Source organism: Vibrio sabulosilitoris, assembly GCF_055391395.1.
The window spans coordinates 1,384,118-1,441,788 of the sequence record NZ_AP029600.1 but is presented as its reverse complement, the minus strand read 5'-3'; the positions used below and the strand labels follow the sequence as shown (position 1 = coordinate 1,441,788).

The 57,671-nt window shown below is 48.5% G+C and carries 46 protein-coding genes and 2 pseudogenes (2 of these 48 running past the window's edge); 29 read left to right on the top strand and 19 right to left on the bottom strand.

Annotation, left to right across the window (positions count from 1 at the left end):
• Window positions 1-840: the 3' end of an arylsulfatase gene (locus ACZ5R2_RS21935; protein WP_464902508.1), read on the top strand. The gene continues 984 nt to the left of window position 1, outside the view; the window shows 840 of its 1,824 coding nt (coding positions 985-1,824); its start codon lies off the left edge, out of view; it ends in the stop codon at window positions 838-840.
• 123 nt (window positions 841-963) lie between these two features.
• A pseudogene (locus ACZ5R2_RS21930) lies at window positions 964-1,151 on the top strand (IS30 family transposase); the annotation flags it as partial.
• Window positions 1,152-1,187: 36 nt separating this feature from the next.
• On the opposite strand, the gene ACZ5R2_RS21925 reads toward ACZ5R2_RS21930, so the two are convergent.
• The 6 genes and pseudogenes from ACZ5R2_RS21925 to ACZ5R2_RS21900 all read right to left on the bottom strand — a co-directional run bounded on the left by ACZ5R2_RS21925 (window position 1,188) and on the right by ACZ5R2_RS21900 (window position 6,850).
• Entirely contained in the window at window positions 1,188-2,165 is a 978-nt protein-coding gene (locus ACZ5R2_RS21925) for an ABC transporter permease (protein ID WP_464902509.1), read from the bottom strand.
• A gap of 28 nt (window positions 2,166-2,193) precedes the next feature.
• Entirely contained in the window at window positions 2,194-3,159 is a 966-nt protein-coding gene (locus ACZ5R2_RS21920; RefSeq protein ID WP_464902510.1) for a sugar ABC transporter substrate-binding protein, read from the bottom strand.
• 12 nt (window positions 3,160-3,171) lie between these two features.
• Complete coding sequence (locus ACZ5R2_RS21915; protein ID WP_464902511.1) at window positions 3,172-4,179, bottom strand: ABC transporter permease; 1,008 nt, start codon at window positions 4,177-4,179, stop codon at window positions 3,172-3,174.
• A gap of 10 nt (window positions 4,180-4,189) precedes the next feature.
• A complete protein-coding gene (locus ACZ5R2_RS21910) occupies window positions 4,190-5,698 on the bottom strand; it encodes a sugar ABC transporter ATP-binding protein (RefSeq protein ID WP_464902512.1) in 1,509 nt (502 codons plus the stop codon).
• A gap of 333 nt (window positions 5,699-6,031) precedes the next feature.
• Window positions 6,032-6,175, bottom strand: a pseudogene (locus ACZ5R2_RS21905) (IS3 family transposase); the annotation flags it as partial.
• Window positions 6,176-6,343: 168 nt separating this feature from the next.
• A complete protein-coding gene (locus tag ACZ5R2_RS21900; protein ID WP_464902513.1) occupies window positions 6,344-6,850 on the bottom strand; it encodes a helix-turn-helix transcriptional regulator in 507 nt (168 codons plus the stop codon).
• Window positions 6,851-7,261: 411 nt separating this feature from the next.
• Between ACZ5R2_RS21900 and ACZ5R2_RS21895 the strand changes: the two genes are divergently transcribed.
• The gene (locus ACZ5R2_RS21895) at window positions 7,262-8,242 is read left to right on the top strand and encodes a hypothetical protein (protein WP_464902514.1); all 981 of its coding nucleotides are present in this window, start codon (window positions 7,262-7,264) and stop codon (window positions 8,240-8,242) included.
• 272 nt (window positions 8,243-8,514) lie between these two features.
• On the opposite strand, the gene ACZ5R2_RS21890 is transcribed toward ACZ5R2_RS21895, so the two are convergent.
• The 5 genes from ACZ5R2_RS21890 to ACZ5R2_RS21870 all read right to left on the bottom strand — a co-directional run bounded on the left by ACZ5R2_RS21890 (window position 8,515) and on the right by ACZ5R2_RS21870 (window position 14,355).
• On the bottom strand, window positions 8,515-9,678 hold the full coding sequence (locus tag ACZ5R2_RS21890) for an ABC transporter substrate-binding protein (protein WP_464902515.1): 1,164 nt from the start codon (window positions 9,676-9,678) through the stop codon (window positions 8,515-8,517).
• 75 nt (window positions 9,679-9,753) lie between these two features.
• The gene (locus ACZ5R2_RS21885) at window positions 9,754-10,884 is read right to left on the bottom strand and encodes a CaiB/BaiF CoA transferase family protein (RefSeq protein WP_464902516.1); all 1,131 of its coding nucleotides are present in this window, start codon (window positions 10,882-10,884) and stop codon (window positions 9,754-9,756) included.
• Between the two features lie 920 nt (window positions 10,885-11,804).
• Window positions 11,805-12,482 (bottom strand): 3-oxoacid CoA-transferase subunit B, encoded by a 678-nt coding sequence (locus ACZ5R2_RS21880; protein ID WP_464902517.1) that lies wholly within the window; start codon window positions 12,480-12,482, stop codon window positions 11,805-11,807.
• The gene (locus tag ACZ5R2_RS21875; RefSeq protein WP_464902518.1) at window positions 12,482-13,135 is read right to left on the bottom strand and encodes a CoA transferase subunit A; all 654 of its coding nucleotides are present in this window, start codon (window positions 13,133-13,135) and stop codon (window positions 12,482-12,484) included. The genes ACZ5R2_RS21880 and ACZ5R2_RS21875 overlap by 1 nt, the downstream gene beginning before the upstream one ends.
• A gap of 11 nt (window positions 13,136-13,146) precedes the next feature.
• Window positions 13,147-14,355 (bottom strand): acetyl-CoA C-acetyltransferase, encoded by a 1,209-nt coding sequence (locus tag ACZ5R2_RS21870; protein ID WP_464902519.1) that lies wholly within the window; start codon window positions 14,353-14,355, stop codon window positions 13,147-13,149.
• A 173-nt stretch (window positions 14,356-14,528) separates the two neighbouring features.
• On the opposite strand from ACZ5R2_RS21870, the gene ACZ5R2_RS21865 reads away from it, so the two are divergent.
• Window positions 14,529-15,416, top strand: a complete 888-nt coding sequence (locus ACZ5R2_RS21865) for a sugar phosphate isomerase/epimerase family protein (RefSeq protein WP_464902520.1) — start codon at window positions 14,529-14,531, stop codon at window positions 15,414-15,416.
• Window positions 15,417-15,429: 13 nt separating this feature from the next.
• Window positions 15,430-16,185, top strand: coding sequence for a sulfite exporter TauE/SafE family protein (locus tag ACZ5R2_RS21860; RefSeq protein ID WP_464903649.1), 756 nt, complete (start codon window positions 15,430-15,432; stop codon window positions 16,183-16,185).
• Window positions 16,186-16,263: 78 nt separating this feature from the next.
• On the opposite strand, the gene ACZ5R2_RS21855 is transcribed toward ACZ5R2_RS21860, so the two are convergent.
• Window positions 16,264-17,190, bottom strand: a complete 927-nt coding sequence (locus ACZ5R2_RS21855; protein ID WP_464902521.1) for a LysR family transcriptional regulator — start codon at window positions 17,188-17,190, stop codon at window positions 16,264-16,266.
• Window positions 17,191-17,270: 80 nt separating this feature from the next.
• A complete protein-coding gene (locus ACZ5R2_RS21850; protein WP_464902522.1) occupies window positions 17,271-18,710 on the bottom strand; it encodes a sugar porter family MFS transporter in 1,440 nt (479 codons plus the stop codon).
• A gap of 540 nt (window positions 18,711-19,250) precedes the next feature.
• Here ACZ5R2_RS21850 and iolE point away from each other — a divergent pair.
• The 7 genes from iolE to ACZ5R2_RS21815 all read left to right on the top strand — a co-directional run bounded on the left by iolE (window position 19,251) and on the right by ACZ5R2_RS21815 (window position 27,182).
• Window positions 19,251-20,144: a myo-inosose-2 dehydratase gene (iolE, locus tag ACZ5R2_RS21845; RefSeq protein ID WP_464902523.1), complete on the top strand. Its 894-nt coding sequence runs from the start codon at window positions 19,251-19,253 to the stop codon at window positions 20,142-20,144.
• A 100-nt stretch (window positions 20,145-20,244) separates the two neighbouring features.
• Window positions 20,245-22,116, top strand: coding sequence for a 3D-(3,5/4)-trihydroxycyclohexane-1,2-dione acylhydrolase (decyclizing) (iolD, locus tag ACZ5R2_RS21840; RefSeq protein ID WP_464902524.1), 1,872 nt, complete (start codon window positions 20,245-20,247; stop codon window positions 22,114-22,116).
• Window positions 22,117-22,217: 101 nt separating this feature from the next.
• A complete protein-coding gene (locus tag ACZ5R2_RS21835) occupies window positions 22,218-23,393 on the top strand; it encodes a Gfo/Idh/MocA family protein (protein ID WP_464902525.1) in 1,176 nt (391 codons plus the stop codon).
• A gap of 12 nt (window positions 23,394-23,405) precedes the next feature.
• A complete protein-coding gene (gene iolC / locus ACZ5R2_RS21830) occupies window positions 23,406-24,392 on the top strand; it encodes a 5-dehydro-2-deoxygluconokinase (RefSeq protein WP_464902526.1) in 987 nt (328 codons plus the stop codon).
• A gap of 172 nt (window positions 24,393-24,564) precedes the next feature.
• Entirely contained in the window at window positions 24,565-25,434 is an 870-nt protein-coding gene (locus ACZ5R2_RS21825) for a 5-deoxy-glucuronate isomerase (protein WP_464902527.1), read from the top strand.
• A gap of 11 nt (window positions 25,435-25,445) precedes the next feature.
• On the top strand, window positions 25,446-26,273 hold the full coding sequence (locus ACZ5R2_RS21820; RefSeq protein ID WP_464902528.1) for a class II fructose-bisphosphate aldolase: 828 nt from the start codon (window positions 25,446-25,448) through the stop codon (window positions 26,271-26,273).
• 87 nt (window positions 26,274-26,360) lie between these two features.
• Window positions 26,361-27,182 carry a MurR/RpiR family transcriptional regulator gene (locus tag ACZ5R2_RS21815; RefSeq protein WP_464919453.1) on the top strand — a complete coding sequence of 274 codons (822 nt, stop codon included), beginning with the start codon at window positions 26,361-26,363 and terminating at the stop codon, window positions 27,180-27,182.
• A gap of 778 nt (window positions 27,183-27,960) precedes the next feature.
• Here the strand turns inward: ACZ5R2_RS21815 and ACZ5R2_RS21810 are convergent.
• A complete protein-coding gene (locus tag ACZ5R2_RS21810; protein WP_464902530.1) occupies window positions 27,961-31,113 on the bottom strand; it encodes a response regulator in 3,153 nt (1,050 codons plus the stop codon).
• A gap of 172 nt (window positions 31,114-31,285) precedes the next feature.
• Between ACZ5R2_RS21810 and yegD the strand changes: the two genes are divergently transcribed.
• Window positions 31,286-32,638 (top strand): molecular chaperone, encoded by a 1,353-nt coding sequence (yegD, locus tag ACZ5R2_RS21805; protein ID WP_464902531.1) that lies wholly within the window; start codon window positions 31,286-31,288, stop codon window positions 32,636-32,638.
• A 115-nt stretch (window positions 32,639-32,753) separates the two neighbouring features.
• On the opposite strand, the gene ACZ5R2_RS21800 is transcribed toward yegD, so the two are convergent.
• A complete protein-coding gene (locus ACZ5R2_RS21800) occupies window positions 32,754-33,002 on the bottom strand; it encodes a hypothetical protein (protein ID WP_464902532.1) in 249 nt (82 codons plus the stop codon).
• A gap of 96 nt (window positions 33,003-33,098) precedes the next feature.
• A complete protein-coding gene (locus tag ACZ5R2_RS21795; RefSeq protein WP_464902533.1) occupies window positions 33,099-33,932 on the bottom strand; it encodes a formate dehydrogenase accessory sulfurtransferase FdhD in 834 nt (277 codons plus the stop codon).
• 261 nt (window positions 33,933-34,193) lie between these two features.
• On the opposite strand from ACZ5R2_RS21795, the gene ACZ5R2_RS21790 reads away from it, so the two are divergent.
• From ACZ5R2_RS21790 to ACZ5R2_RS21740, 11 genes are all read left to right on the top strand, one after another.
• Window positions 34,194-34,661 (top strand): DUF3305 domain-containing protein, encoded by a 468-nt coding sequence (locus tag ACZ5R2_RS21790; RefSeq protein WP_464902534.1) that lies wholly within the window; start codon window positions 34,194-34,196, stop codon window positions 34,659-34,661.
• Window positions 34,651-35,361, top strand: a complete 711-nt coding sequence (locus ACZ5R2_RS21785) for a DUF3306 domain-containing protein (RefSeq protein ID WP_464902535.1) — start codon at window positions 34,651-34,653, stop codon at window positions 35,359-35,361. The genes ACZ5R2_RS21790 and ACZ5R2_RS21785 overlap by 11 nt, the downstream gene beginning before the upstream one ends.
• Window positions 35,362-35,618: 257 nt before the next feature.
• Window positions 35,619-37,280: a 4Fe-4S binding protein gene (locus ACZ5R2_RS21780; RefSeq protein ID WP_464902536.1), complete on the top strand. Its 1,662-nt coding sequence runs from the start codon at window positions 35,619-35,621 to the stop codon at window positions 37,278-37,280.
• A 66-nt stretch (window positions 37,281-37,346) separates the two neighbouring features.
• The gene (locus tag ACZ5R2_RS21775) at window positions 37,347-37,928 is read left to right on the top strand and encodes a TorD/DmsD family molecular chaperone (protein ID WP_464903650.1); all 582 of its coding nucleotides are present in this window, start codon (window positions 37,347-37,349) and stop codon (window positions 37,926-37,928) included.
• Between the two features lie 120 nt (window positions 37,929-38,048).
• A complete protein-coding gene (locus tag ACZ5R2_RS21770) occupies window positions 38,049-38,249 on the top strand; it encodes a twin-arginine translocation signal domain-containing protein (RefSeq protein ID WP_464902537.1) in 201 nt (66 codons plus the stop codon).
• A gap of 11 nt (window positions 38,250-38,260) precedes the next feature.
• Entirely contained in the window at window positions 38,261-41,116 is a 2,856-nt protein-coding gene (locus tag ACZ5R2_RS21765; protein WP_464902538.1) for a formate dehydrogenase subunit alpha, read from the top strand.
• Window positions 41,117-41,128: 12 nt separating this feature from the next.
• Window positions 41,129-41,737, top strand: a complete 609-nt coding sequence (gene fdh3B / locus ACZ5R2_RS21760; protein WP_438474894.1) for a formate dehydrogenase FDH3 subunit beta — start codon at window positions 41,129-41,131, stop codon at window positions 41,735-41,737.
• 14 nt (window positions 41,738-41,751) lie between these two features.
• The gene (locus ACZ5R2_RS21755) at window positions 41,752-42,831 is read left to right on the top strand and encodes a formate dehydrogenase subunit gamma (protein ID WP_464902539.1); all 1,080 of its coding nucleotides are present in this window, start codon (window positions 41,752-41,754) and stop codon (window positions 42,829-42,831) included.
• Window positions 42,815-43,231 (top strand): hypothetical protein, encoded by a 417-nt coding sequence (locus tag ACZ5R2_RS21750; RefSeq protein WP_464902540.1) that lies wholly within the window; start codon window positions 42,815-42,817, stop codon window positions 43,229-43,231. The genes ACZ5R2_RS21755 and ACZ5R2_RS21750 overlap by 17 nt, the downstream gene beginning before the upstream one ends.
• Window positions 43,232-43,581: 350 nt before the next feature.
• The gene (locus ACZ5R2_RS21745; protein ID WP_464902541.1) at window positions 43,582-44,703 is read left to right on the top strand and encodes an efflux RND transporter periplasmic adaptor subunit; all 1,122 of its coding nucleotides are present in this window, start codon (window positions 43,582-43,584) and stop codon (window positions 44,701-44,703) included.
• A gap of 11 nt (window positions 44,704-44,714) precedes the next feature.
• On the top strand, window positions 44,715-47,867 hold the full coding sequence (locus ACZ5R2_RS21740) for an efflux RND transporter permease subunit (protein ID WP_464902542.1): 3,153 nt from the start codon (window positions 44,715-44,717) through the stop codon (window positions 47,865-47,867).
• A gap of 131 nt (window positions 47,868-47,998) precedes the next feature.
• Here the strand turns inward: ACZ5R2_RS21740 and ACZ5R2_RS21735 are convergent, their stop codons facing one another.
• Window positions 47,999-48,904 (bottom strand): LysR family transcriptional regulator, encoded by a 906-nt coding sequence (locus ACZ5R2_RS21735; RefSeq protein ID WP_464902543.1) that lies wholly within the window; start codon window positions 48,902-48,904, stop codon window positions 47,999-48,001.
• A 105-nt stretch (window positions 48,905-49,009) separates the two neighbouring features.
• On the opposite strand from ACZ5R2_RS21735, the gene ACZ5R2_RS21730 reads away from it, so the two are divergent.
• Window positions 49,010-50,302 carry a serine hydrolase domain-containing protein gene (locus ACZ5R2_RS21730; RefSeq protein WP_464902544.1) on the top strand — a complete coding sequence of 431 codons (1,293 nt, stop codon included), beginning with the start codon at window positions 49,010-49,012 and terminating at the stop codon, window positions 50,300-50,302.
• An 87-nt stretch (window positions 50,303-50,389) separates the two neighbouring features.
• Here ACZ5R2_RS21730 and ACZ5R2_RS21725 read toward each other — a convergent pair whose 3' ends face one another.
• Window positions 50,390-51,283, bottom strand: coding sequence for a LysR family transcriptional regulator (locus ACZ5R2_RS21725; protein WP_464902545.1), 894 nt, complete (start codon window positions 51,281-51,283; stop codon window positions 50,390-50,392).
• A 252-nt stretch (window positions 51,284-51,535) separates the two neighbouring features.
• Here ACZ5R2_RS21725 and ACZ5R2_RS21720 point away from each other — a divergent pair, with 252 nt between their 5' ends.
• The 4 genes from ACZ5R2_RS21720 (at window position 51,536) to ACZ5R2_RS21705 (ending at window position 57,178) form a co-directional block, all read left to right on the top strand.
• A complete protein-coding gene (locus ACZ5R2_RS21720; protein WP_464902546.1) occupies window positions 51,536-52,810 on the top strand; it encodes a serine hydrolase domain-containing protein in 1,275 nt (424 codons plus the stop codon).
• A gap of 390 nt (window positions 52,811-53,200) precedes the next feature.
• A complete protein-coding gene (locus ACZ5R2_RS21715) occupies window positions 53,201-55,444 on the top strand; it encodes an alkaline phosphatase (RefSeq protein WP_464902547.1) in 2,244 nt (747 codons plus the stop codon).
• A gap of 104 nt (window positions 55,445-55,548) precedes the next feature.
• On the top strand, window positions 55,549-55,980 hold the full coding sequence (locus ACZ5R2_RS21710; RefSeq protein ID WP_464919452.1) for a DUF3299 domain-containing protein: 432 nt from the start codon (window positions 55,549-55,551) through the stop codon (window positions 55,978-55,980).
• A gap of 196 nt (window positions 55,981-56,176) precedes the next feature.
• The gene (locus tag ACZ5R2_RS21705; protein WP_464902549.1) at window positions 56,177-57,178 is read left to right on the top strand and encodes a transposase; all 1,002 of its coding nucleotides are present in this window, start codon (window positions 56,177-56,179) and stop codon (window positions 57,176-57,178) included.
• A 347-nt stretch (window positions 57,179-57,525) separates the two neighbouring features.
• Here ACZ5R2_RS21705 and ACZ5R2_RS21700 read toward each other — a convergent pair whose 3' ends face one another.
• Window positions 57,526-57,671 carry the end of a GFA family protein gene (locus ACZ5R2_RS21700; RefSeq protein ID WP_464902550.1) on the bottom strand. The gene runs 268 nt beyond the window's last position, so only the last 146 of its 414 coding nucleotides appear in the window; the start codon falls outside the window, past its right edge; it ends in the stop codon at window positions 57,526-57,528.

Here is a 57,671-nt window from a genome sequence, read left to right as displayed (position 1 = left end):
TTTCATGGATTAAGCCTAAAGCCACTATTATTAGGCCAAGAGAAAGAAAAAATTGAAGAGAGAATTGTAGTTACCGACTCTCAGAGAGTTTTCTATCCTATAAAATGGAGGAAGAGCTGTGTTATGTATAAGGAATGGAGGCTAATTAACGGTTCGGAGCTATATGATCTATCAAAAGATAGAGAACAGCGTGTTGATATATCGAATGATTTTGATGACCTTGTAAGTAAACTTAGGTCAAGTTACGAAGAGTGGTGGGAAAAAGTTTCAGAGCAGTTCGATTATACTATTCCAATATCTATAGGGCCCCAAAAGGCAACAATTACAGTTCATGACGTGATTAATATGAAAGCCATCAAGGAGTATACTAAAGATTTGCAAGAAGATATACACGGCGAGACTAACCCAGATAATGAAACAGCATATAGTCAGAAGCTTATAAGAGATGGTGTTCAAATAGGAGGTTACTACGAAATATATGTTGAGGAGAGTGGTTATTACAAAGTTAAACTCATGAGGTGGCCAGAAGAAGCCCCACACCCTATTAATAGTACAATACCAGAAGATAAGGATATTTTCTTTGAAAGGGAGTTCGTTGAACCGCAACACATAAACTTCTATTCAGGAAGCAAAAAAATCGGTCTTGTAGAAAACTGCAGTTTAAGAATATCGGATTGCTTTTGTGATAAACATATTACAAATGATGAATCTAAAGTTGAATTTGAGGTATTTCTTGAGCAGGGCGAAACAACTCTTGAAGCTCTTTTTTACGGAGCAGATGGGTATAAGGTTACACCTTATTATACTTACATTGAAAAAATAGACTGGTTGAGATCCTAATAGCCCGATTTCAGATAATAAGTGCGACATTCAAGGGTAGGGGTAGAAGAGGAAGTCAACTGCTGAAGGTGGTGCGCTCTTCTCGCCAAAGAAATAAGCAGTGCTACCATGATTGGTTAGCAGTTGACTGAGGGCAGAAGATACCAAATCTCTGCTCTTTGGGTATGGGGAATTTCAGACTCTGAAATCGCTGAAACAGCTCAGTGCCATCGCTCAACGGTTTATCGTGAGCTTAAAGAGGCCGCAAGAGCAATCATTATTGCCCACGCACGGCACAGATAGTGTCTATCACAAGCACAAGGCAAAGAGCAATTTCACAGTTGAACTCGTGATAAACAAAGTACGTCCTAACGCTCTCTGCTAAGCTTCATCGCTAAACCGTTACCAACGAAGATCAATATACCTTGGATGATCAACTGGTCATAAAATGGGATGCCCATAAGGTTCAGACCACTGGTTAAAATAGCTAAGATAGCGACACCTAAAACTGTTCTAAATATTGACCCTTCACCGCCAAACATGCTGGTACCACCCAGTACCACGCCACCAATAATAATCAGGAGAATCGTGTCACCGACACCAGGAATAGCGTTGCCAAGGTTAACAACACTAATCATGCCTGCAATACCTGCTAATAAGCCTGCCACCACATAGACAGACGCCTCAGTTCGCTCTGCATTGATGCCGGTGTATCTAGCGGCTGAGCGATTACTACCGAGTAAGTAGACTTGTCGTCCCCAGCTACTCAATGCCAGTACTCCAATCGATACTGTGGTAAGCGCTATCGCAATCCAAGCAACAGCGGGCAGACCTAAAAAGGTCATAAAGCTAAAGTCTAAAATAGCAAAAGGCGTGCCTTTAACCGCAATACCTTTTGAAACTAAAAATGCCATACCGCGAGCAATTAACTGCGTACCCATGGTAGTGATAAATGGATTGAGTTTGCAGTAGCCAATCAAAAATCCGTTTAGCAGCCCAAAAGCCAATCCAACCCCGAGCGCGGTGATAACACCCAGCGTTACACTTTGTGTTTCTGCCATCACTGTACCCGCGATAACGGCGCTGGCAGAGATCACCGTGGCGATAGACAGGTCGATCCCCCCGGTCAGGAACACTAAGGTCATACCGATAGCGGCGATCATGATGACCGAATTGGAAATCATGATCGATTCAACATTCCCGGAGGTTAAGAAGAACGGAGAAAGAGATGAGAACCCAGCTAAAAGCACAATAATGATGGGCACGGCTGGATATTGTTTAAAAAAAGCAAGAACTCCGACTGACGCATTGCTCTCGCGCCCGTTACCTTTAACCACGTTTTCCATAACTACCTCCGAGTAACGTTAGTGCGTGCTATTTCGCACCCCAAATGGCTGACTTATTGGCTTCAATATCATCAGTGGTGTAGAAGTTACCCGGAATAACATTGTTCATATCTACGGGTTCTCCGTTAATTAACGCCGTAGCAACTTTTACGGTTTTAATCCCGGTTCCATTGGTGTCCATCGCGACGATACCGTCCGCATTGCCAGACAGAGTGGCTTGATATCCATCGTTGCTGCCGTTGACACCGGTAACCACCACATGGTCCGCGGAGCCTTTTGGTTGGATCTTATTCAGGTCACGAAGCACTGTCTCCACACTTGGGATGTGTGTATCGGTTGCGGCAAAGACAGCCTTGATGTTTGGATTGGCTTGGAATGCGTTTTGAGTGGCGGCCAGCGCGCGAGCTGAATCCCAGTCGGTAGGCATCGCAATCACTTCGACGTTTTTGAGCTCTTTTAACGCGTCGTTAAAGCCTTTACTTCTGTCGATGCCATTTTGATCATTGAGGGCGCCAAGTAGTTCAAGAATAACTATTTTCTCATCGGTATCTTTAAACTGTTCAGCGGTATATTGACCTGCAAGGTAACCATCGGTGATGGAGTCAGGGCCGACATAAGCATCAACAGCACGGCTATCAGGAAGAGCGCGGTCATAGGCGACAATCGGGATACCACGTCGTTTGGCACCAATCAATGCCCGCTCAATGGTATTTTGGTCAACAGCGCACACCAAGATAGCATCCACTTTCTGCGTCACCAGTGATTGGATCTGGGAGTTTTGCGCTTGAGCATCGCCATCCGCTACAACTTCAATAATCTTGTAGCCTTTTTGTTCCGCTTCGGCTTTAATCGCATCGATGACAGCGACGCGGCTTTCGAACAATTGGTCAACAGACAGGCCGAGCGTGATCTCTTTGGCTGCGGCAAAGCCAGACATAGTACACAGTGAAGCGGCAGCGATTAACCCAATTACTCTTTTGTTGTTCGTTTTCATAGTAACCTCATTTCACGTTGTAGGTAGGCTTTGAGAAGCGGAGCGGATTCGTTTGGCTCGCTCCTCTAAAACCGATTTTTGTTGCCGCATGACGGACAGCTTATCAATTACGACAGCAACTAGGAGTACAACACCTTTGACGATGTCGTAAACATAGGGAGATGCGTTTAGCAGATTGAGACCGTTGTCGATCAGCACTAAGAATATTGCCCCGATGACACTGCCGAGGACGGTTCCAGTACCGCCAGACAGTTTGGTGCCCCCAAGCACGACCGCTGCAATCACCGTAAACTCAATACCAATACCAATTCCTGACTGAAGCCCACCGACGCGCGCTAGCAAGATCAGTGCTGCGATCCCTGTTGTGACTCCGCCAATCAGATACACCAACATCGTAATCTGCTTAACTGGTAAGTTGGACTCATAGGCAGACTGCTCTGAGTTACCGATGGCTTTCACATACAGACCAAATCGCGTTCGGTTGAAGAGGTAAGCCCCAGCAATCAGGGTGAGAAACATCAGTACAATTGGCATGGGAATACCGAGCAGTGAGCCATTGCCCAAAAAGCCCATTTCGCGTGGTACGGGTATGTTTTTCGCTTCGGTTAAGTGGATCGCCATACCGCGATACATGGTGTAGGTCGCAAGGGTGGTGATAAGCGGTGAGATCTTGAATCGAACAATCAAGAACCCATTGAGATAGCCGAGGATGCAGGCAAAGGACATCGAGGCGCTAAAGGCGATAAAGTATGAGTTGGTCATCATCATCAGCTGCGCAAATAGCGAAGAGGTAAAAAACAGTATCGCTCCCACCGAAATGTCGATACCCGCCGTGCAGATAATGAAGGTCATGCCAACAGCCATAATCGCGGTGACACTAGACTGAACCAAAATCGATTGGAAGTTTGCTGCCGATAAAAATGACGCTGACATCAAAGATAAGACGATACACATGACAAAGGTCGCACCAGCGATAGGCAGCCAGTTGTATTGCGAGAGTGCTTTTTTGATCGAGTCCATTTCTTTGCTCCTAAGCAGATTTTTGTTCGTAAGCGGAGCTTGCCGCAAGGGAAATGATCTTGACAGGATCAAACTCTGAACGTTCAAACTCACCAACAATGTGTCCGGTGCGCATAACCAGAATGCGATGACTGAGCTCGAGAAGTTCGGGTAAGTCGGACGATACAAGCAGCACAGAGACACCAGATTTAGCCAGGGCAGCAATGCGATTATGTATATCGAATTTGGCGCCGATATCCACACCCTTGGTCGGTTCATCGAGGATGCAAACGCTCGGTTGAGTAGCAAGCCAACGAGCAAGCAGGACTTTTTGCTGATTTCCGCCACTTAGGTTGGCCACGGCTGAATCTATTGAAGGGACAGAGATGTTTTGCTCATCGGCGATTTTATCAGTACTCTCATACTCACCTTTGAAGCCGAACCCTTTGATTTTACGCTGGACAAATCGCGTAATGGCAGCTGCTGAGATGTTTTCTTTTACTGAGCGTACTGGGAATAGGCCGTGCGTGCGTCTATCTTCAGTTAGGTAACAGAGGCCGTGCCCCATGGACTCCTTAACGGAGCGCTTATCCATTGGCTTACCGTCTATGGAAACCAATCCAGTCGACTCTCTTAGGCCAATGATCGCTTCGGCAACTTCGGTTCGACCTGCACCCATTAGTCCAGCAATTCCGAGGATCTCCCCTTGGTGAAGGTCAAAGGAGATATCATCGAAATAGTAAGAGCTCAAGCGATCAACGCTTAGCTTGATATTTTCGTTGTGCGGAGATAGCTCAATTCGAGATTCCTCAATGGTTCGGCCTACCATCAACTGCTCTAACTCTTTGCGTGGCGTGTTAGCCAATAGGTCGCTGCCGACTTGTTTGCCATCACGAAGACAGATGAACTTATCACTCATTCGATAAATCTCATCCATAAAGTGAGAGATAAAGATCATCGCGATGCCTTGTTGTTTAAGGCGGTTCATCAAATCAAACAGTCGGTCACGCTCAGGGGCGGTGAGGGATGTGGTTGGCTCATCGAGAATTAATACGTTTTGCGCGTGGAGCAGGGCCTTGGCGATTTCAACGATCTGCTGTTTGCCGGCACCGAGAGATTCTACTTTTTGCCCAGTTTCTATCGAAATACCAAGGTTATCCAATTGCTCCTGCGCAATCTTGTGGCAGGCTTGCCAATCTACTTTTGAGGCAGTGCCAGGCAGATCACTAATGCAGATGTTTTCAGCGACATTCAGTGTGTCGAACAGGCTCAGTTCTTGGTGAACGGCACCGATGCCATGACAACGGCCATCGATCTTGTCAACCTTCTCGCCTTGGACAAACATCTCACCTTGGTTAGGCTCAAGCAGTCCACAAATCATATTCTTTGTGGTGGATTTTCCTGCGCCGTTCTCTCCCACTAAGGCAACAATTTCGCCCGGATAGATATCAAAAGAGACATTGCTGACCACTGTCTTTCCAGAAAAACTTTTTGCCAGCCCACGCACGGATAGTACAGGTTTACATGTTTCACTAGGCATATCTGAGAGCCTCCTGCTTCAAGCGATAACCTTTATTGACAATATTTTCCACCATACAACACACTCTACGTATGCTCGTAATGCCTCAGCGTCAATATGACCTTTACCACACCTAATTGGTGCTACCAAAGTTTGATGATTCAAGCTAAATTATCAATGTCTTTACCCTCACCATTATACCCAGAACCTTAAGATATATTGGGTGACCAATGTCGAACTTATTGGTCAGTAGATGCACAAAAATAGATAATTGGTAGCACCAATATTGGTGGTGGGGGAGTAAAGGCGTGCGACAAATTACGGATGTGATCTGCTCTAGCCAGACTGGATTATTTATTGATCGACATTTTGATTTTCAACCTTGACTGGGCTCAGGTACCCAAGAGCACCGGGCCTTCTTGTTCGATTGTAATCAACCTTTGTGTATTCGCAGAGCACGTGTCGCAGCGGGTCTCGCTGCCGCAGCTGCTCCAACTCTGTTTGACAACATAAGGGCTTCTAGTCTGAATGCCGCTGAGTGGATAATGCGCTATTCCTTGGCCGTCATTGCTTACCTTCTCAGTAATAGTATTCACTTAACTCGGTGTTCATAACTGTTGGTTTTGATAAGAGAGGAATCTACTATGAGCCTATGGAACGACGCACCTAATAGATCGTTTCTATCAACTGACCTTTATAGTACATCGCTAACAGCTGTACCTGACTTCGGCAGTTGGTTTTAAGCAATATCTGCTTTATTTGTGATTTAACGGTTTCTCTGGAAACATTTCTATACTTTGCGATATCTGAACCAGACATACCATTTATCAACAAGTTGAAGACTATTCCTTCTGAGTAAGTAAAAGGTGTAACTGTATTTGTTTTTGACACTGTCAAAGCATCGATGCTTTCAAGTAGATGCTGTTGAAAATAGGCATGGTTCAACCAGTTTCTTGCAAACAACCATAGATTACGGTAGCGCTGGTAAATGATAGGGCCTATTTCTTTATCAGTATGAGCACTAAATACGATTTTATAACCATCATGTAATTTGCTAATTACGCCTATTGAGTGGTCTAAGTCGATGCTCTTTTTTATTATTTCTTGAAATATAGGGTCTTTAGTCGCTTCTTTAGGTACCGATTTTTGTAGGTAGGCGACGTTTTCGAACATCGATTTTTTGATGTACTCTCGTAAATAAATATCATGTCTAATATAGCGGAAGTACTCAGATATCTGCGTGTCTGTAATATTAAATTTAAAACTATAAATCGATCTTTGCCAGGGATCGATTAGAGTAATGTATGCCTTGCATACACCAATGCTTATGAACTCTCTCTGTAATAGGCTCTCAAACTCAGATTGGAGAAGCACCATGTTACCTAACTTGACCTCTCTCATAGCCCCTCACGATAAAGTGGTTGTGTGCCTCTGAGTGATTATAGCAATCACTAACCTAGCGATAATGAAAAATGATTGATCTAGGTCATTAATTTATCCCCCATTCGGGGGAAGTTTTTGCCAGCGTCTATTGCTAAATTTGAGCTGAAGGTGCTAAGACCAACAACGGCTCTAGGGGGTAATATGAACGTAACCAACACTTTAAAATTACTGGGTGTCACTCTTTTAGCAATAGGTAATTTAGCTTGTGATGATGATAGTGTTAAGACAACAAATGTAAGTGATGGCGGTGGAACTGAAAACGTAGTAGCGGAAAAAACCGGGTATTTCATTGACAGCCCAGTTTCAGGAATCAAATATACAACAACCAGCGGTAGTGATATCACTGATTCTGAAGGGGGATTTGTCTATAAAAGTGGTGAGCTGGTGACTTTCTCGATTGGGGGCATCCAATTTCCCGCAGTCGAAGCACAAGAGTTCGTCACACCACTAGATATTGCTGGCTATGATGAGTTATTGGCACTAAACATTACTCGATTTTTGCTGTCTTTGGACAGTACGTTTGAAGATAGAGACGAAATTACAATAGCCTCAGCAACGCACGAAGCGCTAGAGGCGGTGACAGAGTTTGATTTTAACAACGATAACTTTGACGCAGAGGTTGATGCACTACTGTCGCTGGTAAACGGCATAGAGGGAGGTCTTGTTGATAGCACGCTCGCTCAAAGTCACTTGTCATTGAGTCTTTCAGAGATCAATGAGCCACACTTGATTGGGGATTTTACCCAAGATTGGCTTGCAGGCCGAACCCTGTATCAAGTTTGGTTTGGTGTAGAAGAGAATGGAGAGAGTGAGCGATCGATTATTTTCAAATGTCAGTTCGCTGTGGACAACAGTGTAACTATGTTTGGTATATTAGGTGTCGCTGAGGGGCCTTGGTCTGGACAATACCAAGTAAATAACGGAAAGTTAACGATTGGAGTTGATGGCGAGGCTGGCGAACCCGGCGGTGAGTATTACTTAAAACATAGCATGAATGAAAATTATCTCACTGTTGGGTACTACATTGCTGGTGAAGTAGACAATATTGACTATTTTGTTCATGATGAACAGTTCGCTATGCAACTGGCTAGAGAGTTGGCTGAGAAAGCGTCAGAAAGATAGTGGCATTCTTCCACTCAGTTAACAGGGCAGGTAATAGCCATAGGCTTGCTGATGGTCGAAAACATACCAGCAAAAAGCATGGCTTAATTTCGATTTGTAATAACTTTACTCGTTCAGTAAGTCAATTCTGTATGTCTAACAGACCTTAACATCTAGACTCTAGGGCCAGTGAGTGGGTCCTCAAAAACAGACCAAAATCTTGCGGTTACTCAGCAATATCCTGCTCACAATGAGCAGGATATTGTCATCATATTGCGATGTATTAAGATCGGTTATTTGCGATAATGCTTGATGAGCTCATTTAACTTAACAACCAAGGCTCGATACTCAGTATCTTGATTCATCACAAACTCACGGATCAACTTACCTGCATGCTCTTGGAACTCAATATAGCCGTCAAAACGTGGACGCATCGAGCCCAGATCGAGTGTCTTGAGCGTGTTTTTGAAGAAGTTGTTACTATTATCGTTAGTATGCTTGTCCATCCAGGCCTGTCTGTGACCTGGCTGACCGGCTTCATCAAAGAAAATCGTTTTCTGGAAATCTCCAGCTGCGGTCATCTGAATAAACTTAGCCGCTATGTCTGGATGTTTACATTTCGATGAGATAGACAGACCCACACCACCAATCATACTGCCGCTCGGCGCACCAGTGTCTGAAGGCATTTCGTCAAAGATCACGACATTATCTAGGTAACCATTTCTCGCGTAATTTGAGTAGCCATAAATCAATGGTGTATAGACGATTTCATCCGAGCAGGCCATCTTGTCAAGCAGCTGAATAGGGTCACTGTCGAACGAGATTTTATGCGCTTTACTCAGTATCCGGTTAAGTAGCTTCAGAACCTGCTCACCGACCTCAAGGTCGAGATCTGATCCATCGCTCCAAACCGTCTTATCAGAAAGCTGAGAACACAGGGTATAGAAGCTTGAATACGCGTGAACGGGTACAAACGGTATCCCAATCACAGGGGCTGATTGTGCTTGGCTCTCCAGGCTGTCTGCTAGCGAAAATACGTCAGACCAGGTTTGTGGTATGGCTTGACCGTACTTATCCATCAAGTCTTTTCGATAAGCAGAAACCTGAGCGGCAGCATCTGCGGGTAAGGCCCATTGGTGCCCCTCCCAGTGATAACTCTCAAAGCTTCGGCCGACAGAGTTCTGTTTTTGATCTTCAATAAACTCTTGGGGCAAAAGTTGGTCAAGAGGCAACAAGAGTTCCTGCTCGTAAGCCACACCAATATGCGGGTGGTCGATCATGATGAAATCGTATTTGCTTGCCAGTTGATCGAGTGGAAACAGCTCAAAGTCCGCTAGAGACCTTGCGTCCCATGAAATCTCTACGTCATCGTGTTGTTTGGCAAATTCAGTCGTCGCGGCAATCAGTGGCTTGACCCCTCTGTCATGAGACCACGTCATTCCTTTTAACTTAATCATTGTAAACTCCGGTTAATTTTAAACGCTTGTAACTTCTGATATCTTATCCAGCTCAGCTTTGAGCGAGATTTAGGCTCACAGAATGATTTGGTTGGTGTGGGCCCCTAAAAGCGGTGCTGGCTTATTCGAGGTCATGTATTCGCCGTCAAGTCGAATTGGGCAACGGGTCGTTTTGATCGGATCACCACCAATGACGTCGACGGTCTGAAGCGGCTCAAGTGCTTTAAAGCCCTCTTCCTCTAACAGTCGACTCCAATCCAAGATTTCTGCACACCAAACATCTCTCGCCTCTAGCACGTCTAGCCAAGCGCTGGTGGAGCGTTGTTTTACTGCACCGGCGACGATCTCTTTGATTCTGTCTCGCTGTTGAAATGCGTCATCTTGAGTGAACTGAGTCAACGCTTCACATTCTAATAACTCTGCCAGCAGGCTAATCGGCATCATAGCCAGAGCCAGATAGCCGTCTGCGGTTTGATAGATGCCGTAAGGTGCTGCACCGTAGATGTTGGCATTGGCAATTTTGCTTCGAGACGGCTCTTTATTGTCATTGACATAGGCTGTCAGTTGTTCGAACTGAAGGTCGAAGGCGCTACTCATGAGATCAACTTCAACAAGGCTGCCCTTGCCGGTTATTCCTCTACGGATAATGGCGGCCAAAATGCCTTGTACTAGATTGCCACTGGTTGCAATGTCTAACACCGGAAGGCCGACAGGCGTTGGGTTGTGCTCTCCGTCACCCGATAGCCATGTCAGCCCCGATAGGGATTGAACCAGCAAGTCTTGTCCTGGTTTATCGCGCCATGGCCCCTTGTCACCATAGCCCGACACTGAGCCATAAATTATCTTGGGATTGAGCTGTGATACCACGCCGTAATCTAGACCAATTCTCTCCATCACACCGGGTCGGAAGTTATGGATCATCACATCTGCGGTTGAGATGAGTTTTTTAACCTGTTCGAGGTCCGATTCAGATTTTAGGTTAAGCGCAACGCTTTTTTTATTGCGATTAAAGGTGTGGAATAAGAGGCTGTTGTCACCGATTTTCTGGTCGTTGATCACCAGATTTCGACATAAGTCACCCGTGCCAGGGCGCTCAATTTTAATCACCTCAGCGCCCAAGTCTGCCAATCGCAGTGCGGCTGCTGGGCCCGATAAAAAATTGGCAAAATCGAGAACGGTAATACCTTCAAGTGGTAGTGTTTCCATGAATCATTTCCTTTTAATAACTTGGCGATGCGAGGCCAACAGCTCGTGGTGGGCGAGACAGTTCGTCGTCTATCTTGCACAAAATGTTAAGCGTGTCCTCTGAGTTAAATGCTTTCTGATTTGTTCGTTTTCGCTGATGGTTTTAGGCCTCGTAAGCGCTTTGTTGTTGTTCGCGATAACTCGTTACTTGATCAAAACTTCTATTCAAAGGGCTCACCACTTTCCGAACATTTAGTCGTTGCGGGAGAGCTCATCAAGGCCCCTTTTCTTACTAGCCATTACCTCTAAAATCAGCGTCTCTTGTATGGCATTTTGCTTCGATTAAAAACTACCACATCACCCTCACATTTAATCGTGATCTTCATCATGAATTTCATATATAAACACAGCTTTTATATATAAATTTAGAGTCGGTGGGGTTTGCTTGGAAAATTTGTTATCAACTCACGCATAGAGAAGTGACCAGTGATCAGCTTACTAACTCGATCGGGTCAGTCTTCGCGTTTAGCTATTGAACGAGCATATATATATCAGACAACGATAGCTTTTTTGCCTTTCAAGGTTACTGGGATCACCTATTAGGTGCAAAAGATCACCGAGACCTGACCTTGCCCCAACGGTGGTAATATCTTTCCTTGGCTCGATTGGCATAGTAGCCGTTATGCACTTGGTTTTGGGCTGCAGAATTTCTTTGACGCCTATGGAATTAAAGATAGGGTAAACTCAGATTCAACCGGTGGTGCTGGGCATTTCTCTTCAGCTATTTATAAGTTTTTGCTCAATATCAATGTGATAGAAAAGCAGCTTAGGAGTAAAAATGTACGGTATTGGTGGGTTGCTTAATTTCGCCTTTTTGATGGCGCTAAAACTTGCAAAAAAAGGGGGCAGCACAAAGCATACCCCAAAGGTTTTGCTGTGTTTTAATCTGGTGTAGGCATAGGGATTAAGTCAGCTGAAATAGTCAGTTTTGCCTGTGTAGCGGCTTGAATTTCATCGATGCTGAACTCGGGAGCCAACTCCGTGAGCACCATCTGGTTATTGATGATCGATATCACGCCCATCTCGGTGACTATTAGGTCAACTTGGCCAACCGCAGTCAGTGGCAACGAGCAGTGTTGCAGTAGCTTAGGCTCTCCCTTAACGGTATGTTCCATAGCAACAATCACTTTCTTGGCACCAACGACAAGATCCATTGCTCCGCCCATACCGGGCACCATCTTGCCGGGAATAATCCAATTGGCCAGATTGCCTCGCTCATCAACTTGCAGGGCCCCGAGCACAGTGGCATCGACATGACCGCCGCGAATAATGGCGAAAGAATCAGCGCTATTAAAGTAGCAACTGCCCGCGATGGCTGTGATTGCCTGACCTCCGGCATTGACCAAGTCCGCATCCGCATATTGCTCATCGGCTAAAGTGTCAATGCCGAGTAGACCATTTTCACCTTGAAGCAGCAGCTCGACGTCCTTGTCTACCTCATTAGCGACTAGTGAAGGAAGACCAATGCCGAGATTCACGATATCACCGTCCCGCATCTCTTGGGCGACTCGCCACGCAATACGACGTCGAATCGTGTGTTTATCGAGTTGTGTCGTCATTAGGACTCCTCCATAAAGATGTAGTCGACATATAAACTGGGTGTGTGCACCGCTTCAGGTTCGATTTCTCCTAGTGCCACTAATTGCTCAGGCTCAACGACGACAGTGCCTGCTGCTGTCGCCATCAAAGGGTTAAAGTTTTGGCTGGTCTTTTTGTAAAATACATTGCCACGTTGATCGACTAATGAGCCACGTATCAGCGCTAGGTCTGCTTTAAGGGGCTTTTCGAGTAAGAAAGCCTGCCCATCGACTTCAATGACTGGCTTGTTTTCAGCGATAATTGTCCCGATCCCCGTTGGGGTCAATACTCCGCCCAACCCCGCGCCGGCGCTGCGAATACGCTCTGCAAGGGTGCCCTGTGGCACCAGTTCCACCTCAAGCGTCCCTTGATTCATCTGCCTGCCCGTTTCTGGATTGGTACCAATGTGCGAGGCATAGAGCTTCTTGACCCTCTGGCTAGCGATGAGTCGACTGGCTCCCTTGCCAGGCGATCCTGTATCGGTGCTGATCAGGGTGATGTCGTTAATACCGGACTCAAGCACCAAGTCAATCAGTTTCTCTGGTGCACCTGTAGCCATAAAACCGCCAATCATGATTGTCATACCGTCATGAAGAAGGGGGGTTATCTGCTTTGCTGTGGCTGCTTTTTTCATGATGTTTGCCCCTAGTAACAACGTTTTATTATCATCGCAGTGCCCATGCCACCACCAATGCAAAGAGAGGCCAGTCCATAATCGCAACGAGTGCGCTGCAGTTGATGGACTAGAGTGGTGACAATTCTATTGCCAGAGGCACCGACCGGATGACCAAGCGCGATCGCACCGCCGCAGACATTGCTGCGCTTAAGGATCCACGGCTCATCGATATTGTGCTGATGGGTTAGTGAACGGATCACGCCTAGGGCTTGGGCGGCGAATGCCTCATTGAGCTCAAACAGGTCGATATCTTCTATCGCCATATCGGCCTTGGTGAGGGTATTAGCAATGGCTGAAACTGGACCAAGCCCCATTACTTCGGGCGCTATTGCACCTTGTCCATATTCGATAAGCTCAGCGATTGGGGTGAGGTGATGCCTTTTGAGCGCACTGCCTGAGACCAATAAGATCGCGGATGCACCATCGTTGATCCCAGAGGCATTACCGGCGGTGACACTGCCATTTTTATCAAAGGCTGGTGCTAAGTTTTGTAGCGCCTGATAGGTACAGTCGGCTCTTGGGTACTCATCTTGAGTGACATTGATTTGGCGCTTACGAAGATCAATAGTGACTGGCGCAATCTCGGCGTCAAAGTAACGCATTTCAATCGCTTGAGCAGCTTTACGCTGACTGTCGAGTGCAAAGGCATCTTGTTCTTCACGAGAGATACTCAGCTGAGTCGCGATGTTTTCAGCGGTGATACCCATGTGGTAATGATGAAAGGCATCGGTCAGTCCATCTTTTAAAATACTATCTTCAAGACCTTGATGGCCAAGCCGATAGCCACGGCGAACTTGGCCAGAGGTGGTGTAACAGGCATTAGACATGCTCTCCATGCCGCAGGTAAGGACGATGTCTGAATCACCAGCGCGGATATGGCTGGCGGCGTCCATAATTGCCCTCATGCCACTGCCACAAATCATGTTGATGGTATAGGCAGGGACGGATTCGGGCAGACCGGCTCGGATTGCCGCTTGTCGGCCAGGTCCCATACCTGTACCGCCGGTTAATACGCTGCCGACAATCACCTCATCAATCTGTTCCAAAGGGAGCTCAACTTGATCAAGGGCTGCTCGCATAGCCGCTGCTCCCAACTCTACGCCAGACAGCGAACTAAGGGCACCATTAAAGTTGCCAATCGGGGTGCGCTTGGCAGCCACGATAAATATACGTTCCATGTTGATTCTCCAGTGTCGGTTTTAAGGCCAGTTTAGGGCGTCGCTCCTCATCGCGATATAGGCAGGAAATCAAAGCCGCTTTGCATAAATGCAAGCACCGAGCACAGCGTAAATCACATATTGAGATTGAGTTAGTGGTTATGGTGACAGTAGTTTACTTAGGAGAGATCGTTATGCTAAATCGTATCGCTTGTGCCCCTTGCTGTTGGGGCATCGAATTTGCGTCCAATGAGACCAACCCTAGCTGGGGAAAGGTGTTGATGGATGCTAGTGGCAGTGGGTATCGTGGGATAGAGTTAGGGCCAGATGGCTACTTTCCGCTCGAAAAGGGGCTGCTGCGCAGTGCCTGTAAAGTACGAGGCCTTGAGGTTTGTGCTGGAAAGATAGAGCTACCCTTCGCAGATACGTTGCAAATGAGCTCGATTCTGGATGAGGTGGTTTACATTTGTCAGCACTTAGCCTCATTAGAGGTCAAGACCTTGCTGATCATGGAAGGGATCCACAGTCAACGCTCTGGGCACCGACAGAATGCTGTGACCGCAACGCGTTTGACGACCAAGCAAAGGCAGGAGCTGAACGACAACTTGGATGCGATCATTGCGATAGCAAGCGAATATGGCTTGCGCTGCCTACTCCACCCTGGGGTTGGGGGTTATATTCGCTATCAAGACGAAATTGACTTTGTGCTCAATCAGATCCCTGGGTCTCGCTTAGGCTTATGTTTGGATGTGGGGCATGCTTTTCTCGATGGTATGGATCCGGTGCGTATCATCCATCAATATGGACACCGAATCGAGCATGTTCATCTGAAAGACATATCGATGCAAAAGCTGCGTGTTGCTGTGCGCGACAAACTGGAGTGGGTCGACGCCTACAGCCAAGGAATCGTCACTCCTTTGGGGGAGGGGGATATCCAGCTCACCCTAATTATGGAGGCATTAAATCAGTTGGATTATCAGGGTTGGCTGGTGGTGGAGCATGAGCATGCTTGCAATAATGCCGAGCAGGTGAGCGCTGATTTGTCTCGCAGCCGACAGTACTTACAAAGACTAATGGTTTAGAGTAGGGGACGTGATGCTCAGTGATCCTTGGTTCTATCTGGCTGCTGTTCCAGCGGTGTTGATTTATGGCGTTGGTAAGGGCGGTCTTGGGGGCGCGCTGGGTATTATCGCGGTACCGCTGATGGCTTTGGTGGTGCCACCGACTCAGGCTGCGGCGATACTGCTGCCGATCTTGTTGGTGATGGATGGCTTTGCGGTCAGTCATCATTATCGCCAGACCGATTATCAACTGATTAAACGGATGCTGCCGGGTGCAGTTATCGGTGTCGCCCTCGGAGGATGGATACTCAAAGTGACGCCCGAGGCAGGGCTCAAATTGACCATTGGCCTACTGTCTTTACTGTTTTGTCTGCAACATTGGTTGGGTAGTCCCCGACAAACAACACCGCCAGGGCGGCTAGCAACCGGGTTTTGGAGTATCATGACGGGTTTGTCGAGCACGGCCATTCATGCCGGTGGGGGCCCCGCGAGTATCTATCTACTCCCCCTCAGATTGCCAAAGATCACCTTAGTCGCCACAATGGCAGTACTGTTTGCCATCCTCAATCTGGTCAAGTTGTTCCCTTACATGGCATTGGGTGAGTTTGATAGCACGAATTTAACCACGGCCATGGTGCTGATCCCCTTAGCGCCCCTTGGGGTCAAATTGGGCGTCTACCTGCTCAATTACACCAGCCAAGAAAAGGTCTATCAGTTGTGTTATCTGTTTCTGTTTGCCTCCGGCCTTAAGCTCAGCTTCGATGGCATTCGAGTTATCACAAGCTTCTAAACAAGCGTTTAGCATTGCCTTTGCTGCCAACACAATATGCTTACCCCTCACACTGTCTAACATCGTCGAGCGATTAATTTAGATCTCCCCGCAGGCTTGCAATGAGCTATCGATTTCTGATGTTGCTTGCAGCAGAAACTGCTTGAACCTAGTTACGACGGGCGAGGACTTTTGCGGTGAGTGGTAGTAAAGGTTAAGGCTCCAGATGCTAGTTTGGTACTCTTCGAGCAAGGTAACCAGCAGCTGCTGAGCTAGTGCCGATCGGGTAACAAACTCAGGAAGATAGGCGATGCCTGAGCCATTGATGACGCCCTTAAGCAGCAGATCGCTATCATTCACTTCAATCGTCTTCGGTACTTTCAGCATAATATTTTCTACACCAGAGCGAAAAATCCAATCGTTGCTGCCAGTTAGCGTTGTTGCCATCAAGCAAGCATGTTGGCGTAAGTCCTCTGGGTGGGTTGGGCGCTGGTGCCGCTCAAGATAGTCATGGGCTGCGACCACAATAAACGGACATTGCATCAGCTCTCTTTTGACTAACAAGAGATCTTTATCGCGATAGCCTTGATAGTGGGCATTGGCGCTGATGATCAAATCACAGTGATTGGCGTGATCTAGCGCCCATGGTGTTACGTTGATATTAAAGGTAACCAGCGGGTTTTGCTGGCGATAATCTGCGATGATATCCATCAAAAAGTGGTTGGCAAAAATAGGCGTGCAGGCAATGTTGATATGACCTTTTTCCTGGTCTTGGAAATCCTCTAGCTTCCGATGGATACGCTCAGCATGATCAACAATCGGGGCGAACTCTGCATAGAGGGTTTGTCCCGCCTGCGTGGCTTCAAGTAGACGGTTGGTGCGACGACACAAAGTCGTGGCAAAGTGGCGCTCAAGATCTTGTAGCCAGCGGCTTCCTGCCGAAATGGAGATATCGTGTTTTCTTGCCGCAGAGGATATCGAGCCCGTGCGGATCACATCAACAAAAAAAGCCATCTTATCGAGCATGATAACTCCAAGTTTCGTGGGAGATGAATGTCAAAAGGGGCAGAGCGATTCGCACTCTGCCCCTTTGCTATTGAGGATGATTAGGCGTGCGCCTCCGATGGCTTTTTCGGTAGCTCTTTACCGAGTTTTTTCGCCATCGCTTCTTCCATTTTCTCTAAGCTAACCCCTTTGGTTTCAGGGACATACTTAACAACAATAAACATGCAGATGAGCGATAGTACCGCGAACAACCAGAAGGCAAAGGCACCATTAAAGTTCTCTTGCAGGTAAGAGTTATCGTTCAGCATAGGGAAGGTTTGGGTCACGATAAATCCAGTAAACCATTGTGCACCAACCGCGATCGCCATGGCTCTTGAGCGGATGCTGTTGGGGAAGATCTCTGAAATCATGGTCCAGCACGCACAGCCCCAAGAGGTGGCATAAGAGACGACGTAAAGACACAGAGCAAATAGGGCAGCATAGCCTTCTGTCTGGTTATAGAGTACATGACCAACCACGAACATCCCCAGTGCACAGCCAAAGGTACCGAATTTCATTAGTGGCAGGCGTCCAACTTTGTCGATAAGGTACATACCAAGCGCGTTACCACCGATAAATACCAGGCCAACAAAAGTGGTTTGGAATAGGGCATTTTCGGTTGAGCCAGTAATAGGTTTTAAGATTTCCGGGGTGTAGAACATGATGACGTTGATACCGGTCAATTGCTGAGCCGCAGCGACAAAGGTACCAATGACCAGGATAGAGAACAGCAGTGGTGAGCGCAGGCTAACTTGTTTATTCTTACCTGACGTTTGGCTGAGTGACTCTTGTATCTCTCCAATCAAGCGTTGGGCATGCTCGGGGTTTGAAATGCGTGACAGGGTAACTTTGGCTTCAGCTAAACGGCCCTTAAGTACTAGCCAGCGAGGAGACTCAGGGATAATAAACAGTAGTGAAGCAAATAGAGCCGCAGGTAATACCTCAGAAGCCAACATCCAGCGCCAGCCCAAATCCACCAGCCAGGCTTCTGACATACCACGAGCAATCAGATAGTTAACATAGAATACCCCGGTTTGACCGACCACAGCTGATTGCTGGAACATACTAACCGCGCGACCACGGAAGTCCTTTGGTGCCACCTCTGACATATACATTGGCGAGACTACACAGGCAAGGCCTACCGCCACGCCGCCAACGATACGTAGCAACACATAGAAAGTAAAAGTGGGGGCTATTGCACTACCAATGGCAGAGATGATAAACAGCACCGCTGCGATGAATAAGGTGTTACGTCGACCATACTTTAAGGCCGCCCAACCTGCGCCAACCGCACCGATGATACTCCCGAGGACGACACTGGATACTGCCCAACCTGTTTGAGCGGGAGAGAGTCCAAAATATTCTCTAATTGGCCCAATTGCACCGGAGATAACTGCAGTATCGTAGCCTAAGAGGATACCGCCCAAGGCGGCAATACAACAGATCCTGACAATGTAGGCAATATTATGTTTTCGAGCTTCAGCATTGGATGTCGCTTCCATGTTAATTTCCTTTATTAGAGTCCCCAAACCGTCACCTAACCATCGAATAAGTTCGTGCTGGGTTACCACCAATACTGCGCGAGTAGGGTACGAGTATTGATATCTAGTTGGTCAACTAATTATGTATGTATTATTGGTGTGGAAATTATTTTTCATTGTGTTGACATGTTTCATCATAATCTTGCTGGTTAAAGAAGACTAGTCGAGTAAGGCATCAATGCTTGAAAGTGTTATCTAAATCAAACTATGGAAAACATTTTTCAAAAGACGTTTTTTGTTTAACTTATTGAATATATAGATTATATGTGAAATGAGATCTAGCTCAAATTCGTCTTGTAGCCCCCGTTTTTCCTAGTGTTTTCCATTTTTTTGAAAATAATTGGAAAAGTTTTTTGTAGGTGAAAAATATTTTTCAATGGGTTTTTTTTTAGGTAGTGTTATCTCCAGTGAAACGAAAACTGTGAATCAGAAAGTGCTCCACAATCGACAACGCTTTTTACTTCACCCCTAAATCAATAACACCTTTGTTGGAGAATAATAATGAGCAACGTGCAATATGGAATTAGCCCACTCACTTGGACAAATGATGACATGCCAGAGCTTGGCGGTGATATCCCATTGGAGACGTGCCTTAGTGAGATGGCAGAAGCCGGCTTTACTGGGACTGAGCTAGGTACTAAATATCCGCGTCAGCCAGAGGTGCTTATCCCATTATTAGAAAAACACGGCTTGGTACTCGCCTCTGGCTGGTACAGCGGCAACCTGATGACGCTGACGGCTGAAGAAGAGATCGCTGCGATGCAACAGCATATCAAACTGCTAAAAGCGGCCGGCTGTAAGGCGATGGTATTTGGTGAAGTAAGTAATACGGTCCACGGTGATATCAATACCCCCCTTTCGCAGCGTGTGATCCTGACAATGGATGAGTGGAAGACCTATTGTGCCAAACTGACTACCGTCGCGGAGTACCTGCTAAATGAGCACGATATCAAGCTGTCATTCCATCATCATGTCGGCACCATCTGTGAGACAGAAGACGACATTAACTTGTTAATGGAATTCTCTGGCGAAGCGGTGCATTTGACTCTGGATACGGGGCACATTACTTACGGTGGCGGTAACCCAGTGACTATGATTGAGCGTTGGGGACATCGTATTGGTCACATGCACTTTAAAGACTTGCGCTTGGAGGTGATGAATGCCGCTCGCTCTGCTGATAAGTCATTCCTTAATGCTGTATTAGACGGCGTCTTCACTGTGCCAGGAACCGGTGACGTTGATTATGACGATGTCTTCGCTGCGCTTAAAGCACGCAACTACTCTGGATGGCTGCTGGTGGAAGCGGAACAAGACCCGGCCAAGGCACACCCACTGACCTTTGCCAAAACCGCTTTCGAAAACATCACAGGTTACGCCAAGAAGTACGACTTGTAATAGAGCATGCAGGGGAGCGGCCTGCTCCCCAATTTCAAGCTAGCCACATCCTCTTTACTGGGTAGCTGATGAGCTAAAAAATTTATTACTGAGGAAGACAATGAATACAGTACGCCTAACAGTTGCAGAAGCACTAGCAAAGTACTTAGCAGCTCAAATGATTGAAATTGATGGCAAAAAAGAGCAACTCTTTGGGGCGGCGTTTGCCATTTTTGGTCACGGCAATGTGACTTGTTTTGGACAGCAACTGAAAAATATTGAAGACAAAATTCCTACCTGGCGTGGGCAAAACGAGCAGTCAATGGCAACGGCCGCCATCGCTTATGCTAAAGCGAATCAGCGTCGCCGTATTGGTATTGCCACTAGCTCCATTGGTCCAGGTGCCACCAATATGGTCACAGCAGCCGGTATCGCACATACCAACCGTCTTCCTGTGCTCCTTATCGCGGGTGACGCTTATGTCAGCCGTCTGCCTGATCCTGTCCTGCAGCAGCCAGAAAATTTTTACGATCCATCGATTACTTGTAATGACACCTTCAAGCCATTAACTCGTTACTGGGATCGGATTATTTCACCTACCCAACTGATGCACTCTCTGCCGCAAGCCATTGATACCATGCTTGACCCGGAGACTTGTGGCCCAGCATTTATTGGTTTGCCACAGGATATCCAAGGTGTTGCTTACGATTTTCCAGAGATTTTCTTTGCTGAGAAGGTTCACCGTATTCGCCGACCTGAGCCGGAGCTTGCCGACCTAAAAGACGCGAAGCAAATTTTGCTTGAGGCGGAAAAACCATTAGTGATCTCTGGCGGCGGCGTACATTACTCGCTGGCTACCGATGAGTTGGCTGAATTTGCTAAGACACACAATATTCCGGTTGTAGAGACGATTGCTGGTCGCGCTACGATGCTGCAAGACAATCCGCTTAACGCTGGACCCATCGGCGTAACGGGTTCCGACTCTGCCAACTATATGGCCGCCCATGCCGATGTTGTGCTTGCTGTAGGGACGCGATTGCAAGACTTCACCACGGGCTCGTGGAGTGTGTTCAAAAACCCACAAATGAAGCTAATCACTATCAATACCGCACGCTTTGATGCAATTAAGCACCGTGCTATCCCCGTAAAAGCTGACGCTAAGCGCGGCCTAGTAGAGCTGTCAAACCTTCTTGGTGATTATCGTTGCAGTAATGAGTGGGCCGCAACGGCGAAAACCCAAGCCGATCAATGGAAGGCCTTGGTTCAGCGTCGTACCAACCCACAGCCTGGTGAGCTACTACCAGGGCTGACTTCTTATGCAGAAGTGATCGGTAAACTCAATAAGTCTATGCAGCTAGGAGATACCGTGCTGACTGCCGCTGGCGGATTGCCTGCAGAGTTAGCAATGAACTGGCAGAACTATCAGATTGGTAAGTTTGATGTCGAGTTTGGTTTTTCGTGCATGGGCTATGAGATTGCCGGTGGTTGGGGGGCTAAGGTCGCCAACCCAGATAATGATGTTGTGGTACTGGTCGGCGATGGCTCCTACCTAATCCAGAACTCAGATATCTATTCATCGGTACTGACAGGCCACAAGATGATTGTGGTGGTGTGTGATAACGGCGGCTTTGCGGTGATCAATAAGCTGCAAAATAATACTGGTAACGAGTCATTTAATAACCTTCTCGAGGACTGTCGTCGTCCTGATGGTGAGGTCGCCCGAGTCGACTTTGCCAAGCATGCCGAGGCACAAGGCGCGCTCAGCGAGAAACTGACTAGCATCGATGAGTTTGATGCCGCTTTCGCCCGAGCGAAGGAAGCCGATCGCACTTATGTGATTGTCTTGGATATCGACCCGGTATCGCCCGCTGCTTGGTCGAAGTGTGATTGCTGGTGGGAAGTGGGTCTACCAGAGGTAACGCGCAATGACCAAACCGCGCAGAAGGTGGCCGATTGGGAAGAAGGCCGAGCAACTCAGCGCCCAGGTGTGTAACCACTCATTTGGTTAACGCTCGTTTTCTTAGTGCTCATTTTTTCGAGAAAAAATAATACTAATTGGGCTCTTAACACCCAAGCGCCCACAAGGAGTCAGATATGTTTAATGAAGAACGTCATTTTGAGCAACCTATCCGCTGGGCAATGGTCGGTGGGGGGCGTGGCAGTCAGATCGGTTACTCGCACCGCAGTGCGGCAACCCGAGATGGCCTGTTTAAGTTAGTCGCCGGTGCATTTGACCTAGATCCACAGCGCTGTCGTGACTTTGGTGAAAACCTTGGTGTCGATGGCGATCGCTGCTATGCCAATTATAAAGAGATGTTTGAGCAGGAGGCGCAGCGTAAAGATGGTATTCAAGCGGTGTCTATCGCGACGCCTAACTCTACCCACTATGAGATCTGTAAAGCTGCCCTTGAGGCAAATCTGCACGTCGTGTGTGAAAAGCCGATCACCTTCACGACAGAGGAAGCACAGGATCTCAAGCAGATTGCTGCCGAGCGCAATCGCGTGATTGGCGTGATGTACGGCTATACCGGTTTCCCTATGGTGCAACAGGCTCGCGAGATGGTTCAGCGCGGCGACCTTGGTGAGATTCGTGTGGTGAATATGCAGTTCGCGCATGGATTTCATAATGAAGAGTATGAAAAGAATGACCCAGGTCTGAAGTGGCGCGTCAGCCCTGAAGTATCCGGCCCGACTTATGTGTTAGGTGACATTGGCACCCATGCTTTCTACCTAAGTGAAGTCATCACAGGCTTAGAGATCGATCGCTTGGCCTGTATGCGTCAAAGCTTTATTGCCTCACGTGCACCTCTTGAGGATAACGCACACATCATGATGCAGTTTAAAGGTGGCGCTGTGGGCACACTATGGGCTTCAGCAGTGAATGCTGGCTCCATGCATCAGCAAAAAATCCGCATCGTTGGCTCTAAAGCGTCGATCGAGTGGTGGGATGAGTATCCAAACCAACTTCGTTACGAGGTACAGGGCGAGGCACCGCGAGTGCTCGAACGTGGCATGGGCTACCTATACCAAGATGCTCAAGGCGTAGCGGCTAACCGTGTTGGTGGTGGTCATGCTGAGGGATACTTTGAGTCTTGGGCGAATTTGTATCACCGTTTTGCCCTGGCGTTTGATGCAGCGGACCGTGATGACCAAGCGGCATTGTCTGAGATCTGGTTCCCAGGTATCGATGCGGGCATCGAGGGAGTTCGTTTGTGTGAAAAATGTGTTGAATCGGCAGACCAAGGCGCTGCTTGGGTTGAATACAAGTAATTAGGAATGACCATGACTAAGATTGCACTTCAACAGGACAGAGAGTTGGATGCCATCGTGTTGGGTCGCGCGGGCGTGGATCTCTACGCTCGCGAGTCCGGTACGGATATGGCGGATATCTCGGGTTTCAACAAGTTTGTCGGCGGCTCGGCAGCGAATATCGCGGTGGCAGTGAGTAAGCTAGGCGGCAAGGTCGGTTTCATCGGCTGTGTCGCCGAAGACGCGTTCGGCAATTACGTTAAGCAGTATATGTCGGGCCAAGGGATTAACCTTGATGGCATGAACACCGATGCCTCGGGCACACGCACCTCGGTGGCGTTTACCGAGATGAAGCCTAAAGACTGCACGGTGATCATCTATCGCAACAATGCATCGGATTTGACCATTAAGCCAGAAGAAATTGATCCCAAGTACATTGCGCAAGCGAAGGTCTTGGTCGTCACCGGAACGGCTTTGTCTGAGAGCCCTAGCCGCGAAGCAACCTTGATTGCCATGCAGCATGCAAGACGCAGCAATACGCTGGTTGTTCTTGATGTCGATTACCGCCCATACTCGTGGCGCACCGATACTGATGCCTCAATTTACTACGGTATCGCGGCGGGTCTCTCGGATATCGTCATCGGTAATCGTGAAGAGTTCGACATGATGGAAACGGTATTAGCACCAGGCAATCGTGACGATGACCAAACCGCGCAGCGCTTCTTATGCGAAAACACTCAGATAGTGGTGATTAAAGCCGGTGAGTTTGGATCTAAAGTGTATTGCCGTGATGGTTATCGCTTTGAGCAAGGCATCTTTCGTGTTGAGGCCAATAAGCCATTTGGCTCTGGTGACTCATTTGCGGGTGGGCTTATCTGGACGTTAACTCATGGTGGATCATTGGAAGAGGGGATCCGCAATGGTACCGCGGCAGCGGCGATTAATGTCAGTGGTGACAGCTGTACCGAGGCGATGCCGACGAAAGAGCAGCTTTTTGATTTTATTGAGACAAGAGCGTAAGGGCTGTACCTGTCCCTAGGGCGCGGGTTAGCCAGATTTATGTCTCCCGGGTCAGCATAGAATAGCCCTGCGGCGCTTTTGTGCACCATCGTGGCCCGGACTTTTATTACAACAACTAGATTTTTCGGACAATTTTGTTTTGCCAACGCAAAACAACTGTGAGGGAACCAAAATGGGTAAACATATTCCACCATTTGATAATAACAACCAAGCCATTATCGACGTGAACGATGAAGTCACGCCATTGTGTTATTTCAATCAAGTAGTGCTAGAGCAAGAGCAGTCTTTTCAACACAATGTCCCAGGCTATGAGACGGTAATTGTGTTAGCGGGCGGGACCTGCTGTATTACCGTCAGTAAGGATGGAGAAAGCCAAACATTTGACAACATTGGTCAACGTAAATCGGTGTGGGATGGCAACCCTGAAGCCGTATATGTTCCACTTGGCTATACCGCCGAGATCACTTGCGTAAGTGAGCAGGCCGACGTGATGATTGCCGGTGGCCAGTTTGAGGCTTCTCTGACACCTTTCTGTGTGCGTGAGGAGAACGTCGACATCGTTCAGTATGGTTCTGATGAGACTAAAACTCACCGCAAGATCAAGCATGTCCTTGGTCAATCTAACTCTGAGCAGCGTGGCCGCCTGTTGGTCAGCGAACTGTTTACCGTCGGAGCGGGCGGTTGGTCAGGCTTCCCGCCTCACAAGCACGATGAAGATCGGATCAAACAAGATGGCAGCAAAGAGACCTTGTACGAAGAGGTGTATCAGTTCCGATTTAACCCAGACTTTGGTTTTGGCGCGCAGTTTCTTTATGAGCACGAGGACGATTTTGGCCCCGTTTATCATGTGCGCACAGGCTCAGTGATTGCGATTGATAAAGGGTATCACCCAAGCGTTGCCGCGCCTGGTTATGAGATGTATTACTTTACGATTATTGTTGGCAAGACCGAAAAGTCCTTGGTTCAGCACTTCGACCCTCATCATGAGTACCAGGTAGAAACCATTCCTGGCATTAAAGATATGATTGCTAAGTTTAAGTAGGGAGAGTCACGATGCTTGTATCACTAAAAGAGTTGCTGCCACAGGCGGCAGATTCAAACTACTCGGTACCGTGTTTTAACGTGTTTGGCTATGAGGATGCACGCGCGGTGGTCGAAGCGGCAGAGACCGTTGATAAGCCGGTAATCCTAGCCTGCAATAAAGATGTGGCTGATTTCTATGGTGTTGAGACCGCCGCGGCGATGTTTCTTACTTTGGCGCGCGATGCCTCGGTTCCTGTGTGCCTGCACCTTGATCACACCTACGAGGAAGAGATTGTTTTTCGTGCCCTTAAGGCGGGATTTAGCTCGGTGATGTTTGATGGTTCACAGCTGACACTGGAGCAAAATATTGATCGAACCCGCAAAGTGGTTGATGTCGCGCATGCCCTCGGCGCATCGGTAGAAGGTGAGATCGGATCGGTGCCGTATGATGAAGGCCGTGATCATATCAAATCGATCTACACCGAGCCGGAAGATGCGCAGCGTTTTGCACAGGAGACCGGCGTAGACGGCGTCGCGATATCGGTAGGTAATATTCATCGCTTGACTGAACCCACCAGCAGTATTGATTTTGGTCGTTTGGATCGTATTGCCAGCTTGGTCGAAACCCCCCTAGTGATCCACGGCACTAGTGGGATCCGTGACGAAGACATTATCAAGCTTAAGCAGAGTCGTGTCTCTAAGTTCAATATCGGCACCTGTTTGCGTCAGGCTCTTGGTCATAATCTAAGAAATTATATGAATCAAGAGCAAGATAAGTTTGACCGTATCTACTTCATGCGTAAAGCAATGCCACATGTTAAGCAAGAAGCACTGCGCAACTTTGAGCTTTTATACTAAAAATGCACACCCCCCTCAGTTGGGGGTGTCGTTTACCCAATGCGTTCGGTATGATTGGGGGAGAACAATTAAACGATGGAACTTGATGTGACAACACCTCAAGACTTGGACAGCCTCAAAGAGGTGATCTCCAAGCGTTATCAGGGACTGAGTGGTCGCCTGCAACAGGTCGCGGATTTCGTGACTGAGCAACCGATGTTGGTTGCCGTAGAAACCATGGCAACGATTGCCAATCAAGCCAGTGTCCCCCTTTCTACCTTAAGTCGATTCGCTAACGCGATGGGCTTCGATGGTTTTTCATCGATGCAGGCCCTGTTTCGTGAGCAATACCTAAATCGCCCACGAGATTATAAAGAGCGGGTGCGCAAGGCTCGGGAGATGGAAGATGTCCCCCAAGATGCGCCCCAGGCGATTTTTCAAGACTTTGGTCAGGCGAATATAGAAGCGATTGAACAGTTACAGATATCGGTTTCTCCGTACAAGCTTGAGCGTGCGGTGAGTTTGATGAACAAAGCTGAGACGATTTATATTCAGGGAACGCGACGCGCTTACCCGGTGGCATTTTATCTCTGGTATGCACTGATGAAGTCAGATAAGAATGTCGTGCTTCTCGATGATCACGGTGGAATGCTATCTCCACTGACACGCCGTATGAGTGACAAAGATGTTTTGTTTGCGATTACCTACAATCCCTATGCACAAGAAACCAGTGACCTGATCGACGAGGCATGTCAGCGCGACGTCCCGATTGTTTGTATTACTGATAATCAAATGACGCCGCATGGTAGCAAAATGGCGGTGTGCTTTGAGGTGCAAGAAGGCGATCTAATGGGCTTTCGTTCCCTGAGTGCTTCCATGTATCTGGCTCAATCACTGGCGGTGAGCCTGATTTGTCAGGAAGTAAAATAAAAAACAACCAGTGACTTCGAGACGCAGACTTCAGAGCCTATATAAAGGAGATCCCTGAGTGAGTTTGCTCGGATCGTTTCCGACTGAGGTCACTTAGGTATGCTGGTCACCCAAGTTTTAAGTAGTCTAAACAAACGACAGTGTATATAAACCCTGCCGCTGAACTTTTTTATGCAATTAGAGTATTAACTAATACTGAGCTGCATCTTGATTTGTAATATTTGCTTACAAATGCCAATGATCGCGCCTTTAACTCCCCCGTAGAAATCTCAAATCGATGTTGAGCATGGTTCTATTACGTAGGTTACATGGTCAGCACATCGGTCGATGTTGCAAAACGAGCTTTGGCAGGGAGGAGTTATGAAGCAATGTCCATTTTGTTATTGTGAGTTAGTTTGTCGCAGTGGCATCAAGGTATGTCCGAGAAATGAAATTGGTGATTGTCGCTATGATGCGTACGCCCAACACAACCAATCAGCATTACTCCGGCCTCGTAACGCAATCAGGTTTGAAATGAAGCTCGGTGCAGCTCAAATGCAAGAAAAGGCTTAGGAAAACACTCAAATAAAATGGACAGGGAAATCACTGTCCATTTTATTGATATAGTCTGCAAACAAGTCATTGATTAAAATAAGCATTTACACAAAACTGCTCGAACCTCGAACCTCGAACCTCGAACCTCGAACCTCGAACCTCGAACCTCGAACCTCGAACCTCGAACCTCGAACCTCGAACCTCGAACCTCGAACCTCGAACCTCGAACCTCGAACCTCGAACCTTAATGTGTCATCCGCGTGATCTTATCAATCAATATGTCTTTCTTAATCGGCTTGGCTAGGTAAGCATCCATTCCCATATCGAAACAGCGCTTGATATCGTCATCCACCACGCTGGCAGTAAGGGCAACGATAGGCGTGCGTTCAAAACCAAACTCGTTCTCTAGCAGGCGAATCTCTGATGTTGCAGTAAAGCCATCTTTGTTGGGCATCATACAGTCCATCAGGATCAATTTGTACTTGTTGCCAGCTTCAATTAGATCGACCGCCTCTTGGCCATCATTGGCGATATCGTATTGGTAACCCGCATTCTTGAGATGTGTCCCTGCAACCTTCTGGTTAACCTTGTTGTCCTCAACGAGCAAGATTTTTTCTGGCGCTGTACTTGGTCCTGTATTCGGTGCTGACGCTTCGGGAGCGGCAGAGGCGGGTTCTGGTTTACTCTGCACCACGAGGTTGGGCTCTTCGGTGATCAAGCGCTCGATTTTGTCTCGCAGTAGGTCGGATTTGAAGGGTTTGGGCACATAGTCATCCATGCCACACTCGAAGCAGTACTGGATATCGTCGTCAACGACACTAGCAGTCATGGCGATGATTGGCAGCTTATTGTGATTAGTAGTTTGCTCCCAAGCGCGAATTTGTTTGGTCGCCTCAAAACCATCGAGCACTGGCATCATACAATCCATAAGCGCAAATAAGTAGGCGGGGTTGGATTTGACCATATCAACCGCTTCCTGACCATTGTTGGCAATATCGCACTCGTAGCCCATCTTGCGCAGCGCCAGTTGCGCCACCTTTTGATTGACCTTGTTATCTTCTATTAGCAGCGCCTTGGCGAGAGCTATCTCTGGCTTCGCATCCGTCGTCGTCGCTGCCGTGTACGCAGATGGTGTTGCCGTTGAGCAGATGCGTACGGCTTTGATCAAACGATTACCCAGCAGTGGATAGCTGACCAAACCATCAATCAAGTTGCCGTAGTCATGCTGTGATTGGCCATAGCGACGCACTAGGCATATCTTTGGTTGCGCGAACCGTTCGCGGAGGCTCTTACAATCGGCGAGTGTCTGGTTAAGCTCTGATTGGCACAGAACCACCACACAGTTATCGTGCAGATCACTAACGGCCGCGGTGTTTTTATACACCTTGAGGACATCCACATCGTAGTACTGGAATTCTTGCACTAGCCCCTCGGTCATATTGCCATCTTGACTGACCAAGATGACCTGCAACTTGCTTTGTTCAACGGCGGGTGAATAAGTTTGGTCAATCACCTCCAGGCCAAGCTCAAAGTAAAAACGACTGCCGTGTCCCTTTCTTGAATCAAGCTTGATTTGCCCACCCATTAACTCGATCAATTGAGTACTGATAGCCAGCCCCAACCCAGTACCACCGAACTGACGCGTGGTCGAATCATCTTCTTGGGCAAAAGGCTCAAAGATGGTGGCTTGCTTTTTCTCGTCGATACCAATACCAGAGTCAATCACCTCAAACTCGATCATCGCAAGCTTGCCGTCCATGCCATTGACTTTGGCGCCAATCGTCACCCCACCAGTTTCAGTAAACTTCACGGCGTTTGACATAAAGTTCATCAGCACTTGGCGCAGGCGGTGATCATCAATCATGATCCGATAGGGCAGGCTGGGATCGATATCGACATTGAGTGTGATCTCTTTTTCTGTGGTTTTCGGTGCTAAGATCGAGGCGATATCAAACAGCGTCTCGCGAATCGTGGTGTGGTGATGGGCGATCTGCAGCATGCCAGATTCGATCTTAGAGAAATCGAGGATGTCGTTAATAAGACTCAAGAGTAACTGTGATGAGGTTTCAATCGTATCGACATAATCGCGCTGGGTGGCGCTAAGCTCGGTGTCGGCGAGTATCTCAGAGATCCCAATAACACCATTGAGTGGCGTGCGGATCTCGTGTGACATGTTGGCTAAAAAGCTACTCTTGGCTTTACTGGCAAGGATCGCTTTATCTTTCGCTAATTCGGCTTCTTCCTTGGCGCTGATAATCCGTTTTTGGTTGTCTATTCGCTCTTTGGCAAGGTGATCCACTTTGGCGGCGAATTTACTCAGTTCATCCGCACCGGGGACTTTGACCTCAATATCGGCATCTGGAGATCGTTCAATTTGCTCAAGAGAGCTGAGGATATATTTCAACTTGGAGGTAATGCGGTGCGCAAGACTGATCCCAATCACCAAAACAATTAAGGTTACAAAACCAATGCTGGACAAAAATAGATTGCGCTGAGTATTAAAGTCCGCGACCAGTTGTGAGATTTCGCCCTTAAGCTGCTCCTCAATCGCACTCGCCACGCCAGACAGTAAGTTAAGCCTTCGGTCCAGCGCAACAAAGCCCTGTTTTAGTTCAGAGTCAGAAATAGGCGTTGTCGCCCGAGTATCGAGTAAGCGTTGGCGAAAATCATTACTTTTGATAAAGGCTTGATTGGAGAAGGTAGTCAACAGTAGCTTGACTTGTTCTTCATCGGCATTTATGGCCACGAAGCGTTCGATATACAACTGCTGCTTCTCAAGATAAGCAAGCAGCATGTCATGATGATAGGGATCACTGAGGATGTCGGAAATCTCATTATTGCTGACATCATCGATCAGCATGTGTGTGTGCCAGTTTTCTTCAGATGCCCAAAACAGTAACCACTCCAGCTGATAGAGCGCCTGTTGGTGGCCCTCGACGGTCGACAAGCCACTATGGATCGGCTCTTTTTCTAGCATTAAAACCAGTTGCTTGTAGATATCAGCCATCCAGTCGGAGAGTTCAATGATTTCTTCAGGGTCAGTGGAAATACGAATCGAACGTCCGGTTTCTTTAAGGTCTGCCACAAGCTCTCTAACCAAGATCTGCTCTTGACTTGGGAAGGTGTTCGGGATCAAGCCCTGAAGGTCAGCAAAGGCAAGTTCCAACTGCGCTGTCTCTTGGTTAATCCGCTCTTGATGAGTAGCCTTGTAAATGGTCGAGAGGTTTTCGATAAAATTGACACCACTCTCGATGGTCTGCAAGCTAGTTAACTGCTTATCGAGGACACTGATTTGCCGAGTAGCGAGAAAAATCACTAACAGTAGTGGCAGTGACAGGCCAATCAGAAGTTTTGTTTTTACCGAGTAATTATTCAGCCAACCTAGTATAGATGTCATGATTTCACCTAATTTTTCATTATGTAGGCAAACTAGTAGACAAATAGGGGATATCAACTCAAACGAAATGGCGTTCTGTAGATTGAGGTGACTTATTTCAGCCGCAAACTTGACGCAGCAATCAGTATCGGGTTTACTCTCCGGCCCTTATTTTTCAACACAAGGTTTCCTCATGGCAATAGGTTTTGATTACGGCACGGCAAACTGCTCAGTCGCTCAGCTTGAGCAAGGCATGGTAAAGCAAATCCCGTTGGTTGGAGATCAACGCTACGTGCCATCGACCTTGTGTGCACCAAACTCTGAGTCCGTGTCTGAGTTTCTGTTTCGCTGCTGTGATATTCAACCAGCAGACAGTACCGGCGAGGCGCTATTACGCCGCGCAATTAAGGTCAATCGTGAAGAAGGGCTAGAGATCCAATCTGATGACCTTAAATTTGGCCATGAGGCACTTGATCTCTACCTGGAAGATCCGCGCGATGTTTATTACGTCAAATCGCCAAAGTCTTTTCTCGGCGCAATGGGTCTGCGCGATATGCAACTCGCGTTCTTTGAAGATCTAGTGTGCGCGATGATGGTCAACATCAAGCAGCGCACAGAGCGCCACCTACAACACTCTGTTACCCAGGCGGTGATCGGACGCCCTGTGAACTTTTTGGGACGTGGTGGGGACAAGTCTAATATCCAAGCGGAAGGGATCTTGCGCCGAGCGGCGAATCGCGCAGGCTTTCGTGACGTGGAGTTTCAGTTTGAACCGGTAGCTGCTGGCCTCGAGTTTGAAGCGAGCCTTAATGAAGACAAAAACGTACTGATCGTTGATATCGGCGGTGGTACCACAGACTGCTCGATGATCCAGATGGGTCCATCGTGGGCCAAGCAGCTTGATCGTAGCGCTTCGTTATTGGCGCACTCAGGGCAGATGGTTGGTGGTAATGATCTTGACATCTACACCGCATTTAAGTGCTTTATGCACGAGTTTGGTATGGGTACCAAGCGCCAGTCGGGTCTCGATATCCCAATTATCCAATTCTGGAATCCAATCGCGATCAGCGATGTTCAGGCGCAGCGTAGCTTCTACGCTCACGAGAATGGTGCCGTGTTAAAGCACATCCTGCGAGAGGCTAAACAGCCAGAAAAAGTCCAGCGTTTGCTGCAGCTGCATAATGAGACTTTGGGCTATAGTGTGATTCGCGAAGCGGAAAAAACCAAGATCTCCCTCGGAGACCACGAGCACTACCAAGCCAAAATCAATTTGTTGTCAGAGGTGTTCGCAGTGGATGTGACGCGTGAGCGCCTAGAGGAAGCGATTGTTCCACCTACTAATAAGATTAAGGCCTTGGTCGAAGAAGCCGTCACCCAAAGTGGCATCAAACCAGACACAGTATTTATGACAGGCGGCTCAGCACGCTCACCCATCTTAACCAATGCAGTCAAAGCCGTCGTCGGCGATATCCCAGTCGTGCGCGGTGATTTCTTCGGCTCAGTCACTTCTGGCTTAGCACGTCGAGCTGACATGATCTTCAAATAAAAAAGGTACGAGGTTCGAGGACACTTCGTTTCGAGGAGCGAGGAGGCCTCCCCTAGCGGCAAACTCCTCGTCCCCCGAAGGGCGAAGCCCGTCCTCGCACCTCGAACCTGTATTTTTAGTGTTTGCGGCTAGGCCCGTTGCGCACCAAATCTTTACCGTTTTCGTAGACCTCAGCCGATACCCAGCGGCCTAGCAGAAGCTGGTGCTTGCTGTCCAGAACTGCAACAAACGGTCGGCCGTCAGTATTGGTGGTCGCAAGCGCGATGCCTGCGACATCAGAAAGGCCAAGTGCGCCACTTTCTATAGTGATAAGGAAGCTTTCAAGCTCTTCTATGGTATCAATTACCTTTGGATCGTCGATCATGATGATTCTCTGAATTGTGTTGCTGTAGCGCTAACTATACTCGTATTCACACCTGCTGACACATCCAATCGTTTTGATTGATTAGAAACAGGCCAATCAGTCGTCCTCATTGCTGCCTTTTACATCAAAGTCGATTCGCTGTGCGCCGTGGAAGATCTGAAACCTTAGACCCTTGGCTCTGGCGATGGTGATAATGCCAAATTGCTTAGCTAGGTCGAGACCCATTTGGGTTACGCCTGAGCGTGAGAGCAGCACGGGTACACCCATCTGCGCCACTTTAATCACCATTTCCGAGGTGAGGCGTCCCGTGGTATAGAAAATTTTATCCTCGCCGCTTTCTTGTTTGAGCCACATCTCCCCGGCTAAGGTATCGACCGCATTGTGCCGGCCGACATCCTCGACAAAAGACAGTACCTGATCCCCCTTGCAGATGGCACAACCATGCACCGCACCGGCTTTTTTGTAGGTGTCATTAAAGTGAGTAAGCGCCTCTAATGCGGTGTAGATCTCGGATTGTTTAAGTGTCACCTGTGGCACTTGGTAGCCTTCAAGCTGCTTCATCACGTTGCCATACATGGTGCCTTGGCCACAGCCAGAGGTGACAGTTTTTTTCTTTAGTGCCTCTTCAACCTGTCCTACATCTTCTTTAGTGATCACAGCAGCTGAGCTGGTTTGCCAGTCGATGATCACTGATTCAATCGCATCGGGATCGTTGATAAAGCTCTGATTCTTCAGATACCCCAAGACTAAAGCATCAGGTCTTGAGCCGAGTGTCATCAGCGTGACGACTTCTTTCCAGTTCAGCATCACAGTGAGAGGGCGCTCACAGGCGATTTGCTTGGTGATGACTTCACCATACTCGTCGTAGACGTCGACCTCGATGGTTTGCATCGGGTTGTCGCTGGTTTTGATGATATGGGGGTTACTCACGCCGAGCTCCTTGATTTGTAGTTGTTTTTGTATGGCAGTCGAAACTAACTTCTCTGTTATTAAGCAATGCTTGTTCCAATTTTGTCAATCAGGCAATAGATTGAGAGTAGGCACTGTTTTTGCTTTGAATACTGATTAACTATCTACTTAACTTTATTTGGGCTTACTTCGTAAACCGATCAGTTTAAAAACAGATCAGTTAAAAAGCCTATCATTTAAAAATGTCACCGATAAACATTCAATATTAATGGCACAGCGACTATGGAATCGTCACAATCCCCTAACACACATACCGAGCAGAAAACGGAAACCCTGTGGCCACTAGGCTGTCAACTGGAATCGAAAGCGATCCAGGCCAAGTTCTGGTCGACGTTACAATGGCAACTGAACAGCTTTGATCTCCATCCTCAGCAGGGCCACCCATTCCCTGTTTATCTCGAGCTGTTTAAGGATGAGCGTACCGACTATCGCTTTAACTTAAGCTCACACCAGCCAAAGTTATTTGTCGTATTGGAAGATGGCAGTGCCGAGGTGCCGGCTATCGTCAGTATCACGGCCTCGCAAAGTGTTGCGGCGCAGTTTATGGATGGCGATTATCAGGTGTTATCGAGCGATATGCCGCTGCCGATCCAAGCGTGGATGGAGGCGTTTATCGGTCGTCATGGCGAGCTGATTGAAGAGCGAAAGAACAAGAAACGAAAGGGAGCAGGTCGTTCACGTGAGCAATAGTTTTTTATCACGCTGGTCACAGCGTAAAGCCGAGCAGGAAGCGCTCAAGTCGGTCACCGATGGGCAAGAGAGCGTCGATGAAGAGACAAATCCTGAGCATGACGGTGAGGCGCGTCTTGATGACCAAGAGGAGCCTTCAGATGTTTTGGATGACACTACTTTAGAGCTAGGCGCGGCTGAGGAGCCTGCGTCAGAGTCGCAGGATGATGCGTCGGCGATAGACGTTGCAGACAGCGAGCCTCCCACCGTTGCCGAGTTACTGGCAATGGGTGCCGATGCCGCAGTGAAAAAGCAGGCACTGCGCAGCCTGTTTTTAAGTGGTGAGTTTTCTGAGGTGGATCGCCTCAACGACTATGACCATGATTACAAAGCGGTGAAGTCGCTCTCCAGTGAAGTGGTACAAAAGCTGCGAGATTGGATGCAAGAGGAGGTCGAATCAGATATTGATGATGAGGGTCAAGCTCAGGCTTTTGAGATAAATGACACCGAGGTTAATGACACCAGGGCACTGAACGACACCGAGCAAGCAATGGATGATGAGATTGGTGATGCAAATAAAGACTCAGAGATTGTCGCGGAGAAATATGAAGATGGGGCTCAGTCACCGGAACAATCGGTCTCTGATACCCAACAAGCCGACCTAGATCACGCTCAAGGCGTAGATGTGCGACAAAATAACCCAACTTCCGACTCAAAATAGCATAGGGTCATTTTGTCCATGAGCCTCGTCACATAGGTGAGACAAAATGTCTCTATCGACTGTTGCGAAAATGAAATAGGTCATTTTGACGTTAGCGCTGTCAGCAGTGATTGATGCGAAAGCCCCCAGAAAATGGGGGCTTTTTTATTTCAGGGTTAAGCCCGTGATATTGGAATGGTTATTGCTGTTAACCAGTTTATAACTAAAAAAACACGATGCGATTGCTATGTTGCGATTGCCTTGATGGAACGAGAGCAATGCTGAAAAATATACTCCAACAAAGCCAAACGGTGAATGGCAAAGCGCGGTTGTATGCGATTGAAAACACAGTTGAGTTGACCAATTTGATCCCACCGACCGTCAGTTACGAGAGCGGGGGACATACCCTGTTAATCGGACCAACCGCGATCATCACCAGCACCGCTGACCAGCTAGCGCAGATGAACTCACTCACGCTTCTTTCCACCGATGGTGAGAAGAGCGATGATTCGCGCGTGTTTTACACTCAGTCTGTCGCTGTGACAGGCTTTTTAGGCGCATTTGAAGTGCAGGTTGAAAGTGGCTTGGTGACAACGAATCTCGCTCAAGTAGCCATCGGCGCCGATCGCTTTGATGTGGTGCTCGACCTTTCGCTCAACGGCTGTATGAGCGAAGAGGTACCCGTGCCGGGTTACTACCCTGTCGGGCGAGGCTATCCTAAATTGGCGGATGCACTGGAAGAGATCCCAACCTTGATGGGCACCTTTGATAAGCCCAAATATTTCCGACTCGATAACGATAGCTGTGCCCACAGCTCTCGCGGTGTCAAAGGCTGTCAGCGCTGTGTTGATGCCTGTCCAGCGGGCGCGCTGAGCAGTGAGGGCAATGACGATATCGGTTATCAAATAGAGGTTAACCCATACCTGTGCCAGGGCATTGGGACTTGCGCAACCTCGTGTCCAACAGAGGCCATCTCCTACGCTCTGCCGAACCCCACCGATACGCAGAAGTTTATCGAGCGCACGCTGCACAACTATGCTCAAGCGGGTGGCAAGGATCCGGTGATCCTGATCTGTAGCAGCCGTCATGAGAGCTATAACGCAATGGCACTGCAAGCACTGCCGGATCACGTGGTGCCGATTGTGGTTGAAGAGTTGCCATCGGTTGGGATTGATTCTTGGTTCGCCGCGCTAGTCAATGGTGCCAGTCAGGTACTGTTTGCCGCCAGTCGCCATATGCCAGAGACAATCTTGCGTGTACTCAACAATGAGGTGGCAGTAGCGCAGGGCATGCTAGAGCAATTGGGCCTTGAGCGCGATCGCATCGATATTCTCTATCTTGAGACTCTGCGCGATGAACTGCCCAGTCTCGATTACCCAAATCTTAGTCTCAACTTAGGCGACCTTGCCGGCAACAAACGCAGTCGCTTGTTTGTTGCCCTTGATGCGTTAGCCGAGCGCTACCCTGCCAAAGAGGCCCAAGTACTGCTGCCGCAGACCGCAGCTTACGGCACGCTGGCATGCTCAACCAAAGATTGCACCCTGTGTATGGGCTGTGTGGCTGTGTGCCCAACCGCAGCCATTCAATCGCCTGGCGATTCTCCCGCGCTGCAATTTACTGAGCAAGACTGCATCCAATGCGGCATGTGTGAAAAGGCCTGCCCAGAAAATGCACTGACACTGACCCCGCGCATGAACTGGGATAAAACCGAGCGTCAGAGCGTGCAGGTGCTGCATCAAGACCAACCTGCTGAGTGCTTGCGCTGTGGTAAGCCATTTGCGCCTCAGTCGATGATCACCATGCTGCAGCAAAAGCTAACGGGTCACTCTCAGTTTACCGATGACGCTGCGATTCGCCGCATTGCCATGTGCGAGGACTGCCGCGTTATCGATGTATTTGAAGGCATGGCGCAAGATCCCACTAAGCAGTTGGACTACTAATAGGAGCCAGATGTGGACAAGCAAACAACACTGAGAACTGACATCTACTTATTGATCGCCAGTTTAATGCGTCAAGCACCGAGTCGCGAGCAGTTGCAGTTTCTCAGTCAATTAGAGGTTGAGCCAAGTGAGAGTGCCATGCAAGCGGCATGGCTTGGGGTGATCTCAGCCGCCAAAGTGCAGTTGGCTCAAGAAGACAGCCAGTCACGATTAGAACAAGAGTACCAAGAGCTGTTTATCGGCATTGGTCGTGGTGAGGCGATGCCGTTTGGCTCATGGCATATCGCTGGTGCACTAATGGAAAAGCCGCTTGCAGAGCTGCGCCACGACCTGGCGTTGCTCGGTTTTGAGCGGGCTGAGAGTGTGAAAGAGCCAGAGGACCATATCTCGGCGATCTGCGAGGTGCTCGCGCTGCTCTCAGAGCAAGATGAGCGTCAACAACAGGTGATGTTTAACAAACACCTTGCCCCTTGGTATCAGTCACTGATTAAGCAGATTAATCAGGCAGCCAGTGCGAACTTTTATCTCGCTATCGCAGCGCTGATGGACGCCTTTTTTACCCTCGAGCAGGTGCGTTTTAGCGACGCAAGCGCTCATCACAAACAAGGTCAGAAAATCGAAGTGAAGAATATCGTTGATACGCTCTAGTCATATCATCCCAGCGGTTCTTCGAGAACGGCTAGAGCGCGTCCTCTACGATAAGTGTAAACACAAGCCAAAAATAAAAACCTCAAAGAAACGAGAAGGTATACGGGAAGGAAGCAACCCATGAAAGACAAAGATAAAGTCAATACCAGCCGTCGGGACTTACTTAAGGGCATCACTGCCGCCTCCATCGCAGGCGCGGTTGTGGCCGGGGCCACCCAGGCTGCCCATGCTGACGAGAGCACGCCAGCTGACGTCAAGCCAGACAAAAAGACTGGTTACCGAGAGACTCAACACGTTCGTGATTACTACGACACCCTATAGGAGCGATGACAATGAAGTTAACTAAACGCTCAGATAGCGTCACCAAGGAGCAAAATCAGCTCGGTGTCAGCCGTCGAGCCTTCATGCGAAATACCTCTATTGCCGCCGGTGGTCTCGCCGCAGGTAGCGCGCTGTTTGGACCTAAGATGATCCAAAAAGCGGAGGCGAAGGTGGTCGACCCTGATGCAAAAACCGAAATCAAGCGCACCATCTGTACTCACTGCTCAGTTGGTTGTGGTATCTACGCCGAGGTGCAAGATGGCGTATGGACAGGCCAAGAGCCGGCGTTTGATCACCCATTTAATGCCGGTGGCCACTGTGCCAAAGGTGCCGCATTGCGTGAGCATGGCCATGGTGAGCGCCGCCTCAAATACCCAATGAAATTGGTTGACGGTAAGTGGAAGAAGCTCTCTTGGGACGAAGCGATCGAAGAGATCGGCAACAACGTGCTCAAGATACGTGAAGAATCAGGACCGGACTCGGTCTACTTCCTTGGTAGTGCTAAGCACAACAATGAGCAGGCGTACACCTTCCGCAAAATGGCCTCGATGTGGGGCACCAATAACGTTGACCACCAGGCGCGTATTTGTCACTCCACCACAGTAGCAGGGGTAGCCAACACCTGGGGCTACGGGGCAATGACCAACTCGTTTAACGATATGCACAACTGCAAATCGATGTTGTTTATTGGTTCAAACCCGGCCGAAGCCCACCCAGTGGCGATGCAACATATCCTGATCGCCAAAGAGAAGAACAACTGTAAGATTGTTGTTGCTGATCCGCGTCGTACGCGTACTGCCGCGAAATCGGATCACTACGTCTCACTGCGTCCCGGTACAGATGTGGCGTTTATCTGGGGTCTCTTGTGGCATGTGTTCGACCAAGGCTGGGAAGACAAAGAGTTTATCCGTCAACGCGTGTTCGGTATGGATGAGATCCACGCTGAAGTGGCGAAATGGACCCCAGCGGAAGTTGAACGCGTGACCGGCGTTGCGCAGGCTGATGTCTATCAAACCGCCAAGTTACTGTCTGAAAACCGTCCTGGTTGTGTGGTTTGGTGTATGGGGGGTACCCAGCACACCACAGGTAACAACAACACCCGTGCTTACTGTGTGCTTGAGCTTGCGCTGGGTAACATGGGTAAATCGGGTGGCGGCGCCAATATCTTCCGTGGTCACGATAATGTGCAGGGCGCAACCGACCTTGGCGTATTGTCGCATACCCTGCCAGGTTACTACGGTTTGGCTGAGGGCTCATGGAAGCACTGGGCAAATGTCTGGGGCGTTGATTACGAGTGGCTGAAGAATCAGTTTGACCAGACCGAGTATCGCGGCAAGAAACCGATGCTCAACATGGGTATCCCGGTGTCTCGCTGGGTTGATGGGGTATTGGAAGACAAAGACGCCATCGAGCAGAAAGACAATATCCGCGCCATGTTCTATTGGGGTCATGCGGTGAACTCGCAAACCCGCGGCGTCGAGATGAAAAAGGCGATGCAGAAACTGGATATGATGGTGATTGTTGACCCGTATCCAACCGTGGCTGCGGTAATGAATGGTCGCACCGACGGCGTCTACCTGCTGCCTGCAACAACTCAGTTTGAGACCACAGGTAGTGTGACTGCCTCAAACCGCTCATTGCAGTGGCGCGATCAGGTGATTGAGCCGTTGTTTGAGTCGAAATCAGACCATGAAATCATGTATCTGCTGTCGAAAAAACTCGGTTTTGCCGATCAGCTGTTTGCCAATGTTAAGGTTGAGAATAACGTGCCAGTGATTGAAGACATCACCCGTGAGTTCAACCGCGGCATGTGGACGATTGGTTACACAGGCCAAAGCCCAGAGCGCTTGAAGCAGCACCAGCAAAACTGGCACACCTTCCACAAAACCACCTTGGAAGGCGAGGGTGGACCGGCCGATGGTGATACGTATGGCTTGCCATGGCCATGCTGGGGCACCCCAGAGATGAAGCACCCAGGCACACATATCCTGTATGATACCTCGAAAACGGTGGCTGATGGTGGCGGTAACTTCCGTGCTCGCTTCGGTGTTGAATTTGAGGGCAAGAACCTGCTGGCTGAAGACAGCTATTCACTCGGTTGTGAGCTTGAAGACGGCTACCCAGAGTTTACCGATAAGCTGCTGAAAGCGCTTGGCTGGTGGGGCGATCTGACCCCAGAAGAGCAAGCGGCGGCCGAGGGTAAAAACTGGAAGACTGACTTGTCTGGCGGTATCCAGCGTGTGGCGATCAAGCATGGCTGTATTCCGTTTGGTAATGCTAAGGCGCGTGCGATTGTATGGGCGTTCCCTGATCGCGTGCCATTGCACCGTGAGCCACTCTACACACCACGTCGTGACTTGGTTGCTGACTACCCAACCTGGGATGACAGCGAGTCCATCTACCGCTTACCGACCCTGTACAAATCGATTCAGGACCAAGACAAGTCGGCTGAGTACCCAATCATCTTGACCTCTGGTCGCTTGGTTGAGTACGAGGGTGGTGGTGATGAAACCCGCTCGAACCCTTGGCTGGCAGAATTGCGTCAAGAGATGTTTGTCGAGGTTAACCCGCGCGATGCCAATGACTTAGGCTTCAAAGATGGCGATATGGTCTGGGTTGAAGGGGCCGAGAAAGGACGGATCAATGTTAAAGCTATGGTGACGCGTCGCGTTAAACCAGGCATGGCATTTATCCCATTCCATTTTGGCGGCAAGTTCCAAGGCGAAGATCTTCGTGGTAACTACCCTGAAGGCTCGGATCCTTATGTGATTGGTGAATCTGCCAATATTGCGACCACGTACGGTTATGACCCAGTGACGCAGATGCAGGAAACCAAAGTCACCCTATGTAATATTCGCAAGGCTTGAGGAGTGTAGACAATGGCTAATATGAAATTCCTTTGTGACACCAAGCGTTGCATCGATTGCAATGGGTGTGTCACAGCATGTAAGAATGAGAACGACGATGCGCTGCAATGGGGTATCCAGCGTCGCCGCGTCGTGACTCTCAATGATGGTGAGCCGGGTGAAAGCTCGATATCGGTGGCGTGTATGCACTGTACCGACGCGCCGTGTAAGGCAGTGTGTCCGGCAGACTGCTTTGTCCAGACCGACGATGGTATCGTGCTGCACAATAAAGATCTGTGTATCGGTTGTGGCTACTGCTTATTTGCATGTCCGTTTGGTGCACCGCAATTTCCCAAGCAATCGGCCTTTGGTGAGCGCGGTAAGATGGACAAATGTACCTTCTGTGCCGGTGGCCCTGAAACCGAGCCTGGTTCATTGGAAGAGCGTCAGAAATACGGTGCTAACCGTATTGCGGAAGGCAAGCTACCCATGTGTGCCTCGCTCTGTTCGACCAAGGCACTGCTCGCTGGTGATGCCGCTAAGGTATCGGATATCTTCCGCAAACGCGTGGTAGCGCGCGGCGCGGAGGGTGCCGGTTGGACAAGCGGTGAAGACCTGTCATATGACGCGACCAAGAGCTAACGGCGGGGTGAGGTATGATTCAATCTCTTAAATACCTCTCAACAATGCTGCTGTCTTTGATGGCAGCAGTATTGTTGACGCTGTCAATGCCGACGCTGGCTGAGCAGGTTCAGGCCAATCCGCCCGCCTCGGAAAACAGTGTCGCGCAGCGAGAGATGGTGCAGTTAACAGGTGGCCCCGACTTTTGGCGCCAAGTGAGGCAAGGCCAGACCGGAACCACATCATCCCAGTTTCCTGAACACGATACCTTGATCAGTACCCCTGGTCAGGCTTGGTATATCCTCAAAGAGAAGTGGATGTCACCAGCCGGGGCAGTGGCGATCTTTGGCAGTATAGCTATGGTGACCTTGTTCTATGTCGTCGTGGGGCCGATGAAGCTGAGCAAACCCCGCTCCGGGCGTAGGATCAAGCGCTGGACGCGGATGGATCGCGCACTGCACTGGTCGATGGCGTTCACTTTCCTCACACTGGCCTTTAGTGGTCTGATGATGGTGTACGGCAAGCACTTCTTAAAGCCTTATATCCCAACCGATTTATGGGGCTTTATTATCATGCTCGCCAAGCAGTATCACAACTACGTCGGTCCGCTGTTCTACGTGCTATTGATTTGCCTGCTGTTTAAGTGGTGGAGTAAATCGATTCCAAGCAAGGTGGATTTGCAGTGGATGCTTAAGTTTGGCGGCATGTTTGGCAAACACAAAGGCAGTCACCCATCGGCAGAGTTCTCCAATGCGGGTGAGAAGATCCTGTTTTGGATGTTGATCATTGTCGGCAGTGTGGTGGCACTCAGTGGTCTGGTGCTCGACTTCCCAATCTTTGGCCAAACCAGGCGGGATATGGAGCTGTCGAACCTAGTGCATGGTCTATCAGCACTGATCCTGATTTGTGGCTTTATCTTCCACATCTATATCGGTCTATTTGGTATGGAGGGCGCACTTGAGGGTATGGTGACAGGCGAGGTCGATGAGACCTGGGCGAAAGAGCACCATGACCTGTGGTATGAAGAGGTTAAAGACCAGCAGGGTATTGAGCAAACCAAGGTAGAGAGGGCAGCACAGTTAGATGGAGGAGCAAGTAATGAACAAACCTCATAAGGGTATTTGGGCTGCGTACATATTAAGCTGCTTTACGCCGTTTACCTGCTTGATCTCAGGCGTTGTCGCGATTGTCTATGCAGGCTATCGGCTTGATAAAGGTGAAGATGGCGAGGTACTGGACTCTCACTACTATGGTTTGATCCGGACCTTCTTCCTTAACTTGACCTTCTTTGTGGTGTTGATTGTGACTGTGGCGACCTCCAATGGGGTGCTAAAGGGCATTAATGACTACTGGTATCGCAGTCATATCATTGATGATATTGCCTATTACATCCCATACGTGGGAATGTTGATTGCATTAGTGGCAATCCTGCTGTGGTTTGTACGCATGTATAATGGCATGAAATTACTAAAGCAAAATCAACCGTTAAAACAGATAGTTGGGCCTCACCTTTAGTTGAGTGTGAAAAGTTATTAATAAAAAGAGCGGCTTAGGCTGCTCTTTTTGCATTGGAGGTGGGAACTTTTTGCCTAGATTATTAGACAAAAGCTATATACCCGAATGATCTCAACAAGCAGTTCTTGTGAGAGTTGCTTGGTTTGGAGCTAAGGTCCTCGTTAGAGGGGCTTAGCTTTAAATTAGGAGTTATGCATTCTGTATCAACTCGCAACATATTGCGCTTGCAAGTTGGAATGAATCGGAAGATTATGCAACAGTCAGGCGAATAATCGCTTGTTGTATCTGGTGGCAAAGTATCACTAGAACAACTAATTACAATAATTTTATAGAAGTACTATCGGACATTTATGCAACCAAGAAGCAAAATCGCTTTACTCGCCATCGCTGTAGCGCTGGTTGGGTGTGAAAAGCAAGCTGGGGGCCAGCAGGCCCAAGTCTTACCTCTTGTCTCTGCGCAGAACGTAGAAACCATTGAATATCAGCCAAGCAAATCCTATATCGGTCGTGTGGAAGCGGTCGAAGATACGGAGATCACCGCGCAGGTAGCAGGTTATCTACAGCAGCGTCACTTCCAAGAAGGCCAAATGGTCGTCAAAGGTGACCTACTCTACACCATCGAACCGTCCTCTTTTGAGGCGCAAGTCGCAAGTGCCAAAGCCGCCGTTGCTCAGGCCGAAGCTGCGCTGAAAAAAGCCCAGTTGGACTTTGCTCGTGGTAAAGACCTTCTTCCCCGAGGCAGCATCTCACAGTCTGAATTTGATGCGTTAACCGCGGCTCAGCTGGGCGCCGAAGCGCAACTGGCGGCGAGCAATGCGCAGCTTAATCTAGCTGAGGTAAACCTTTCTTACACTGAAATTCGCGCTCCATTTGATGGCCGAATCAGTGATAGTAAGGCAAGTAAGGGTGATCTGGTTTCACCATCATCGGGCGTGTTGACTACACTGGTGAGCCTTGATCCTGTGCACGCTTCTTTCAGCGTCAGTGAGCGCGAGCGCTTGAGCCTTGGTATCGACAAGGTCAAAGGCGATGGCCGCGCTGAAGCGCAGGCGGTGCAGGTTCAGGTTGAGCTGGAAAATGGAGCCACCTTTGGCCACTTCGGCGAGCTAGACTTCTTGGGTAATCGCATTGACTTGCAAACCGGTACTATCGCGATGCGCGCCTTGGTACCTAATCCAGAGCAGCAACTTCTGCCAGGCCAGCATATCAAAGTGCGCCTGCTTGATAGTCAGAAACGTGATGTGGTGGTTGTGCCACGCCGCGCCGTTCAGACTGACCTTGAGGGCAACTTCGTCATGATGGTTGCTGAGGGCGATGTCGCTGAGCGTCGTAACGTCGAGCTTGGTACTCAGGTAGAAGATGGCGTGATCATCTCTGCAGGTGTTGAGCCAAACGAAATGATCATCACTCAAGGTTTGCAGCGTATTCGTAACGGAGTGCCAGTACGTCTACAAGAAGCGCAAGCTGAGTAAGGGGTCGCCACATGCTAAGTCGCTTCTTTATTCAAAGACCAAAGTTTGCTTTGGTCATCTCAATTATTCTCACCTTGGCAGGTGCGATCGCTCTCGCGGTACTGCCGGTAGCAGAATACCCTAAAATTAGTCCGCCATCAGTGAGCGTGACAGCCTTCTATACCGGCGCGAGTGCCGAGGACGTTGAACAGGCAATTGCAGATCCGATAGAGACCTCGGTCAACGGGGTTGAGAACATGATCTACATGTCCTCAAAGAGTGCCAATGATGGCTCGTACAACCTCAACGTGACGTTTGAGGTGGGTACGGATCCTGACATGGCGCAGGTAAACGTACAAAACCGCGTGTCGCAGATCGAATCCAAGTTGCCTCAAGAGGTGCGTATGGTCGGTGTGACGGTGAAAAAGCGCTCGCCCGACCTGTTGATGGTACTCAACTTCTACTCACCCGATGGTCGCTATGATGATCAGTTCTTGATCAACTATGTAAACCTCAATATCAAAGACCAACTGGCGCGCGTAAAAGGCATCAGTGAGGTTAACGTAATTGGCGGTGGTGAATACGCGATGCGTGTTTGGCTTGATCCAGAAAAGATGGCCAACCTTAAGCTGACCACTTCAGATGTGTATGCTGCGCTCGCGGAGCAAAACGTTCAGGTGGCAGCCGGTCGTATCGGCTCTGCGCCCTATTCAAGTGCGCAAGAGGTGCAGTTTAACCTAGTAACAAAAGGCCGCCTGGAGACGGTTTCTGAGTTTGAAAACGTTATTCTACGCGCTAACAGTGATGGTTCAACCGTTTATCTTAAAGACGTTGCCCGAGTTGAGTTAGGTAAGAAATTCTACGATGGCAACGGTAAGTTCCGTAATCAAGATGCCTCGATTGTTGCGCTGAACCTGCAGTCTGATGCTAATGCGCTAGAAAGTGGTCAGGCGGTGATGGACTTGCTCGATGGCATGAGCGCCAACTTCCCAGAGGGAATGTCCTACGAGACCAGTTACGACACCACGATTTTCGTCGCCGAATCCATCAAGGGCGTAGTCAAAACCCTGATTGAGGCAATCTTGTTGGTTATCGCGGTAACTTACCTGTTCTTGGGTAGTGCGCGAGCTACCTTGATCCCTGTTGTCGCTATTCCGGTTTCCTTGATCGGTACGTTTGCCATTATGCAGGCAACGGGCTTTACGATTAACACCGTGACGCTGTTTGGTCTGATCTTGGCAATCGGTATCGTGGTAGATGATGCGATCCTGGTTATCGAAAACGTTGATACCACCATGGCCAAAGACCCAAGCCTGACACCGCGTAAAGCGACCTTGTTGGCGATGAAAGAGGTAACCGGTCCAATCATTACCTCGACCTTGGTACTGCTGGCGGTATTCTTGCCGGTGGCCCTGTTGCCGGGTATCACGGGTATCATGTACCGTCAGTTCGCGCTGACGATCTGTATCTCGGTGGTGATCTCATCGATCAACGCACTCACGCTCTCGCCAGCGCTGTGTTCATTAGTGCTCAAGCAAGGTGGTGATAATACAGCGAACTGGTTTAAGGCGTTTAACCGCGGTCTTGATAAAGTCACTCACCGTTATGGTCAGGTGGCCGGGTTCTTGGTTAAGAAAACCTTGCTACTGGGTACCTTCTTTATCCTCGCGATTGCGGCGGTAACTTTCTTCGCTAAGACCACGTCATCGGCGTTCGTACCGCAAGAAGATAAAGGTATCTTGTTGGTTAACGTGCAATTGCCAGATTCGGCTTCTTTGTCACGCACCGAAGAGGTGTCTGAAAAGCTGATGGATATCGTCTCTCAAGAGCCAGGTATTGACGGCGTGACGGTAGCAAACGGCTTCGCGTTTATGACTGGTGCAGCCGCCTCAAATGGCGCCTCGCTGTTTATTAAGCTGCACGATTGGGGTATGCGAAATGGACTAGACGGTGACCATTCAGCCAACGCCATTGCTGGGCGCATCAACGCGACCGCTGCACAACAGCTGCCGCAAGCGATTGTGTTTGCTATGGGACCGCCAGCGGTACCAGGTATGGGCGCAGCCTCTGGTTTCGAGTTTGTACTTGAGGATACCCTAGGTCGTAGCCGTACCGACTTGGCGATGGTGATGGCGGATGTGATTGCAGAGGCCAATAAACAGCCAGAGATCGCCTACACGTTTAGTACATTCCGTGCCAACGTACCACACTACTATGTGGACATTGATCGCGAGAAAGCGCAGCAGCTCGGTATTCCACTGTCATCGATCTTCCAAACCTTACAGGGTAACTTAGGCTCGATGTACGTGAACGACTTCACCATGTTTGGTAAGAACTACCGCGTGACCATGCAGGCAGACAGTCAGCATCGCAGTACGATGGAAGATCTTGAGCTATTCCATGTTCGCTCTTCATCAGGTGCGATGATCCCACTGAGCACTCTAGTCAGCTTTGAGCAGGTATTTGAGCCGGATGTGGCATGGCGTTACAACATGTACCGCAGTGCCATCATTCAAGGTCAAGCGGCACCGGGTTACTCAAGTGGTGATGCGATCGAAGCAATGGAGCGCGTGGCGGCAGAAATCCTACCACAAGGCTATCAGCACGAGTGGACGGGTATGGCTTACCAAGAAAAACTCGCGGGTAACCAAGCGATTTACGCCTTTGCTCTAGCATTGATCTTTATCTACCTATTTATGGTGGCTCAGTACGAGAGTTGGTCAATCCCACTGGCGATCATCTTGGTGGTACCAGTGGCGACACTTGGCTCCTTCTTGGCGCTGAACCTTGCGGGTCTTCCGCTTAACCTGTATGCCCAGATAGGTCTGGTACTGCTGATTGCGATGGCCTCGAAGAACGCGATTCTGATCGTAGAATTTGCCAAGCAAGAGCGTGAAGAGAAGGGTGTTGAGCTCAATGAAGCAGCGGTACAAGGCGGTAAGCTGCGTTTCCGCGCGGTGAACATGACCTCTTGGTCGTTTATCTTGGGTATCTTCCCACTGATCTTCGCCTCAGGTGCAGGCCACGTAAGCCAGAACTCACTCGGTATCTCACTCGTCGGTGGTCTGTTGTGTGTATTGCTCGCCGGTACCTTCCTCATTCCTGGCTTCTTTGCTGTGATCCAGCGTCGTCGTGAGAAGATCCATGGTGGTAGTACTAAGCTGATTCCGCTCGATGATGAGTAAGCATATTTAAATTTCCAATAGCTAAAGCGCCAACGTCAAACGTTGGCGCTTTTTTACATCTGCCACAAAGCCCGCATGATGGTCTACTTATACGCTGCAACCAAGGGTTCCATGTTTCTTGAATCAGATCACTAACGCTGAAGCTCAACTAACTGCTTAAACTCCTCAACAATCATACTCTTAGCAAAGGTAGCCACCGGCCCAAGTTGATGCATGGTGTTGTTCATCAATATATAGCTCCAGCGCCCACTGCCATTTAAAAAACTGGTGTTGAGCGGCACAAACTCTTGTGCGTTGGGGTGTGATTCAACAATCTCAGAAGGAAGTATGGCCCATCCTCCCGTACGCAATACCTCAAACAGCACGTCAATACTGCTGATCAGGGCTTTATCGGGTGAATAGATCATCTTTGATCCAAGAGTGGTCTGTGCATGTTGCTCAAAGATGTACTGTCGCTGTGATTGTAGGTCGACCACGTCAACACTAGAAGAACTAGCCAGGTTATTGTTTTTGTGTGTGTAAAAGTAGAATTTCGGGTAGCCAAGATTAATAAAATTGAGCCCCTTGATAGGAGTCGCATTGCCGTCGCTAACTACAATTACCAGCTCTGCTTCTTTGTCCGTGAGTGCTGCTAGTGCGTCGCTACGCCCGCGCAGCAGCCAATTGATCTGAGTATTTGGATATCTTTGATAGACCTTAGCTTGGATACGGCTAATCTGAGCGGCAGAAACGGAGATATCGTGAACGATGTTGATCTGCTCTTCTTCACCGAGCGAGAGACTTTTTGAGCGGCTATTAATCGACTCAATTTGATGCATGATGATCTTGGCATGATTGAGCATAGCATGCCCGTTTGGTGTGAGCGTTGGCTTTCTTCCCTCACGATCAAACAGGGTGATGTTCCAATCTATCTCAAGGTTGCCCACTTGTTGGTGCAAAGTCGCGCGATCTTTACGTAGTCCCCTTGCCGCAGCGCTAAACGACCCGGTTTCAGCTACGCTGATAAAGGCCTGCATTTGTTCGAAACTGATTTTCACGCCATTTCCCTTGTTAGGTTTTTTCCAACAAAACTGAAGTTACATTGATTTTATACTCGCTATACTCGTGCTTCAAGAACACAGTCAGTTAATCAAAGGTGAAACATGAAACTAAAAAACGTGGCGCTAGGCCTGTTAGCAGCAATCGGAGCGACAACAGTATTCGCACAAAGCCCTGCTGTTATGGAAGGATTTCCACCATCGCCGGAGTCACAGGTGACATTTGGCAACTACCGCACCTCGCCATTTATGGAATGGTCATTTCGCAATGTAGGCGCGGCGCTTAATGTCGTGCAGATCCCACGCGCTGGTCAGATCCATGAGTTAAACGAAAAGCACGACGCAGCACTGGGCAAGGTGCAAGTGGTGGATGCTAAAGGCAATACAATCAGCGTCGACCAACTGCTGGAAGAGAACCATACCGATGGCTTCATTGTCCTTCAGGGCGATGATATCGTGTTTGAAAAGTACTTTAATGGTAACTCTCAGCATTACCAACACATCTGGTTCTCAGCGACCAAGTCGTTGACTAGTACGGCGTTCGGTATCTTCGCTGATATGTATGAGGTGGATCTAAACGCGTCACCGGTTAAGTATCTTCCTGAGCTAAAAGACAGTGGTTTTGAGCGAGTGACCATCCAAGATGTGCTCAATCACTCGACGGCAATTGATTTTGAGGAAAACTACGTCGACCCTGACTCAGATTTCTTGAAGTACTATGGCCCAGCAATGAACATGGCGTACATCCCAGGCGGTCGAGATGTGCAGCCTGGCAGCACTGAGATTTACGGCATCTACGATTTTCTTGGTAAGTTTATCGGTGAAAACGAAGCATTAGAGCCAGGGCACTTGTTTGAGTACAACTCGGCTAACTCGGATGTACTTGGTTGGATCATGAGCCGCATCTCAGGTCAGGCGTACAATGAGTTTATCCAAGAGCACCTATGGTCTAAGCTTGGCACCGAAAATGATGCCTACATGGCGGTCGATCGCGCCTTTATGCCAATCTCGACAGGTGGTATGAACACCACACTGCGCGATGCAGCACGCTTTGGCGGCATGATCCTTAACCGTGGTTTCTATAACGGTCAGCAAATCGTTCCGAGCAAATGGGTCGATGCGAGCCTAGAGCTTGAGGAAGACGATTACTTGCGTACATCGCGCAACCCACGTTATGCAGACAGCTACCAAGCGTACAAAAATATGTGGTGGGTTCTAGACCAAGAAAAGGGTGAATATGCTGCAATTGGTATTCATGGTCAGGTTATTTATATTAACCGCGATACTGAGACCGTAGTCAGCTTCTTCTCAAGCCAACCGGGCGCTTCTGCCGTCGGCAATGAGCACATTTGGTCGAAGATTTATGCCGCTCAAGCGATTGCCGCTGAACTAAAATAGATTTTCTGCTCAGCTGAAACCTTGATAAAACCGATACCGCTACTCGCGTATCGGTTTTTTTGTGTCTAATGAACTGAGGACTTGTCACTAGTTTAGGTTGGTGAACTCTTTGACAATGCACTGCTTGATGCACTCAGAGACAGGGTTATCGACCAAGTAATTTTTACTGAGCAAGGAGTAGCTAAAGTGCCCTTGCTTAATAAAAAAGTCGGGTTGTAACTGTTGATAAGCGCGTTTTATCTCGGGCTGATTCATTATGTTACACGGCAAAATTGCCCAGCCGCCGTGCTTGAGTAGGCTCAAAATTAAGTCTAAGTGGCTGACAACAGAGATATTAGTACTGATTTTGGCTTGCCGCCCAGTATGGGTGTCTAGCATATTCTTGAGGACGTACTGAACTTCTCTCTCTAGGTCAGCCATAGAAATCTGCTCTCGCTGCGCGAGAGAATTGCTAGCGTGACAGTAAAAGGTGAACTTAGCGTCGCCAAGATGGAAAAAATCGACGCCGGTTGCAGGCAAGGTTCTGCCCTGGTTGAGCGTCACCGCGATATCACATTTCTGGCTTTCGAGTGCTTTGACAGAGTTTGCATAGTTGCTGTGAGTCCAGTGAAGCTGGGTGTTGGGGTATTGAGTGCTGACTTGGTTATGTACCCTGCCTAGCAGCTCCGTTGAGATGCTGCAGTCATAGTAAATATTGATCTCTTGCTCTTCATTCCTGACCACACTATCACAGGTTGCCTCTAGCAGCTGCGCCTTAAAAATAATCTGCTTGGCGTGTCGCATTAAACGTTTCGCCTCAGCGGTGGGTACGGGGAGTTTTTTATCTCGGTTGAATAGTGTCAGCCCCAAGTCTATCTCGAGATTACCCACGTGTTGATGGATCGTTGCGCGATCCCTGCCTAAATAACGCGCCGCCTTGCTAAACGATCCCTTATCAACCACGGCCACAAACGCGGTTAGCTGCTCTAGCGTAAATCTCATGATGGTTCTATATCTACCAGGTAATTAAGTGGAAGTGATTTGAGTGAAAGTGAGGGCGCAATGATAATCGGTGATGACAAACAGCGAGTTATTGCGGGGCCTACTCAACACAATGGCAATAAGTATAACCTGGTTGTTAGGCACTGCCCAACATAACTGAGAATATTTATCGAATTTTATCCGTACAATATTGGGTGATTAAACACTAAAAGCGAAAGCAAACACTAGAATAAAGATAGAACGGAGACCAATATGTTGAAATGGCATAAACCCCTACTTATGACGCTAGCTGTGGGATTCTCAGCGCACGCGTTGTCTCAAGAAGTACTGACCGCGAATCAACTCGGTTTGATGGAGGGCACGCCTGTCGCCGCTGATAAACGAGTGCACAAAGGCAACTGGTTGATGTTCCCAAACAACCGCTGGGCTTTGACTAACCCCAACGCGCTATTCCCAACCCTGCAAGTCTCTAAAGGCACAGGATCGATTTCGACACTGGCTGAGCGCCCAGAGGGGCTAGGAAAGCTGCCATTTACCCAGCCAGACAGCGATGCAGAGAATATCGATCAATACTTTGAGTCGATCTATACCGATGCCATCGTCGTGCTGCATCGTGGTGAGCTTGTGTATGAGAACTACTGGAATGATATGGATGAGAACACACCGCATATGTGGTTCTCGATGTCAAAGTCAATGGTGGGTCTATTGGCTGCGATCCAAATTGAGCGTGGCGTGCTTGAGCGTGATAAGCGAGTGGCAGACTACCTTCCTGAGCTTGCTAACACAGGTTATGCTGATGCGACCTTAGGACAAGTGCTGGATATGACGGTCGGTAAAGAGTGGGATGAGTCTTCTGAGGCGTTTCTCGACCCAACTAGCCTAGCCGTGCAGTATGGCGCGGCATCGGGCATGTTACCGGGTGGCGCACCAGGCAACGGCGTGTTGGACTTCCTACCGAAAATGGAAGGCAATACCGAGCATGGTGAGAAGTTTGTCTACGTTGCGCCAAATACCGACGTCGCTTCGTGGATCCTAGCAAGAAGCAGCGGTAAGTCATTGCAACAGATGGCTTCAGATGAGATTTGGTCCAAGCTAGGCGCAGAGCATAATGCGACGTACGTTGCTGATGGCGGCAGCACGGCATGGGGTACTGGTGGTTTGATTTCTACTGCGCGTGATGTCGCTCGCTTTGGTCAACTTATGCTGCAGCGTGGCCGTTACAACGGACAGGCGATTATCTCTGAAAAAATCATCTCTGATTTGTATGATGCAGGCGATAAAGACGCCTTTACTAAGAGCGTACTTGGCGATGTATTCCCAGGCGGATCTTACCGTAATTACTGGTGGATCAACGCAGATGGCACCATGCAAGCGAAGGGGGTCATGGGCCAGCTACTGACTATCTATCCAGAGCAAGAAGTGGTCGTGGTGAAGTTTGCTTCACGTAAAACTACCCAAGATCGCCCGCAAGATATCGCGTCAAAAGAGGCGTTTGATATGATGGCTAACTACCTTAACCAACGATAGTTTGAGCGAGTTAAAGAGTGGATGTCGTGAGACATCTCACTCTTCTAATCAGCGAGTGCCTAGGCACTCGCTGATTTTTTTGGTAATACATCTATAAACTGTTCTTACTCGCAGGCGTAATACATATCAACCAGGCTTGGTTGTTATAATATAATAGTGATAAAAACTGGCTGATAGCGTTTATTAAGGTGAGGTTCAATTATTGGTAATCACCTTAATTCAATAAAGTGGGGGAGGAGTTTCTGTAAGTCAAGGCTGATTTTCTTGCTTATTTGGGGCGTAGTTGGTCGTGCTTTATCAATAATTAAATCTGAAAATAAATTGTAACTTTAGTGAAGTAATTCGCTGATAAATTAATTCGCGCTTTGAACTAATTAAAGGAACAATACAGTGAAAAAGAGCCCTTTTATATTATCAGTACTGGCGATAGCAGTGCTGGCAGGCTGTAATGAAACAGATACTAAGTATGTTGAAGTTGATAGAGAGATTGCAGAAAGCATAGATACTGGACCTTATGCCTGTACCGAGGAAGAAATTGCCAATTCACCAAATAAAGACTGCCGCTTGTATATTAAGGGCTCAATGAATAGCTGGTCAGCACCACCTGAAGCTCAGTTCCATTATCAGGGAGAAGGCGTTCACACCGCACTGTTTAAAATGGAGTCAGGTTCGTATTCATTTAAAATATCTGATCCAGAGTGGAGCGCTGAGCGCGATCTTGCTATATCTGAAAGTGAAGACAGCCTTGTCACGACAGATGTGCTTTATGAACTACAGCGAAAGTACGATGACTTCGGTAACCAAAATATGGATATTGAGGTTGATGGTCAAGACCAAATTTACAAGTTTTCTTTAGATGCTAGCTCGGGTATTAATAACCCAACCCTATACATCGAAAATATTACCGACTCTGATAACGATACGCTGAGCTCGAGCATATACTTAACCGGTAATTTTAGTGACTGGGAGCTACAGGACCAATATCAGTTTGACTACGTAGGAGCTGGTAATTATCAAGTCACAGTTAACTTTGAACAGCAGCAAGATATTCAATTGAATTTAGTGCAAAGTCTTGATGGTGAAGAGTTGGTTTATGGTGGACTTAAAAACCAATTGGTTGATCTGAAAGAAGGTGCGTCTGCACTAACGACTTACCCTGGTGGTGTAATGCACGCCTCTGTTGAGGCTGGTAGCTATGTGTTTGGCATCTCCACTCTGGGTGATGGTCAAGTTGCTATACCAGTGTCAATGTCTAAGGTTCGTGCTAATTCTGGTTATGACAAGCTGACAGCGCCATATACACCAATCAGTCTAGGTGCCGATGGCAGCACCCATGCCGATAGTCTCAAGTGGACCATTGTCTCTGACAATGTTCAAGTGACACTGGAAGATGATGAAACCCAAGATGATCCGGACTTCCGTCAAATCGCTACTGCCGATTCGACGGGTCGATACCAGGTAGAGCTTACCACCAATCTAGGCACTATCGCTGAGTCAAGCGATGCCCACGAGGTTGATGTGGTCGATATGAGCCGTGCTAACAATGTTATTCTGATGATTGGCGATGGTATGGGGTATGCTCAGCTGGATGTGACTCGTGCCTACAATGGTGAACTGCTGTTTATGGACTCGGCGCCACACCGCGGCCAGATCCATACCGCCAGTGCCGATACGCTTGGGTTTGAAAAATTAGCTGGACTAGGGATGAACTACTACACCGACTCGGCCGCTGCAGCAACCGCGATGTCTACCGGGGTTAAAGTGGTGTCTGGTACCATTGCGCAAGCAAGACCAGGTGACGGCTCCAACCTAGAAACAATTGCTGAACAAGCGCAAAAAATGGGTAAATCGATTGGCGTAGTTGCGACTTCACACTGTGTGCACGCAACGCCTGCAGCGTTTGTTTCTCATGGTCCAAATCGCAATGACTTTGCGCAACTCTCTGAGAGCATGTTTGGCGATGTTCAACCTAACTTAGCCATCTGTGGCAGTAAGAAAGTGAAGGATGTTGATGTTATCAGTCAAGCGGCTGAGAACAACGACTACATCGTGGTGAAGAACAAAACTGACATGTTGTCGGCGATCGAAACATTACCAGCAACCGACGAAGATGCCTCGATTAAGTTTGCGGCGATCTTCGGTGAGGATGAGATCCCGTATGTGAAGCCTTCAGATTACCAAGCGGATCAGGGATGGAGCTACGAGAGCCTCGATATTCCGCATATTGAAGAGATGACGGAAGTTGCGATCGAAATTCTATCGCGCAATCCAAATGGCTTTTTCCTGATGGTGGAAGGGTCTCAAATTGATTTCGCCGGTCACCTTAACGATGAAGAGCGCCTAATTATTGAGACGTTGAAGTTCGATGAATCTGTTGAGAAAGTGGCTAATTGGGTAGAGCAACGTGATGACACCATGGTCATTGTCACGGCAGACCATGAAGTCGGCGGGCTAGAGCTGATAAAAACCAATGGTGCTGGCGAAATTCCACAAGTGAGCTGGCTGTGGGGCAATCACACCAACGTCCCTGTACCTATGGTGGCTTGGGGTGTAAACAGTGAGGTTGTACACGGCCGCTCTATTGATAACACCTCGATTCACGCAATTATGCATGGTGCATTCGTTGCGAATTAATCGCTAGTCCAGAGTAAGAGAGACGCCCTTGCGTAAGCAAGGGCGATACCAAAGATATGATAAGAATATTACTCGTTATCGGCTTGAGCGTATGGAGTAGTCTGGTGGCTGCAGCTTTAACGCCACTGTCATGGCAGGAGCTGATCCCACCTGAAGAGCGCCAGCAGGCGTTGCTTCAGCCGATTAACCATGATATTCCATTGGATGTACAAGCTTCTCAGATTAGGCAGGGCAGCATGGTGACTGATCTAAATAACACCGAGCAAACCCTTGCTGGTTTTGTGGTGCCACTGGGTATCGAAGCGAACAAGATAACCGAATTTTTGCTGGTCCCCTTTTTTGGCGCGTGTTTACATATCCCCCCACCACCGCCAAATCAATTGATCCTTGTCGAGCAGGCTATCGATTATGTCGAGCCTTGGGAGCCGATAGTGTTGCAGGGCACGCTAAAGGTACAGACCCATACCTCTGATGACATCGAAAGTGGTTATCGTCTTGAAACAAAAGGTGAGTACACACTTCTCAGCAGCCTTTAATTGGGTGAGTGCTTGTCGTAGTAAGGCAGGGTGTGGCTGTCGGTTCACAAGCAGTCTATTTACAAGCAACTTGCAACGGCGCCATCTACGATCAGGTAGCGCCTCATCTGCAAAAGAACATAAAAGACACCCATATTTATGTGGGAACACGAACACAGTCTACACTTGAAACTGGTTCCCTATGAGGAAAGTGACAATGCCAAAAGCCCGATGCGAACAAGTTAGCCTTGATGATACCGCCTATTACCACTGTGTTTCACGTTGTGTACGCCACGCGTTTTTATGTGGTGTAGATCAAACAACAGGGAAGAGCTTTGAGCATCGCCGAGGCTGGGTAGAGCAACGCCTTCTGGCATTAGCGGAGGTGTTTGCTATCGATATATGCGCGTATGCAGTCATGAGCAACCATACCCATGTTGTGCTTCACATCAATCGTGACCAAGCCTTAAGTTGGGATACACGTCAAGTCCTTGAACGGTGGCATACATTACATAAAGGTACGTTGCTTACTTCACGATTTCTCGATGAGGAATCGTTAGATGAAGCCTCACTTCGATCAGTGATGGAAACGGCAGAGGTTTATCGGAACCGGTTACACGATGTGAGTTGGTTTATGCGGGACCTCAACGAGACAATTGCTCGCCAAGCAAACAAAGAAGATGGCTGCACCGGGCGTTTTTGGGAAGGGCGGTTTAAATCTCAAGCATTGCTTGATGATGCAGCGTTGTTGGCCTGTATGGCGTATGTTGACCTCAATCCTATTCGCGCCAACATTGCTAAGACACCAGAAAACTCTGATTTTACGAGCGTCAAAAAACGTACAGACAAACTAAAACACTCTAGGGGCAAGCCGAATTCACCAGTGCAGCCTGAATGTTTATACCCATTTGTTGGCAATGAGAGCGAACATACGCCAGAGGGGTTAAACTTCAGTCTCAAAGACTACCTACTGCTGATTGATATGAGCGGAAGAGTGATTAGAGAAGATAAACCCGGCGCAATATTACCAGATTGCCCTCCTATACTCTCCAGGCTTGGGATTGACGAAGCGTTTTGGACGGTACTAGTTACCTCGCTAGAGGAAAATTTCAGCGGTCCAATTGGCACTGAGGGCGCTTTACGCTCATTTCAGCACAACCATGGATTACAGCGAATGCAGGGGATCAGTGCAGCTAAACGTTGTTTTAAGTGCGCATAGATCGATCCTCATTGGCAAATTAGGTAGCTCATAGCACTTTGTTGGGTTAAAGCGGGGGATACTCTCTCGTGAATGAGCCCATGTCACTTTTATACCCCAATTTGCTCCTACCACTCTGCTAGCTTCCTCGGGTAAGCCAACGATCACCTAGTGTTTCGTATTTACTAACGCCTGTTTAATTATGGGTGTCTTTCTATCAGCACTGGAGGATACTCTCTCGTGAATGAGCCAATGTCACTTTTATGCCCCAATTTGCTCCTACCACTCTACTAGCTTCCGCGGGTAAGCCAACGATCATCTAGTGTTTCGCATTTACTAACGCCTGTTTAATTATGGGTGTCTGCTTATTATTCTTCCTCTGGAAAACCTTCATGCTTTATTGCCTCTAGACCGGCTTTGTGCCAATCGGTTTGCTCAGAGCAAAATATCTGAGCATCAGGTTTTCTAGATGGCTCAGCGTTTAAGCAGCCTGCTGGTACTATCAGGAACTGTT

Coding starts and splice junctions, on each gene's coding strand:
- ACZ5R2_RS21925 (WP_464902509.1), bottom strand. CDS start 2,165: ATGGAAAACGTGGTTAAAGGTAACGGGCGCGAGAGCAATGCGTCAGTC.
- ACZ5R2_RS21920 (WP_464902510.1), bottom strand. CDS start 3,159: ATGAAAACGAACAACAAAAGAGTAATTGGGTTAATCGCTGCCGCTTCA.
- ACZ5R2_RS21915 (WP_464902511.1), bottom strand. CDS start 4,179: ATGGACTCGATCAAAAAAGCACTCTCGCAATACAACTGGCTGCCTATC.
- ACZ5R2_RS21910 (WP_464902512.1), bottom strand. CDS start 5,698: ATGCCTAGTGAAACATGTAAACCTGTACTATCCGTGCGTGGGCTGGCA.
- ACZ5R2_RS21900 (WP_464902513.1), bottom strand. CDS start 6,850: ATGTTCGAAAACGTCGCCTACCTACAAAAATCGGTACCTAAAGAAGCG.
- ACZ5R2_RS21895 (WP_464902514.1), top strand. CDS start 7,262: ATGAACGTAACCAACACTTTAAAATTACTGGGTGTCACTCTTTTAGCA.
- ACZ5R2_RS21890 (WP_464902515.1), bottom strand. CDS start 9,678: ATGATTAAGTTAAAAGGAATGACGTGGTCTCATGACAGAGGGGTCAAG.
- ACZ5R2_RS21885 (WP_464902516.1), bottom strand. CDS start 10,884: ATGGAAACACTACCACTTGAAGGTATTACCGTTCTCGATTTTGCCAAT.
- ACZ5R2_RS21880 (WP_464902517.1), bottom strand. CDS start 12,482: ATGACGACACAACTCGATAAACACACGATTCGACGTCGTATTGCGTGG.
- ACZ5R2_RS21875 (WP_464902518.1), bottom strand. CDS start 13,135: ATGAAAAAAGCAGCCACAGCAAAGCAGATAACCCCCCTTCTTCATGAC.
- ACZ5R2_RS21870 (WP_464902519.1), bottom strand. CDS start 14,355: ATGGAACGTATATTTATCGTGGCTGCCAAGCGCACCCCGATTGGCAAC.
- ACZ5R2_RS21865 (WP_464902520.1), top strand. CDS start 14,529: ATGCTAAATCGTATCGCTTGTGCCCCTTGCTGTTGGGGCATCGAATTT.
- ACZ5R2_RS21860 (WP_464903649.1), top strand. CDS start 15,430: ATGCTCAGTGATCCTTGGTTCTATCTGGCTGCTGTTCCAGCGGTGTTG.
- ACZ5R2_RS21855 (WP_464902521.1), bottom strand. CDS start 17,190: ATGCTCGATAAGATGGCTTTTTTTGTTGATGTGATCCGCACGGGCTCG.
- ACZ5R2_RS21850 (WP_464902522.1), bottom strand. CDS start 18,710: ATGGAAGCGACATCCAATGCTGAAGCTCGAAAACATAATATTGCCTAC.
- iolE (WP_464902523.1), top strand. CDS start 19,251: ATGAGCAACGTGCAATATGGAATTAGCCCACTCACTTGGACAAATGAT.
- iolD (WP_464902524.1), top strand. CDS start 20,245: ATGAATACAGTACGCCTAACAGTTGCAGAAGCACTAGCAAAGTACTTA.
- ACZ5R2_RS21835 (WP_464902525.1), top strand. CDS start 22,218: ATGTTTAATGAAGAACGTCATTTTGAGCAACCTATCCGCTGGGCAATG.
- iolC (WP_464902526.1), top strand. CDS start 23,406: ATGACTAAGATTGCACTTCAACAGGACAGAGAGTTGGATGCCATCGTG.
- ACZ5R2_RS21825 (WP_464902527.1), top strand. CDS start 24,565: ATGGGTAAACATATTCCACCATTTGATAATAACAACCAAGCCATTATC.
- ACZ5R2_RS21820 (WP_464902528.1), top strand. CDS start 25,446: ATGCTTGTATCACTAAAAGAGTTGCTGCCACAGGCGGCAGATTCAAAC.
- ACZ5R2_RS21810 (WP_464902530.1), bottom strand. CDS start 31,113: ATGACATCTATACTAGGTTGGCTGAATAATTACTCGGTAAAAACAAAA.
- yegD (WP_464902531.1), top strand. CDS start 31,286: ATGGCAATAGGTTTTGATTACGGCACGGCAAACTGCTCAGTCGCTCAG.
- ACZ5R2_RS21800 (WP_464902532.1), bottom strand. CDS start 33,002: ATGATCGACGATCCAAAGGTAATTGATACCATAGAAGAGCTTGAAAGC.
- ACZ5R2_RS21790 (WP_464902534.1), top strand. CDS start 34,194: ATGGAATCGTCACAATCCCCTAACACACATACCGAGCAGAAAACGGAA.
- ACZ5R2_RS21780 (WP_464902536.1), top strand. CDS start 35,619: ATGCTGAAAAATATACTCCAACAAAGCCAAACGGTGAATGGCAAAGCG.
- ACZ5R2_RS21775 (WP_464903650.1), top strand. CDS start 37,347: ATGCGTCAAGCACCGAGTCGCGAGCAGTTGCAGTTTCTCAGTCAATTA.
- ACZ5R2_RS21770 (WP_464902537.1), top strand. CDS start 38,049: ATGAAAGACAAAGATAAAGTCAATACCAGCCGTCGGGACTTACTTAAG.
- ACZ5R2_RS21765 (WP_464902538.1), top strand. CDS start 38,261: ATGAAGTTAACTAAACGCTCAGATAGCGTCACCAAGGAGCAAAATCAG.
- fdh3B (WP_438474894.1), top strand. CDS start 41,129: ATGGCTAATATGAAATTCCTTTGTGACACCAAGCGTTGCATCGATTGC.
- ACZ5R2_RS21755 (WP_464902539.1), top strand. CDS start 41,752: ATGATTCAATCTCTTAAATACCTCTCAACAATGCTGCTGTCTTTGATG.
- ACZ5R2_RS21750 (WP_464902540.1), top strand. CDS start 42,815: ATGAACAAACCTCATAAGGGTATTTGGGCTGCGTACATATTAAGCTGC.
- ACZ5R2_RS21745 (WP_464902541.1), top strand. CDS start 43,582: ATGCAACCAAGAAGCAAAATCGCTTTACTCGCCATCGCTGTAGCGCTG.
- ACZ5R2_RS21740 (WP_464902542.1), top strand. CDS start 44,715: ATGCTAAGTCGCTTCTTTATTCAAAGACCAAAGTTTGCTTTGGTCATC.
- ACZ5R2_RS21730 (WP_464902544.1), top strand. CDS start 49,010: ATGAAACTAAAAAACGTGGCGCTAGGCCTGTTAGCAGCAATCGGAGCG.
- ACZ5R2_RS21725 (WP_464902545.1), bottom strand. CDS start 51,283: ATGAGATTTACGCTAGAGCAGCTAACCGCGTTTGTGGCCGTGGTTGAT.
- ACZ5R2_RS21720 (WP_464902546.1), top strand. CDS start 51,536: ATGTTGAAATGGCATAAACCCCTACTTATGACGCTAGCTGTGGGATTC.
- ACZ5R2_RS21705 (WP_464902549.1), top strand. CDS start 56,177: ATGCCAAAAGCCCGATGCGAACAAGTTAGCCTTGATGATACCGCCTAT.